The 56,774-nt window shown below is 54.9% G+C and carries 53 protein-coding genes and 1 tRNA gene (1 of these 54 only partly in view); 22 read left to right on the top strand and 32 right to left on the bottom strand.

Translation table 11 applies throughout. The features are described 5' to 3' along the window. The 3 genes from AC2FJE_RS09780 to AC2FJE_RS09770 all read right to left on the bottom strand — a co-directional run. Window positions 1-715, bottom strand: the 5' portion of a protein-coding gene (locus AC2FJE_RS09780) for a lytic murein transglycosylase (RefSeq protein ID WP_282169960.1). It extends 413 nt beyond the left edge of the window; 715 of the gene's 1,128 nt are visible here — the first part of the coding sequence; its start codon is at window positions 713-715; its stop codon lies off the left edge, out of view. Window positions 716-826: 111 nt separating this feature from the next. Then, the gene (locus tag AC2FJE_RS09775) at window positions 827-1,474 is read right to left on the bottom strand and encodes a GntR family transcriptional regulator (RefSeq protein ID WP_058279022.1); all 648 of its coding nucleotides are present in this window, start codon (window positions 1,472-1,474) and stop codon (window positions 827-829) included. Between the two features lie 30 nt (window positions 1,475-1,504). Next, a complete protein-coding gene (locus AC2FJE_RS09770; RefSeq protein ID WP_282169961.1) occupies window positions 1,505-2,200 on the bottom strand; it encodes a M48 family metallopeptidase in 696 nt (231 codons plus the stop codon). Between the two features lie 100 nt (window positions 2,201-2,300). Between AC2FJE_RS09770 and AC2FJE_RS09765 the strand changes: the two genes are divergently transcribed. The 3 genes from AC2FJE_RS09765 (at window position 2,301) to AC2FJE_RS09755 (ending at window position 4,654) form a co-directional block, all read left to right on the top strand. Further along, entirely contained in the window at window positions 2,301-2,627 is a 327-nt protein-coding gene (locus tag AC2FJE_RS09765) for a TIGR02300 family protein (protein WP_108861356.1), read from the top strand. Between the two features lie 142 nt (window positions 2,628-2,769). Beyond that, a tRNA-Ala gene (locus tag AC2FJE_RS09760) sits at window positions 2,770-2,845 on the top strand. Window positions 2,846-3,127: 282 nt separating this feature from the next. Further along, complete coding sequence (locus tag AC2FJE_RS09755) at window positions 3,128-4,654, top strand: site-specific integrase (RefSeq protein WP_496760905.1); 1,527 nt, start codon at window positions 3,128-3,130, stop codon at window positions 4,652-4,654. 171 nt (window positions 4,655-4,825) lie between these two features. On the opposite strand, the gene AC2FJE_RS09750 is transcribed toward AC2FJE_RS09755, so the two are convergent. Next, window positions 4,826-5,776 carry a hypothetical protein gene (locus AC2FJE_RS09750; protein ID WP_480798005.1) on the bottom strand — a complete coding sequence of 317 codons (951 nt, stop codon included), beginning with the start codon at window positions 5,774-5,776 and terminating at the stop codon, window positions 4,826-4,828. 187 nt (window positions 5,777-5,963) lie between these two features. Continuing rightward, window positions 5,964-6,524: a hypothetical protein gene (locus AC2FJE_RS09745; RefSeq protein ID WP_496760904.1), complete on the bottom strand. Its 561-nt coding sequence runs from the start codon at window positions 6,522-6,524 to the stop codon at window positions 5,964-5,966. A 388-nt stretch (window positions 6,525-6,912) separates the two neighbouring features. Here AC2FJE_RS09745 and AC2FJE_RS09740 point away from each other — a divergent pair, with 388 nt between their 5' ends. Beyond that, entirely contained in the window at window positions 6,913-7,473 is a 561-nt protein-coding gene (locus AC2FJE_RS09740; RefSeq protein WP_496760925.1) for a recombinase family protein, read from the top strand. Window positions 7,474-8,473: 1,000 nt separating this feature from the next. Here AC2FJE_RS09740 and AC2FJE_RS09735 read toward each other — a convergent pair. From AC2FJE_RS09735 to AC2FJE_RS09720, 4 genes are all read right to left on the bottom strand, one after another. Continuing rightward, window positions 8,474-9,094: a thermonuclease family protein gene (locus tag AC2FJE_RS09735; protein WP_496760903.1), complete on the bottom strand. Its 621-nt coding sequence runs from the start codon at window positions 9,092-9,094 to the stop codon at window positions 8,474-8,476. 99 nt (window positions 9,095-9,193) lie between these two features. Then, complete coding sequence (locus AC2FJE_RS09730; protein WP_496760902.1) at window positions 9,194-10,087, bottom strand: hypothetical protein; 894 nt, start codon at window positions 10,085-10,087, stop codon at window positions 9,194-9,196. Then, window positions 10,084-10,848: an OmpA family protein gene (locus AC2FJE_RS09725; protein ID WP_496760901.1), complete on the bottom strand. Its 765-nt coding sequence runs from the start codon at window positions 10,846-10,848 to the stop codon at window positions 10,084-10,086. The genes AC2FJE_RS09730 and AC2FJE_RS09725 overlap by 4 nt, the downstream gene beginning before the upstream one ends. Further along, window positions 10,845-12,281 carry a hypothetical protein gene (locus AC2FJE_RS09720; protein ID WP_496760900.1) on the bottom strand — a complete coding sequence of 479 codons (1,437 nt, stop codon included), beginning with the start codon at window positions 12,279-12,281 and terminating at the stop codon, window positions 10,845-10,847. Before AC2FJE_RS09720 ends, AC2FJE_RS09725 begins: the two co-directional genes overlap by 4 nt. A 1,262-nt stretch (window positions 12,282-13,543) precedes the next feature. Between AC2FJE_RS09720 and AC2FJE_RS09715 the strand changes: the two genes are divergently transcribed. The 5 genes from AC2FJE_RS09715 to AC2FJE_RS09695 all read left to right on the top strand — a co-directional run bounded on the left by AC2FJE_RS09715 (window position 13,544) and on the right by AC2FJE_RS09695 (window position 18,673). Then, the gene (locus AC2FJE_RS09715) at window positions 13,544-14,758 is read left to right on the top strand and encodes a tyrosine-type recombinase/integrase (protein ID WP_282169963.1); all 1,215 of its coding nucleotides are present in this window, start codon (window positions 13,544-13,546) and stop codon (window positions 14,756-14,758) included. After that, entirely contained in the window at window positions 14,755-15,270 is a 516-nt protein-coding gene (locus tag AC2FJE_RS09710; RefSeq protein ID WP_496707281.1) for a hypothetical protein, read from the top strand. Before AC2FJE_RS09715 ends, AC2FJE_RS09710 begins: the two co-directional genes overlap by 4 nt. A gap of 84 nt (window positions 15,271-15,354) precedes the next feature. After that, window positions 15,355-15,720 carry a helix-turn-helix transcriptional regulator gene (locus AC2FJE_RS09705; RefSeq protein WP_282169965.1) on the top strand — a complete coding sequence of 122 codons (366 nt, stop codon included), beginning with the start codon at window positions 15,355-15,357 and terminating at the stop codon, window positions 15,718-15,720. Further along, entirely contained in the window at window positions 15,717-15,986 is a 270-nt protein-coding gene (locus AC2FJE_RS09700) for a hypothetical protein (RefSeq protein ID WP_170512719.1), read from the top strand. The genes AC2FJE_RS09705 and AC2FJE_RS09700 overlap by 4 nt, the downstream gene beginning before the upstream one ends. Window positions 15,987-16,132: 146 nt before the next feature. Continuing rightward, window positions 16,133-18,673, top strand: coding sequence for a phage/plasmid primase, P4 family (locus AC2FJE_RS09695; RefSeq protein WP_496760899.1), 2,541 nt, complete (start codon window positions 16,133-16,135; stop codon window positions 18,671-18,673). 192 nt (window positions 18,674-18,865) lie between these two features. Here AC2FJE_RS09695 and AC2FJE_RS09690 read toward each other — a convergent pair whose 3' ends face one another. From AC2FJE_RS09690 to AC2FJE_RS09655, 8 genes are all read right to left on the bottom strand, one after another. Continuing rightward, entirely contained in the window at window positions 18,866-19,246 is a 381-nt protein-coding gene (locus AC2FJE_RS09690; RefSeq protein ID WP_282169967.1) for a hypothetical protein, read from the bottom strand. Window positions 19,247-19,495: 249 nt separating this feature from the next. Continuing rightward, window positions 19,496-19,777 (bottom strand): hypothetical protein, encoded by a 282-nt coding sequence (locus AC2FJE_RS09685; protein ID WP_282169968.1) that lies wholly within the window; start codon window positions 19,775-19,777, stop codon window positions 19,496-19,498. A gap of 221 nt (window positions 19,778-19,998) precedes the next feature. After that, window positions 19,999-20,790, bottom strand: a complete 792-nt coding sequence (locus tag AC2FJE_RS09680; RefSeq protein ID WP_058277033.1) for an SDR family NAD(P)-dependent oxidoreductase — start codon at window positions 20,788-20,790, stop codon at window positions 19,999-20,001. A gap of 21 nt (window positions 20,791-20,811) precedes the next feature. Next, a complete protein-coding gene (locus AC2FJE_RS09675) occupies window positions 20,812-21,609 on the bottom strand; it encodes an SDR family NAD(P)-dependent oxidoreductase (RefSeq protein ID WP_058277032.1) in 798 nt (265 codons plus the stop codon). Then, entirely contained in the window at window positions 21,606-22,424 is an 819-nt protein-coding gene (locus tag AC2FJE_RS09670) for an ABC transporter permease (protein WP_282169969.1), read from the bottom strand. The genes AC2FJE_RS09675 and AC2FJE_RS09670 overlap by 4 nt, the downstream gene beginning before the upstream one ends. A gap of 9 nt (window positions 22,425-22,433) precedes the next feature. Then, on the bottom strand, window positions 22,434-23,285 hold the full coding sequence (locus tag AC2FJE_RS09665) for an ABC transporter permease (RefSeq protein WP_282169970.1): 852 nt from the start codon (window positions 23,283-23,285) through the stop codon (window positions 22,434-22,436). Between the two features lie 22 nt (window positions 23,286-23,307). Continuing rightward, the gene (locus AC2FJE_RS09660) at window positions 23,308-24,465 is read right to left on the bottom strand and encodes an ABC transporter substrate-binding protein (protein WP_058277121.1); all 1,158 of its coding nucleotides are present in this window, start codon (window positions 24,463-24,465) and stop codon (window positions 23,308-23,310) included. 38 nt (window positions 24,466-24,503) lie between these two features. Then, a complete protein-coding gene (locus AC2FJE_RS09655) occupies window positions 24,504-25,625 on the bottom strand; it encodes an ABC transporter ATP-binding protein (protein WP_058277029.1) in 1,122 nt (373 codons plus the stop codon). 127 nt (window positions 25,626-25,752) lie between these two features. Between AC2FJE_RS09655 and AC2FJE_RS09650 the strand changes: the two genes are divergently transcribed. Both AC2FJE_RS09650 and AC2FJE_RS09645 read left to right on the top strand, forming a co-directional pair. Beyond that, on the top strand, window positions 25,753-26,577 hold the full coding sequence (locus tag AC2FJE_RS09650; protein ID WP_282169971.1) for a helix-turn-helix transcriptional regulator: 825 nt from the start codon (window positions 25,753-25,755) through the stop codon (window positions 26,575-26,577). Window positions 26,578-26,883: 306 nt separating this feature from the next. Further along, window positions 26,884-27,924: an IS110 family RNA-guided transposase gene (locus AC2FJE_RS09645; protein WP_282169972.1), complete on the top strand. Its 1,041-nt coding sequence runs from the start codon at window positions 26,884-26,886 to the stop codon at window positions 27,922-27,924. A 748-nt stretch (window positions 27,925-28,672) separates the two neighbouring features. Here the strand turns inward: AC2FJE_RS09645 and AC2FJE_RS09640 are convergent. The 8 genes from AC2FJE_RS09640 to AC2FJE_RS09605 all read right to left on the bottom strand — a co-directional run bounded on the left by AC2FJE_RS09640 (window position 28,673) and on the right by AC2FJE_RS09605 (window position 37,849). After that, entirely contained in the window at window positions 28,673-29,818 is a 1,146-nt protein-coding gene (locus AC2FJE_RS09640) for a serine hydrolase domain-containing protein (protein WP_282119703.1), read from the bottom strand. Further along, on the bottom strand, window positions 29,815-31,905 hold the full coding sequence (locus tag AC2FJE_RS09635; RefSeq protein WP_496760898.1) for an acetate--CoA ligase family protein: 2,091 nt from the start codon (window positions 31,903-31,905) through the stop codon (window positions 29,815-29,817). Before AC2FJE_RS09635 ends, AC2FJE_RS09640 begins: the two co-directional genes overlap by 4 nt. After that, complete coding sequence (locus AC2FJE_RS09630) at window positions 31,902-33,062, bottom strand: acyl-CoA dehydrogenase family protein (RefSeq protein WP_199913573.1); 1,161 nt, start codon at window positions 33,060-33,062, stop codon at window positions 31,902-31,904. Before AC2FJE_RS09630 ends, AC2FJE_RS09635 begins: the two co-directional genes overlap by 4 nt. A 12-nt stretch (window positions 33,063-33,074) precedes the next feature. Next, window positions 33,075-33,872 (bottom strand): ABC transporter permease, encoded by a 798-nt coding sequence (locus AC2FJE_RS09625; RefSeq protein ID WP_108862254.1) that lies wholly within the window; start codon window positions 33,870-33,872, stop codon window positions 33,075-33,077. Beyond that, window positions 33,869-34,717, bottom strand: coding sequence for an ABC transporter permease (locus tag AC2FJE_RS09620; protein ID WP_058272685.1), 849 nt, complete (start codon window positions 34,715-34,717; stop codon window positions 33,869-33,871). Before AC2FJE_RS09620 ends, AC2FJE_RS09625 begins: the two co-directional genes overlap by 4 nt. A 62-nt stretch (window positions 34,718-34,779) precedes the next feature. After that, window positions 34,780-35,886 (bottom strand): extracellular solute-binding protein, encoded by a 1,107-nt coding sequence (locus AC2FJE_RS09615; protein WP_058272769.1) that lies wholly within the window; start codon window positions 35,884-35,886, stop codon window positions 34,780-34,782. A gap of 78 nt (window positions 35,887-35,964) precedes the next feature. Then, window positions 35,965-36,966 (bottom strand): ABC transporter ATP-binding protein, encoded by a 1,002-nt coding sequence (locus AC2FJE_RS09610; RefSeq protein ID WP_282119701.1) that lies wholly within the window; start codon window positions 36,964-36,966, stop codon window positions 35,965-35,967. After that, a complete protein-coding gene (locus tag AC2FJE_RS09605; protein WP_058272684.1) occupies window positions 36,959-37,849 on the bottom strand; it encodes a beta-keto acid cleavage family enzyme in 891 nt (296 codons plus the stop codon). Before AC2FJE_RS09605 ends, AC2FJE_RS09610 begins: the two co-directional genes overlap by 8 nt. A gap of 120 nt (window positions 37,850-37,969) precedes the next feature. On the opposite strand from AC2FJE_RS09605, the gene AC2FJE_RS09600 reads away from it, so the two are divergent. Beyond that, window positions 37,970-39,025, top strand: a complete 1,056-nt coding sequence (locus AC2FJE_RS09600; RefSeq protein ID WP_282119700.1) for a GlxA family transcriptional regulator — start codon at window positions 37,970-37,972, stop codon at window positions 39,023-39,025. Here the strand turns inward: AC2FJE_RS09600 and AC2FJE_RS09595 are convergent. The 4 genes from AC2FJE_RS09595 to AC2FJE_RS09580 are packed head-to-tail and all read right to left on the bottom strand — an operon-like array spanning window position 39,022 to window position 43,310. Then, window positions 39,022-39,972: a 3-hydroxyacyl-CoA dehydrogenase NAD-binding domain-containing protein gene (locus tag AC2FJE_RS09595; RefSeq protein ID WP_282119699.1), complete on the bottom strand. Its 951-nt coding sequence runs from the start codon at window positions 39,970-39,972 to the stop codon at window positions 39,022-39,024. The genes AC2FJE_RS09600 and AC2FJE_RS09595 overlap by 4 nt on opposite strands. Then, window positions 39,969-40,772, bottom strand: a complete 804-nt coding sequence (locus tag AC2FJE_RS09590) for a carnitinyl-CoA dehydratase (protein ID WP_496760897.1) — start codon at window positions 40,770-40,772, stop codon at window positions 39,969-39,971. The genes AC2FJE_RS09595 and AC2FJE_RS09590 overlap by 4 nt, the downstream gene beginning before the upstream one ends. Before the next feature lie 4 nt (window positions 40,773-40,776). Next, window positions 40,777-41,817 (bottom strand): LLM class flavin-dependent oxidoreductase, encoded by a 1,041-nt coding sequence (locus AC2FJE_RS09585; RefSeq protein ID WP_282119698.1) that lies wholly within the window; start codon window positions 41,815-41,817, stop codon window positions 40,777-40,779. A gap of 11 nt (window positions 41,818-41,828) precedes the next feature. Then, a complete protein-coding gene (locus AC2FJE_RS09580) occupies window positions 41,829-43,310 on the bottom strand; it encodes an aldehyde dehydrogenase (protein ID WP_282119697.1) in 1,482 nt (493 codons plus the stop codon). Window positions 43,311-43,452: 142 nt separating this feature from the next. Between AC2FJE_RS09580 and AC2FJE_RS09575 the strand changes: the two genes are divergently transcribed. The 5 genes from AC2FJE_RS09575 to AC2FJE_RS09555 all read left to right on the top strand — a co-directional run bounded on the left by AC2FJE_RS09575 (window position 43,453) and on the right by AC2FJE_RS09555 (window position 49,409). Next, window positions 43,453-43,851, top strand: coding sequence for a RidA family protein (locus tag AC2FJE_RS09575; protein WP_282119696.1), 399 nt, complete (start codon window positions 43,453-43,455; stop codon window positions 43,849-43,851). Further along, the gene (locus AC2FJE_RS09570) at window positions 43,844-44,644 is read left to right on the top strand and encodes an alpha/beta fold hydrolase (RefSeq protein WP_282119695.1); all 801 of its coding nucleotides are present in this window, start codon (window positions 43,844-43,846) and stop codon (window positions 44,642-44,644) included. Before AC2FJE_RS09575 ends, AC2FJE_RS09570 begins: the two co-directional genes overlap by 8 nt. Then, entirely contained in the window at window positions 44,641-46,740 is a 2,100-nt protein-coding gene (locus tag AC2FJE_RS09565; protein WP_282119694.1) for a CoA transferase, read from the top strand. Before AC2FJE_RS09570 ends, AC2FJE_RS09565 begins: the two co-directional genes overlap by 4 nt. A 13-nt stretch (window positions 46,741-46,753) precedes the next feature. Further along, window positions 46,754-47,356, top strand: a complete 603-nt coding sequence (locus AC2FJE_RS09560; protein ID WP_058272677.1) for an amino acid synthesis family protein — start codon at window positions 46,754-46,756, stop codon at window positions 47,354-47,356. A gap of 658 nt (window positions 47,357-48,014) precedes the next feature. Continuing rightward, on the top strand, window positions 48,015-49,409 hold the full coding sequence (locus AC2FJE_RS09555; RefSeq protein WP_496760896.1) for an alpha/beta fold hydrolase: 1,395 nt from the start codon (window positions 48,015-48,017) through the stop codon (window positions 49,407-49,409). 411 nt (window positions 49,410-49,820) lie between these two features. Here AC2FJE_RS09555 and AC2FJE_RS09550 read toward each other — a convergent pair whose 3' ends face one another. Continuing rightward, window positions 49,821-50,711: an AraC family transcriptional regulator gene (locus AC2FJE_RS09550; protein WP_496723427.1), complete on the bottom strand. Its 891-nt coding sequence runs from the start codon at window positions 50,709-50,711 to the stop codon at window positions 49,821-49,823. A gap of 160 nt (window positions 50,712-50,871) precedes the next feature. Between AC2FJE_RS09550 and AC2FJE_RS09545 the strand changes: the two genes are divergently transcribed. Then, window positions 50,872-51,825 (top strand): SDR family oxidoreductase, encoded by a 954-nt coding sequence (locus AC2FJE_RS09545; RefSeq protein WP_282169977.1) that lies wholly within the window; start codon window positions 50,872-50,874, stop codon window positions 51,823-51,825. A 197-nt stretch (window positions 51,826-52,022) separates the two neighbouring features. Here AC2FJE_RS09545 and AC2FJE_RS09540 read toward each other — a convergent pair whose 3' ends face one another. After that, window positions 52,023-52,790, bottom strand: a complete 768-nt coding sequence (locus AC2FJE_RS09540) for a DUF3658 domain-containing protein (RefSeq protein WP_282169978.1) — start codon at window positions 52,788-52,790, stop codon at window positions 52,023-52,025. A gap of 227 nt (window positions 52,791-53,017) precedes the next feature. Between AC2FJE_RS09540 and AC2FJE_RS09535 the strand changes: the two genes are divergently transcribed. The 4 genes from AC2FJE_RS09535 (at window position 53,018) to AC2FJE_RS09520 (ending at window position 55,215) form a co-directional block, all read left to right on the top strand. Continuing rightward, entirely contained in the window at window positions 53,018-53,509 is a 492-nt protein-coding gene (locus AC2FJE_RS09535; protein WP_496760895.1) for a DUF805 domain-containing protein, read from the top strand. Between the two features lie 80 nt (window positions 53,510-53,589). Next, window positions 53,590-54,360 carry a hypothetical protein gene (locus tag AC2FJE_RS09530; protein ID WP_496760894.1) on the top strand — a complete coding sequence of 257 codons (771 nt, stop codon included), beginning with the start codon at window positions 53,590-53,592 and terminating at the stop codon, window positions 54,358-54,360. After that, on the top strand, window positions 54,351-54,881 hold the full coding sequence (locus AC2FJE_RS09525; RefSeq protein WP_282169981.1) for a hypothetical protein: 531 nt from the start codon (window positions 54,351-54,353) through the stop codon (window positions 54,879-54,881). Before AC2FJE_RS09530 ends, AC2FJE_RS09525 begins: the two co-directional genes overlap by 10 nt. A 1-nt stretch (window position 54,882) precedes the next feature. Continuing rightward, the gene (locus tag AC2FJE_RS09520) at window positions 54,883-55,215 is read left to right on the top strand and encodes a hypothetical protein (protein WP_282169982.1); all 333 of its coding nucleotides are present in this window, start codon (window positions 54,883-54,885) and stop codon (window positions 55,213-55,215) included. Between the two features lie 559 nt (window positions 55,216-55,774). Here the strand turns inward: AC2FJE_RS09520 and AC2FJE_RS09515 are convergent. After that, window positions 55,775-56,305 carry a hypothetical protein gene (locus tag AC2FJE_RS09515; RefSeq protein WP_496704872.1) on the bottom strand — a complete coding sequence of 177 codons (531 nt, stop codon included), beginning with the start codon at window positions 56,303-56,305 and terminating at the stop codon, window positions 55,775-55,777. Between the last annotated feature and the right edge of the window lie 469 nt (window positions 56,306-56,774).

The raw sequence follows: 56,774 nt of genomic DNA, 5'->3' as shown, positions 1-56,774 counted from the left end.
CAGCCCGCGCCAGATAGGCGGCGGTCGAGGCCAAAGAGTCCGCGGGATCCTCGGACCAGATGTCCCGACGGCCATCACCGGTGAAATCCACCGCATAAGCCAAGTAAGACGTCGGGATGAACTGCGTATGCCCCATCGCCCCGGCCCAGCTGCCGGTCATGTTCGCGGGCGTTGTATCGCCCTCTTGAATGATCTTCAGGGCAGCGATCAGCTGTTTTTCAAAAAACGCGCCGCGACGGCCGTCATAAGCCAGGGTCGACACTGCCGACACCACCGGCACGTCCCCCCGGCGAGATCCATAACGGCTTTCCAGGCCCCAGACGGCAACGATAACCTCTTTATCGACGCCGTACTTTGCCTCGATCTCTGACAGGGTTCCTGCATGGCGCACCAGCATCTGCTTGCCGGTTGCGATCCTTTCATCAGAAGCTGCAATCGCCAGATAATCCTCAAGCGAGCGTTTGAATTCGACCTGATTGCGATCTCGTTCGATCACGCCCGGCAGGTACCCCGCCCCCTGAAAGGCCCGGTTGATGGTGGTTTGAGAAATACCTTGCGAGGCCGCGCGGGACTTAAAGCCGGCAACCCAGGCGTCATAGCCTGCGTTGGGGACGGCCCGCATCCGCGTTGCCGGGGCGCTGGTTGGCGTGCCACCGGAACAGGCGGCCAAAAACGTTGACCCAAGTCCAACTGAAAATAGGCGTCGATTGATCATGTCTGAAATCTGCTCTTGTTGTGATTTGGGTCAGAGTATCGCAGACCAGGTGCGCAAGCTAGTTCTGCGGTGCTTGGAAACGGCAACCCGATCACTTCGGCGACAAGCCGCTTAACTGACCAGCATCCGCAGCCCCTGCGTCACATCCGACCGTACAGCCAGCCTCAATCCGGGCTCATCCCCCGCCTTCAACGCAGCGATGATCAGCTTGTGATAATGCGGCGGTTCTGTCCGCCGCAACCGCCCATAGAGCGCCCGCATTGTTGGCCCTAGCTGAAGCCATACCGTTTCCACAATGGCCAGCATCGCCGGAGCCTGAGCACGCAGATACAGCGTGCGATGGAATTCCAGGTTCGACCGGATGTAACCGACGGCATCCCGTTTGGTGACCATTTCCGCGACGGTCATGTTGATGCTCTGCAATCGGTCGATCAGGGCCATATGTGCACGGGGCAATGCGCGACTGGCCAGTTCGACTTCTAGCAGTGCACGCAGGGCTGCCAGCTCTTCGATACGGTCATTGGTCAGCTCGGGCGTGGACACCCGACCCGAAGAAGACAGGAACAGCGCCCCTTCGGCCACCAGTCGCCGCACCGCTTCGCGCGCAGGCGTCATTGAGACATCAAATTCCTTGCCGATGCCGCGCAGGGTCAACGCCTGCCCGGGCGCTATGTCGCCGTGCATAATACGTGAGCGCAGGGCTCGATAGACCAGATCATGAGCTGCGGGTTGGGTGTCGGTTGGGCGAGCGCTTAACATATCCCCATGTGATCACAAATTGCCGCGCGGTCAACTCGTCGCGCTATCAAATCTATACTGGTGAAGCTGCGCCCCGTTGTCGCGCAGCCAGCGCCTTTGGGCTTTGCAGTCACCAAACAGGCGCTCGACCTGCGCCCAGAACGCGGAGGAATGGTTCATTTCGGCCAGATGTGCGACCTCATGCGCGGCGACATAATGAAGGATGTCCGATGGCGCGAGGATCAGGCGCCACGAAAACATCAGACCACCAGCTGAACTGCAAGATCCCCAACGAGACCGCGTATCGCGCAAGGTCAGGCTGGAATAAGGTCGGCCCAGCATTGCCGCATAATCGTCGCAGGCTTCGGTCAGGCGATCTCTCGCCAGTTCCTTTAGGAACCGTGCCAATCGTCGGGCTTCGGCCCCTTTGGGGATTGCAACCTCTGCGTCCCGCAGCAGAACGCGTCGGCCCTCTGCCGGTACGATTCGCCTATCTTTGCCTTCAATGGGGATTGATTGCCCGAATCCCACGGACAATGGGTTGGGTCTGTCCTCAAGATGCTCACGGATCCAGTTTTCCTTGACCTTGGCGAAATTCAGCGCCTCGGATTCTGCGACACCTTTAGGGTAGGTCAGTGTAACCCGCCCATCCAATTGAGAAATTCGCAAGCTGATACGCCGCGCCCTGGCCGATTTGCGCAGCGTAAGCGGCACCGGCGGTTTTCCGGGCAATGCGTGGTCCCCCATGTGCCTGTTTCTCCTGCTCAAAGGCTTTGACAGTGCCCGCTGCATGTGGCACGTGACCTGAATCATTACTACGACTCACCTGATATCAAGGGGATCTGAAATGCCCAAGGAAGAATGGGGTGTAAAACGCGTTTGCCCGACCACCGGTAAGCGGTTTTACGACCTGAACAAGAACCCGATCGTCAGCCCCTACACCGGCGAGATCGTGGAGCTTGAAACCGGCAAGAGCCGGATGATCGCCGCAGATGCGGAAGATGCCGCGTCGGCAAAAGCACGCGAAAATGCGTCGGAAGAAGATCTGGTTCTGGACGATGACGACAGTGTCGACGTCGAGCTGGACGATGATCTGCTGGATGATGATGACGACAGCAGTGACGACGTTTCGCTGGACGAAATCACCGATATGCCAGCAGAAGAAGAAAGCTAAAACCGGTCCGGGGCGGCCGTTGCGCCGCCTCAAACTACCCCCGGATGCGAGGCAGAATCTTTTCCGCATAATCCATTTTTGGACTTGCGCTCATTGCCGTCGTCTCATAAACGTCCGTCCACCGCTACAGCGGTACCTGGAAGGGGCCTTAGCTCAGTTGGGAGAGCGCTTGCATGGCATGCAAGAGGTCAGGGGTTCGACTCCCCTAGGCTCCACCAAAACCTAACAATACAACTAGATAGCAAGCATTATAGCGGTGGGACACACAGGTGTGACACAAAATGAAGCTGCATGCGTATCTTTCACTGTCCCGACATGGCATCTACTACTTCCGTTGGCCACTGCCCGACACAAAACCAAAACCCCACACTAGACCAAGCACCACACGTAGGACCCTTCGGGTGTCTTTGCGTACAAGATGCCCTAAAGAGGCTGGTACTCTGGCAAGGCGTCTTGCAGTGTGCGGCGACACAATAGCAAAGCACATAGAAGCATCGGGCATGAACCACGGCGAACTGCGCACAAAGGTGCACGAGCACTTCACAGAAGTACTAAAGAAAGCAAAGGCACGTAGGTATGAACTCGGCCCCTATACCGAGCTAGAGAAGGAACGCATCGCCGACGCCATCCGTCTTCATGAGGCGGATAATGAAGACTACTGGGAATTGCTTGGCAGAGAACATGCCCGTTCAGAACTTGATAAGTTTTGTAACGGCACAGGAGTCAAACAGCCCAAGTCGCGTGAAGACGCTTTTCTTATCTTAGGTGAAATCAAGAAAGCTCAATTGGCGTTAGCCAAGACCATGCTGGAACATAATAAGACCTTCGAGAAGTACGATTTTGATGAGCCGCCCAGCGCTCCTGTGAGCCCCGCTGAAAGCGCTCAAGCTAGTTCCGGCGCGACCTCAGTAAAAGTTTCAAAGAAGCCTTCAGAGGCGGCTTCTGGCCCGCTACTGTCCCTCCTGTTTGCCGAGAGAAAAGCTGAGGCGGAACAGACAGGACAATGGTCAGCCAAGCTGCTGAACGACTATCAGGCTTGGACAGACCTCTTCATAGAACTGCAAGGCGACCGTGCGGTTCTAGATTACAAGAAAGCAGACGCACGCGACTTTAAGAATGTCCTAATTGAGCTTCCAAGCAACAGGAATAAACTACCGCAAACGATTGGCCTAACGCCTAGAGAAGCCGTACAAGCAGCTAAAGACCACGGCCTGCCAACGCTATCCGTAAGTACAGTCAACAAGGCCTTGGGAAGGCTGCAGGGGATATGGAAGTGGGCTGATAAGCAGTTGGATGAAGAGGTTGCAGACATCTTTGGGCCGATGAAGATATCTGACAACAACAATGCCAGAAACCAACACGACCCGTTCAGCAAAGAGCAACTGCAGACCATCTTCAACAGCCCCCTATACACAGGGTGTAAATCGAGGCGGTTCCGGACAGTGCAGGGAGATACAGACCTGAGCAATACCAGTTGGTATTGGCTTCCGCTGCTTGGCCTATGGACTGGCGCACGACTGAACGAGTTGTGCCAGTTGAGCGTTGAAGACATCGACCAAGAAGAGGGCATACCCCTAGTTCGGATCCAAGAGGGCGACGAAGACCAGCGCGTCAAGTTCGGCAAAAGCAGACTTGTTCCCATACACCCCGAGTTAGTCCGGCTTGGCTTCCTCCGCTTCGTACAGGCTCAGCGACGGGCAGGCCACGAGCGGATATTCCATGAACTAAAGCTGGGAGCGACAGGCTACTACTCAGATCAGGCAAGCAAAGACTTTAACCGCTACATCGACAGAATTGGCGTGAAGACGCTCAAGACCTCGTTCCACTCATTCCGCCATAACTTCAAAGATGCTTGCCGCCATGCTGGTGTACAACCTGACATCAATGACATCCTCTTAGGTCATGCGTTGCCCGGTATGGCAGGGCGTTATGGCGACGGGAATGTACCATTGCCACTGCTGAACAAGGCTATTCGCAAGATTGGGTATAGAGAATTGCGTTTAGAGCACATCAAGGTTTACCGATAGCTTGATTACGCGCAGTAATTCTTAACCAAGACGCATCGCCTTACTAACTCTCCAAAAGGCGGCATCCAGCCTCTCTCTGCGTTGATAAATTGATACTACATGGAGAAAGAGACTGGCGCTCGAGATCTAAGAGACATCAGCACCAAACTCCACGACCTCAAGTCCTTGGGTCTAAGGAGCAATAGAAGACCAAATCGAAGCAGCAACATCCGTGATCGCGGCGCCCGCAATCGTTAGTGCCACAAACCCTGCGATGCCACGATGAACGAATGCCGGCCATCTGTTGCGTTTGTAGTACTCCATTGGGGGAAACAGCCATCGCGCATACTGGAAAACAAATCGCGCAATTAGAAGCGACAGCAGAAGGCCATAAATCCCGAGAATAACGTTCAAAAAAATGGACTTGCCACCAACTAAACCGCTGATCAGATTATCGTTCTTGTAGATAATCCAGACCAATACCGGCAGAACGAGCAGGTAAATGAGGTAGTCGTACGCACCAGACCCATGGATGATGGGGCGCGTCGCCTTTCGCGACTTGAAGAAATCCTCGATCTTTTGAGCGGTTGAAATCACCCAATCCTCATCCCGTCCTTCAACATTGATCACACTGCGGTTCTCGGTTGGGTTTGAAGGAAGAGTTTGCAAGTCGATCTTTAAGCTGGGTTTCTCAAAACAGATGAACGCATTCACTGTATTCATTGGACGATTGTCGATGGCCCTTTGGGCATAAGTCGAATTCGACACAAACAGCGAAACCAGATCATCAGGAAAGGTTCGTTCCTCAGTTTTGGGGATTCCAAGCCCACGCACGGAATCGCCATTTCCTGCCACGTATTCATAATCGATAGGCATTAACTCGTTGATGCGAACCTGAGCGTGCTCGGAGCTTTCAAATGCACTGATATCTAAAGCGCCAAACTCGATTTGCTTTGATTTCTCGTTCGCGTCTGCCAGAAGCTCGCAGAACTCCTTCAAGTCCTCCGCCGACAATACGAGATTAGTCGGGTGCAGGTCACGTCTATACAATGGCACGCGGACCGGCTGTTCCGCTGGTAAAGGTGGCTGTTGCGGCACCTGCTCCTCTACCACCTCTGGTACGTTATCTACGCAGTCCGTCATTCCAATGCCTCATCAAACCGGTTGCGATCCAATAGCAAGGGGCGTCGCAGCATCCCTCTGTCTCTAATTGTATGGACTACTCACAACATAAGGTAGAGCAGCTAGAATATAAACATCCATATAGCGTCTCGACTAATTTCATCGCGCGGGCTGAAGGTAGTTCGTTCGCCTTTTGCTAAGGTCAAGATCAAGCTAACTTGGGCAACCGAAGCGGCTGGACAAATCCTTGAATATGCTTTGGTCGAGAATAGTGATCGGCAAGGTGCGATAGCACTCGCCAATTTAAATCTACCGCCCAACGTGTCTTAGCATTCGTGAAAACTCGATATTCGTCACGGTGAACGTTCGGAATATTGACGTCCGATTGGATGTGGATTTTGTTCCGGTATTTTCGAAGCTTGTGCAGGTCGTCATAAGTGTCCGCACCCATTCCATCCAAGATGCGATATTTTCGTAGGTTGTCGATAACAACGGCAAACTTATCGATTTGCTTACCTTCAATCTCTTGCCGATCTTCTTCCGACACATTCGGTACGCCTTCAAGATTGTAGTTTCGCGCTCGGTAGAAGACTTGAATGGCAGCGACCTCAATTAATGAGGCCGCCTGAAGCAGAATAGGTTTGTTGAACTTACCGTCTTCGTTCGCATCCACCAAATCACACAGAAGCTGAGAGTTGTAACCGGCATTATCGCCAGCCTTGAAATCCCCGAAGATGCTACATCCGAGTTCGACAAATATAAATGGCATCAATCCAATCCATTCCAAAGAGCCAAAAGTGCAGCTTTCGGCAACCGCTTCAAACCGATGTTGGAATGTATTGCAGCAACCGGCAGTTTGAACTCAGGACAGTCATTCGCTCCATATCGCATCAATGTCCATTGTGTCGGCCGAATTTTCTTCCGAATTTTCGGCAAATTTTTCCGAGCCCGTATCTATCATTCAAGGCAGGTAGAATTCCCCCTAGGGGTAGGTCAGCATTCATTTAGAACCTTTTGGTTTGATCCCTGTGTTTCACTAAGCCCTGCCCCAGCGACACAACTAGCACATGCGCAAAATTGTGTCTCACAAATATTGATTTTGACTTTTGAGACAGCATGTATCTCAATATCTAGAGCTTTGAGAGACGGAACAGATGATGTTTGTTGGCTATGCTAGGACTTCCACTTTGGATCAAACGGCTGGGCTTGATGCTCAACTAAGGGAACTGGAAAAGGCCGGGTGCCAGAAGGTATTCACCGAACAGGTATCTTCAGTCGATGTCAGAGCGCGTGAGAAGCTCACAGATGCGCTCAACTTCATCCGAGAGGGTGATCACCTAGTAGTCACCAAACTGGACCGCCTGGCGCGCTCTATGGCCCACCTGATGGAAATCCGCAGCCAGCTTGACGTCGTCGGAGCGCACCTAACGATCTTGGGGTTAAGTCTCGACACTTCCACTGCCCAAGGCAAGCTAATGTTGAACCTGCTGGGAAGCGTGGCCGAGTTTGAGCGTGAGATTATGCTGGAACGTCAGCGTGAAGGAATTGCCAAGGCCAAAGCTGCCGGAAAGTACAAAGGACGCAAACCAACCGCATTGGCAAAGTCGGACGAGGTGCGTGCTCTGGCAGGTGAAGGCATCGGCGCTACCAAGATTGCACAAGGCCTCGGCATCAGCCGCGCATCGGTTTACCGGATACTCAATGCTGGCCAAGGTTGATCGCTGCTACCTGAGTTGTTGGCAGGCTAGACTGGCGCCAATCTGAACTGGAGTAGATGTACACTCGTGCCGGATCATCTGTCTTCTTTGCTATTCGGCAATCTTCTAAGGTTCAATTCGGGGATTTCTAGCCCCTTCTTCTTATGAGGGAAGGAACAGAAATACTCGCGCTTTGCTTAACCCTCCCTCTTGTGAACAAACAGATGGATGCATTCATCGTTTTGCATGACTCATCCGTCTACCCGTTAGATTTCCACAAGATTGAGGACAGATACACGTTTCCGAATGTGTGATCTGTCTGCCTCTGCAAGGTTAAAGATTAGATATGATCCGATGATAGAAAAAGTAGCTGTACATTATACATTGTATATACATCAGTAGAATAAGTTCATAGTATATACTGCACTATACCTATATAGACGAGTTATTGTGTATATGCATATAATACACAAATGGCTCTACTTAAAATACACACTATATGTATATTCACTTGATATTCATCAGTAGTAGATACGTAACAGTATACAGCGTGTATATACACATAACACATCATACCAACAGTAATACTATACACCGATATGCTTAGTGCGCTGGATGGTTAGTCAGTATCAGTGTAAAGACTAGTATACTTGGTACATACACCTAACTAGAAAATCTTATCTATCTGCTTTATATTAATTTTGTCATTTCATCTGGTTTTATTTTGCGGTTAAAGACGTACCAGCATAAGTAGTCTAACAACTAAATCGAAGAGGCTGCACCGGGTACAGAACAGCACTGCTGACACCGACTGGTTCTATACACTGGGAACTACAATTGAGAGACCTTCTATCGGAAGATGTGAAGATGTAATGTGTGGCGTTGAACGCATTTGTCGGCTGCAAAGAGCATCTCGGGCTATCAACCTATACGATCTAAACCAGATGCTGGCGAACGCCTTTCTGACCGATGAGCGACCGTACTATCGACCCACACCAACGCCGCTAGAGAGTGCAAGGTCTTACTTGTTCTGATTGCGTTGTGCTTGTTTGGCTTCGAATTGTTCCCAGACCTTAATACGGCCCTTTTGCCGCGCGTCAGCCAGCCAGAGCTTCTTACGCGCACCCGGCACCTCTAGGCTTTTGTACTTCCCATCAGAGAACTTTGGCCAATCTATCGCCATCCCCAGCTTGACCATTTCAGCAGACAAGTCACGCCCATCCTCAAGGTAGCACTTCGCCACCGTACGACCATGGGTATCCTCAGCCGTAACCACTGCCCTTACCTTTTGGCCTTTGCATAGCGATACTAAAGCCCACTTGGCCTTCTTGCCGTAAGGGTGGTTAATCTCGGGCGCATCCACGCCAAACAAACGCACCTGTGTTTTTTTTATTTTTATCGTGTCACCGTCCACAACATAGGCTGAGCCTTCCAATACGTTTGCGGAGGGTTTCCGTACTACATCGCCTGCATCGAAACGTGATGGCCGACTTGTATTCTGGGAAGGCGACGCACCCAACCTTGGCTTCAAGTCCGAGGTTTCCTGTCGTGTACGCATAGTACTTTTGTCAGGCTGTCGTTTGCTACGCGCAATGAGCAGTACAGCCACTACGACGACAATCAGCAGTAACAAAACTTCCATAGAATCGAACCTTCTAACGTTTTACTTCAAAGTGCATGCAACGCAGCCGTCGGGCGCATCCCACTTTACGATTAAGAGTGAGGTGACCCAGCGCATTGTTCAGCCTGCTTGCAGACCTTGCTCGAGCCGTAGTTTAGCTATTTCGTTCCTTTCCCTTGTGGGAACTTTCATGTGCCCGTGGCCCGGCTGCTTTGCATGATCGATTGCACAAAGAACTTCTAGGTTCTCCAATGTGTTATCGGTTACGACGCCACTCTTGTGATGGCAGTGCAATATATGGGGTGCCGACCTGAGGTTTACGCCGCATGCCTCGCAAGTCCAGTTTTTCCCACGCCTAGTTCTCTTAGAGATCGCTGCCCAGTCGTCGACGTAGACATTGGGTTCGGCAGTCAAATCCCTTCGCGAAGGTTTATCGTGAAAGAAAGTTGAAAACTCTAGAAGGAACTGGCTAATCTGAAACTCTCGCCAAATTTCAGCCTTTGATTGGGATCCCCCATTCTCCAGCTCGAGCCTATCGTTCGGTTGTTCATACCCACGCCAATTGATCGCTTTTAAACAGTTCTTACAGACTTTGAGGGCTGCTTCTGTCTCGCCTCTTTCACCACTATCTTTCTCGAACCAATCGACAAGAAAAAGCCCGTCCATTCGATTAGTGACCACATACCGCTCGAAACGTCCTGCATGCCGCATTGTGTCCAGCGTTTCACATTCTGCAACATGAAAACGGCGCGATTTCTCAGGCTCATGTTCCAGCGTATAGCGGTCGGCTCGAGTGTCCTTAATGTAAAGGATGACCTGCTCGCCTTTATAAGTAAGCAATCCACCAGGACCACGCGTCACGTCATCAAGTGTGATTTCAATCCCAGACTGGAGTTGAATTCTGATCTCTTCTCGGGGATCGAGAGGACCAGTTTTAGGCGTCCAAGAAGATTGGCCCGCCCCCATTGTTGAGCGAAGGCGAACTAACTCTGTGAAGTCCAAGTCGAGCTTCATTGCACTTCCTCGAGTATTTTAACAATTTCTGAGCGCGCCTTTGTTCGGACCCTAAATTCGACGCGGCGTGAAAGACTTGGATCTTCCAAGCCGAATTCGTCCAGCACTAGTCGGCTTGAAGAAAGACCATTGGCTGTTAGCAGAGACTGCAACCAATCTCGTTCCTCGGCCACGTTTGGCAGCGTCAGAGCAAAGCTAAGAACTTCTCTGGTTCGTGCTTGCGACAGAGCCATGTTGTTGTAGTAGGCTTGTTCAGGTGACGCACTATTCCACTCAGACGATGTGTGACCCTCAATCCGAATCTCTTCGATCGCTGGCCTAAACTCTGAGAGAACCTCGACATAGCGCGGGAAAAAGTCGGAAAGGATCTCTCTAAACTTCGCTCGGATATTTGATTGACCTTCGGAGAACAAAACTTCCGGTGCGTTGAACCGAATGAGAAGTGTTTCTTTCTCAATCTCGGCATTCCATAGCGGCAAATCGGTCTTAAATTCTTCGACCAGTTTATCAAAAATTTTGGTTTCAGTATCCTGCCATGTCAGCGCAATTTGAGCGATACTCTGTTTTTGTTCCTCTAATTGCCTTTTTTGCTCCTCTAGTTGCTCTTTTTGCAACTCTAGTTCGTTGTTTTGCTCTTGAAGCGGCCGAATGAATACGACGGCGATGAAAAGGAAAATCACCATCAGACCAGCCATCAAGTCTGAGACAGAAAGCCAGTCGCCCTCGTCGTCCGTTTTGGACATCCCAAAAAAATCGTTCATGCGCTAACTCTGCTTGCGTTGACCAGCGTGCGAAGTTGCTCAGTCAACGGCGAATAGTCAGAAACGAACTTCTCGGACAGCGAAGCGAGATTACTGCCGAGTAACTCCAACGACCTCTGCAGTTCTTGCTGCATCTGTTGATCAAAATCCGCGAACTGTTGATTGATCTTCTCGGAGCTGGACGTCCATGCCTCTTGAATGGCCTTTTGAGCCTCCCCCGCAGCAGCCTCAATAAGTTCCCCATGTCGATTGAACTCTTGCGAAGCCCTTTCGTTCATTTGGGTCATTGCGTCACTGACACCTTTGGAGATTGCCCCTTGCGCCTCCTCCGCACTCGTGAGGAGGGTGCCATACCCAATTGAAATTTTATCAAAGCTACTCTGGCTTTCTGCAAGCGAAGCCTGAGACTTTGCGACAGCATCACTAACGCTGGCACCAAGATCCGAGGTTATCTTTTCCAGATTTGCTTCAATTACCGGGAACGCTTCGATGGCTTTATCTCTAAGCTGAGAAACTGCATCTAAGTTCACTTGCAACACTTCTGATTGCGTATTTATGCCCGTAAGCGCAGGCTCTAGTTTTTCAATTGCTTGCGGAATGCTGGCTGAATGCTCTTCTACTTTGGACAGTGCTAGTTGAGTAGCTTCGATCGACCTTACTGCCGCCTCCAGACGATCTTGAAGACTGTCCACGTGTTCCCGATACTTGTTTTGCCACTCAACCATGGAAGCGACGGCAGAGTTGAGTTCCTTAAAGTTCTCACCAAACTGCTCAGTAAGGTTCTGATTGAAATCCCGAATTACCTCTTCGAGCGCCTGGACAATGGCTTTTTGGTTATTTTCAACCATGTGCTCGGAAAACTCACGGAACTCTTTGATGAGCTCAGTCTGTCCATCATGAAGCGTGGTTCTCAGCTTTTGGACCTGCGTCAAGAGGCTGCTGTCACCATCTGAGGAAATGGCATTACGAAGTTGTTGCATTTGCTCTCGTGAGGCATCGGCACTCTTACGGCCGTCGTCTCGGATTTCTTGCAGAACTGAGAATATGTCTTCCGGTGTTGCGTCAGCTGTTTCCGCCTTGGAAGGTGCAACTGTTCGGACTAACCTGAACAAGATCGACGCAGCAATGCCAACAATACTCGTTGTGAACGCAATCTTGAGACCAGCCAACAGGCTAGGAACGCTTTCATCGATACTCTGCACGTCAAAATCGAGCAGACCGATGAGAATACCCGTGAAGGTTCCCAAAACACCTAATGTCGCTAAGCTGTTTGGTGTAATAGCAACAAGACTGCCACCGAACCGGCTCTTGTTCAGGCCAGGCACAAACAAAAAAAGTATCGCCGCTCCGAGCCACATAACAATTGCTGCGGAAAACAAGTAGGCAATCTCATCTTCAACTATCGAAGAGTAGATGCGAAGAATTTCATCCATTTCTATTCCCAAACTTCCTATTTTTTATCGGACGACAAACTGTCTGTCCGTGGCACCCAAAAAGTTCAGCCGCGTTCTATGGTGGCCTTGGGTTGCAAACCTTGAGTGAGATCAACTCTTGCGAATGTCAGAATTTGAACCATCCTAGAGCACTCCGATACCTACACTTGGTATGAACAAAGCGTAGTGATCAGGACCTCTGCCGTGACTTCGACGTGGGGTTTTTCCGATCTACATTGCTTTGATATCTAAAGGCTTGAAAACCAATGTGGACTTAGTAATTTCTCAGGCTGTCGCCTTTCGAATTCTTGCCAAAGTTATAACAATTTCAGCCAAACAAAATTTGGTTTGCGCAAACTGGATGCAGTTTACTCTCTAGAGGGCATCACCACTGCCTAACTCTCAAACTACACACCAATAGAGAACAGTCTGTTTTGAATGCTAGGCCTCTTACGCAGATGGTGCATCACCCAAAGCATACAATAGAAGAATTGCTAACAACGGTGACCCTACGATGGAGATGAGCACCCAGATCAGACCAGACCGGTTTCGGTTCTGCGCCATATTCATAGGCACGATGATCCAGAGCCAAATCACAAAAGCCAGTGCAAAGGCGCTTGCTACAATAGCAACAATTGTCTCCACTATGACTGCTCCTACTTATCTGGTGAACTCCATTGCCCACACTCAGGTGCAGACAACTCCACTGGATCTGCAGAGACCACTAACTTAGGGTCCACCCGACACATTCGCATTTGACCAGTTTCTGTGTTGGTTTGAACCAATAAGATACCGGACAACATGAGGGTTTGGTATTTTCCCTCATCCGCACTTGCTAGTGATGTGGTCGCAAGCATCAACCCAAAGGCAGTCGCAGTCCGTTTCATGCGCATCGCTCCATATCAATACACCTATCAATGAGTACCGTGCCGAATGTAAACAGTACAATGAAGAAGTCCTGCGTTTAGGTCATAGTCAATTGGGTGCTGAGGATTGCGTACCTATAAGTGTGACACTAAGGTGAGACACACTACAAACCAACACACCACAATAGTGTTTACTATCAGTGCATTAGGCGTTCGGCGGCGTTTCCCCTAGGCTCCACCATTTTTCTCCTCAGTTCGAATTCACTCGCAGTCACACGGCTTTGTAAATAAGGCTTTTGACGTGCCAGTCTTTCTCACCCCCAAGGAAACTTGGGCTCTGCCAGAATACCCATTGTGGGGGTCTGTGTGGGGTTCGCCAGTGAGAAAGTATGCAAGATGACCAAACTTACAGACAAACAAATCAAGGCTGCGAAACCCGGCTACAAGAAGATCAAGCTGGCAGATGGCGGTGGCCTGACGCTGATCGTTCACCCGAAAGGCGGCAGGACATGGGTCTGGCGCTATAGGGTCGATGGTAAGCAGCGTGAGATGAGCTTGGGCTCCTATCCCTCTGTCGGCCTCAAGGACGCGCGCCAGCGCGTCGAGGCGCAGAGGAACTTGCTTGACACCAATATCAACCCCGACGTGGCGGAGATGCGCGCAGGGGTACAGGCTCGGTCAGGTCTGACGGACACCACCTTCGCCGGTGTCGCACGCGCATGGCTGGCAGAGGAGCGTCCACACTGGGCAGAGAAGACTTATGTCCGCGCCCGCAACCGGATCGAAAAGGATGCCATCCCTCTGTTGGGGGCTGTAGTGGTCGCGGATATCACGGCAGTCGATATCAAGGCCGTTGCGCTCAAGATCGCGGATCGTGGATCGCATGAGACTGCACGCCGGGTCATTCGCATCCTGCGGCAAGTTCTAGGCTATGCGGAGGCCGAAGGCTTGATCTCTGTCGTGCCGGGAGCAAACGTGATCGACAGGTTCAAGCCCCAGCCGAAGAAGCACCACCCAGCCATCGTTGAGCCAGAACGTCTGGCGCTGTTTCTGCAGGCGCTGGACGCTTGGCCGCATCACACTTTGGGCAAACCTCTGGTGCAGATTATCGCACATACAGGTCAGAGGGCCGGTGAGGTGCGCAAAATGCGATGGGCGGACATCAACATGGGCGAGCGGGTCTGGAACAACCCTGTCACCAAGACAGGTATCACGCTCGCCATACCCCTGACGGACGCGGTGATCAAAATCCTCAACGAGATGTACAAGCTCAATGGCCACCGCGAGTACGTATTCGCCAGCGAGAACGGACCTGTTTCTGAACCGGCCACAATGAACATGATCCGCAGGATCGGGTTTGATGGAGAGACCGACGCACATGGCCTGCGGGCAACGCTGCGCACATTGGTGACCGAGCATCTCGGGTTCGACGAGAAACTGGCAGAGGCACAGTTATCCCACGCATCGAAGGAACAGCATGGCCGCGCATATGACCGCACATCGTTCCTCGCCCAGCGCCGCGTTATGATGGAAGCTTATTCGCAGTTTCTGGTTCAGCTTCAGGAGGGCGGTGCTATCGTGGTGCCGTTGATTGCGGGGGCAAAGTTGTGAGTGACACGGTATTAAAAGATTTCGACTGGTTGCGTGGACGTTTAAACGAGCGCGTGAAATCTGGCGAATGGTCCTACGTTCTCGACTTGCATGACATTCTGGATGTTTTGCGCGAGCAGGAAGAAATAGTGTCACCAGCGCTGGACAAGCACCTGAGAGATCGCACAACTGCAATGCACAAAGCGAATGCTGGCAATGCTGCGAAAGACCCGATGGAAATCGGTTTTCAAGGCGGCGTTGCGGGTGGCGTCATGTACCTGATCGATCAGCAAGGCTATAACGTGGAAAAAGCGCGAACTCTGATTGCAAATGTAATGCAGATTGATCGTGACGATGTAGTCAAGTGGCATAAAGCCACGCTGAAAGCTCCAGATATCAGTGATCAGAACTACCGCCTCAATCTGAACTTTGCCGCGCAGGAAATGATCCGGAAACTCACTGAAAGAGTGTCTCGAATACACAACCAAATGACGGTTGAAGACGTCATTCTTGGGGTGTTCTCACCCACCTGATCAGGGGGGTAAATTAGAACGTTTGTTCTTACCCCCCTGCTTTCATTATCTGAATTGCCAGTATCTTTTTGTAGGAGGCTAGCAATGTCAGATCACATCGAAGTGCCCGTTCCACACCGTCTTTATGATCAGCGGTATCTGGCGGCGCTGCTCGGTCTCAGCGACGACGAGTTCTATCTGTTGGACCACTGGCGCGAGTACCATCTCGGCCCGAAATTCATGAACCTTCCCACGGGACAAATCCGGTATCTCGGCAGCGACATCACCAATTGGATAGAAGCTGGTGGCGATCACGATCCCCGTGACATCATTCGTAGCTACGAAGGCCTTGAGGCCAAGAAGGCAGAGAAGCTGGGCCAGGAAATGATGGAGAAAGGTTTCTTCAAGCGGTCACGGGCTGCAATTGAAAAAGCCAATGGCGAAGAACCTCAGACGCAGGCGTCCGCATGAGTGTCGCCCGTATGCCTATCCACCCCGACAGCTTCCCGAAAACAGGGAACGTCACACTGAAACAGCTTTCCACCCACAGCGGTGCGTTGGGCATGTTCCCCGGATCGCCAAGCACGTGGTTGCGTATGGTGGACAGCGGCGATGCGCCGGAACCCATCCAGATTGGTCGCCAGCATTTTTGGCGCGCTGAACATGTCCGCGCAATTGCGGCGGGTATCGACTGGCGGCTTGTGAAGATCGACACGCCCGATCTGGCAGCGGAATAGGAATGGAGAAACCCCGCCGCACGGAGAGCGCAACGGGGCCAGTGATGATTGTTGCTCTCCCTAGACCAAGGAAAGGAACAAAGTATGCAGGCAAAATCTGCAGCATACCGGACCGAAACACAGCGGTGGCGGTAATGAGGGGACCAATGAAAAATTTGACCGAGCGTCTCCGCATCGTCGAGGAATCACACGCGGACAAAATCCTCGCCGCCATTGGTGCCAAACCACAAACTGGAAAAAAGCATCAGCGCTGCCCGTTTCCTGACCATGAAGATAAGAACCCTTCATTTCGCTACGATGCAGACGCTAATCGTATTTTTTGCACGTGCCTGCCCGAAAAAGGGGTTTCGCTGACCGATGCGCTAATGAAGGTACGAGGCCTTGCCGACTTCAACGCTGCTGTACGCGAGATTGAAGCCGTAACTGGCGAAAAGGTTTTTGAAGGACGGCGGAAGCAGAAGCAATCGGAACCGGGAGAACAGGCGGCCTCGGAGAACCGTGAAGAAACTGATGAACAAGCCGTGCAGCGAGAAGCGGAGGAAAGAGCACGCTCCGGCGCGGCATCTGATGAAAAGGCTGCTAAGATCGCATGGGTGCAGGAGCAGGTTGCGAAGACACGTCCTTTAGCCGGCTCACCCGGCGAAGAATACTTGCGCAACATCCGTGGATTGGTTGGGGTCGATCTTGAACACGACGCTTTGCGATATGCTCCAGATTTCCAATGCAAACCGGGTGGTAAGAAAAACCCGGCTCTAGTGGCGGTGGCTACGGATGACGATGGAAATATTGTTGGCATGCAGGGCACAATCCTGAACCGCAATGGGCAACCGATACGCGACGAGAACGGCAAGAAGACCAAACTGAGCGCAGGCTACATCGGGGATGGTTCAGTTCGGATCAAAAACAAACTGGGTACAGGCACAATTGCGATCGCCGAAGGTATCGAAACCGGATTAACCCGATTGTTTGCTGGGCCAGCAGAGATCAGGGTGTGCCTCGGGTCCATCCGCCCCGAAACGATAGGAGCAAACGCCGGTCGGATTGAGATCATTGCCGACAGCGACAAAGCGCAGGACTGCCGCCAGATCGCGCGTGAATTGGCGGCAGAAAACCCAAATGCACGGGTCCATGTCGTCACAGTACCGTCAAACCTTGGTGAAAAGGCCGATTTGAACGATCTGCTCCAGGATATGGGACGTCGGGCTGTTGCCGCCGCCGTGGATGATGCCGACCGCATCCACGCGCGGCAGCGAAGGTCCAACGTTGAGCAGCTGCTCCGCGGTAGCGACGAAGAGATTGCCGATCGTGTGCTGGAAAACCTAGAAGATCTCTTTGGTCGCATTGTCATCACTGAGGGCACAGTTTGGATTTACGATGGCAAGCTTTGGACTGCTCTCAACGACAATCGGCTTACGCGTGCCATCGCGCGCTTTGACGGTGCCACTTACCCTACGCCGTCCAACGGCATTGGCGAGGTCAAGATCACGTCCAGTAAGGCGCAGAGTGTCAAGTCGCTTCTCATGTCCAAACGCGATGACAATGGGTTTTTTGAAGGTGCGCCTGTTGGCATCACCTGTGAAAGCGGGTTCGTTTTGTTCGAACAAGACGTTGCAACAGGTGAATATGTCCCACGGCTCGAACCACATGCTCGCAAGCACCGGGCTCGGCATGCTGTACGTGGTGTATGGCCAGTGCAGGATGCTGAGAAGCGACTTTTGGGAAGCGACGTGATGAAGCTGCTCACGGGTTTGTTCTCAGCTAAAACGACTTTGAGGCGGCTGCAGCACGAGGCTCCAAACCTTGAGTTCGACTTGGACAGGGCTGAACAAGACAAAAGCGCGCGGATTGAGCTGATCCTGCAGACAGCCGCCGCAGCGGCACTTGGTATCGGCACGCAAATGAAACACCCGCAGGCCCTTATTTGGATTGGGCCGGGCGGCGCAGGAAAAAGTACCACGCGCAAGGTCATCTCATCATTGATCGCAGCGGATGCACTTCAGTCGGTGCCGCCAGCCAAGATGGGACAAGACTACTTCGTCTCAGTTTTGCGCGGGTGCGCGCTGAACGTTGCGGAGGAGACGTCGGATCGTGATCTTTCAGGCGACGCGCTAAAAAAGGTCATCACCGGGGACATCTGTCATGCCCGGCTGCCATACGGCATACCGTTCTATTTCAGTCCCAAGGCGCAGCATGTGTTCATCTGCAATGAGCTGCCCGCATTTAGCGGGGGGATCGACAGCGGCGTTGAGCGCCGCTTCAAGGTTCTGGTCTTCGACAAAGCGTATTCTGAAGAGCAGGCCGACGAGGGATTGGCAGATCGCATAATCGAATACGAGGCGGATCTTCTACTACATCTTGTCGTGGTTGCGGCTGCGGAACTTTTGACCACGCGGCGCATGGCGGATCCCATGACATCACGCATCGCCAAGGAGGCGTGGATGAGGGATGCGGACCGAGTTCGTGCGTGGGCGGCAGAAAGACTATCCATCAGGGCAAACAAGGTCGTCACCGTTGCAGACCTATATCTGGATTTTCGCCAATGGTGCGCTGCCGAAGGTGTTCCAGAAGGCCGCATCCCCGCACGTAACAGTTTCGCGCGACGCTTGCGTCAAGTAGAGCCCCGTCTCGTTCCAGGACCCAATAGCAAAGGCGCTCGGTTCGAAAATGCTATCCTCAAGACGGTCTGATTTAAGTGGGACAGCTTGTAAAGAGGCCAAACGAGCTAGGCCGGCCAGTTCTTTATGGGCGGACAAGTAATCAAACCTCCCAACTTCCCCGTCGGGCGTTTGGTTGGGAGGTTGGGAGGTTTTATGTCTCGTCCGTCGGTATATGTTCTGTTGCGCACATCAAGCATAATGCTGCTTTTCAACGTCCGACGTTCATTGCAGCGCCGCGGTGCGACCCCGCGAGAACCTCCGAGTTTCGTCCAGTGCCTGACGCATTGCTGCCAAACCAGCCCGTTCGACATACTGGTCCATCGGGTCGAGTTCATCCCAAGTGCGAGATGCGGCAGCAGGCCAGAACTGCGGATGACTGTGCCGCATTTGGCTGAGCCGCCATTCATGGTGGCAGAGTTGCGGTGTCATAGCTTCAGGATCGCTCAGGAAACGCGCAGCGACACCACAGCAGGCCTGCCACTGCCGGTCATGCACAATCGGGCTTTCCTCGCCGCTCGTTGCTGTTTGGGCTTCACAGTAGGCCATAGCGATCAAGACGATGTGCCTTGCTGCGGCAGCTTCAAGTTGGATATCTTGCTCCATGTGATTTCTCCTATTCATCATGTTGATGCGCATCCCGTTGGCTGTTGCCACCGGCGACCACCCCAAGGCGGGGTTGGTGATCACAATTTTCGTGACGCTCTGGATGCTGTTGGTTTCGCCCTGCCTTAGGCTCATCAGTGGATCGGCGCTAGACCCAGACCATTCGCACCGGTCGCAAGCATGTCTCGGGCGGTCCATACCCCGGCGGTCTTCCGCGACTTACGGGCAAGGCTCGGCAGACGAGCGTTATCATGTTTGGGGGAATTGCGGGCTGTCCGCCCGCGATTGGTATGTAATCGCTAAGTCTGTCAGCTTCAAGGAGCGGGCGGCGTAGCGCGGACAAAACAAAAAAGCGGCTACGTCGTTTAAAAAGAACAACGCCTGCTTCGCGCTCAAAATCAGCCGCTCATGCCAAGTGCAGCGAACGACCGCTTCGAGCCCAAAGCGGAAGTGCTCCATCTCTGAACCAAGCAGGCGCAACAAACTATTCGCCGAAGTCACCAGCTGCGTCGCAGAAAGAAAAGCGGCCATTCATTCAAAGCGCAGCGAACTTTGGTACGTCGATGTCTGAGTTGCGGACTTTCCCGACCTTCTGCTGAAATGCTCCAGAAGCCGCATCCGGCCCATTGCAGTCATTCGTCGTGAAAGTTCTCGCCGCATTGCGGCTCCACCGATCCAGCCATTCGCTGCGCCGCCAAAGTGATCGTGCAACTCAAAGTCCGATGGTCATGATTGTCCTATTCGCTTGGCATTTAACCTTTTGCGTACCAGCCGTTGTCAACATAGGTTGCATTGCCGTTCACAAAGCTGGCCTCATCAGATGCAAGAAAAACCACCGCCGCGGCCACTTCCTCTGGATAGCAAATGCGTCCCTGCGTTGCCGCCATCCCAGAGTCTTCCCATTCCTGTCCGGCGGCGTCCAACTCTGCTATTTCCTTGAGGCCATGCGCCGTTTCAACAAACCCAGGGCAGACCGCGTTACACCGGATGCCCGCATCGCGATATTCGGTTGAGATCGTGCGCGCCAGTTGAAGAACCGCGCCTTTTGACATGCAGTAGACTGACTCCAACGCATAGCCCAGTTCAGCCGCAATAGACGAAGTAATCACGATTGAGCCGCCGCCATTTGCGCTCATGTCCTGAACCGCACGACGGCAGGTCAGAAAGGCCGATTTCACGTTTACATCCATCAACCAGTCATATTCTTCTTCGCTGGTTTCATGCATCGCTTTGACGATGATGGTTCCTGCGTGATTGAACAGGACATTATAGGGTCCAAAGGCTTCAAGGGCAGCGTCAAAGGCAGCATTGATCTCGGCGTCCTTGGTGACATCAGCATGAAAAAATGCCGCCTCACCACCTGTGTCGCGGATCATGTCGACTGTTTTCCGACCCTCTTCATTCTTGATATCAAAGATGCTGACCTTGGCACCTTCTTCGGCAAACATCAGCGCGGTGGCCCGCCCCATTCCAGTGGCTCCCCCTGTAATCACGGCAACTTTTCCCGCGAGGCGGCCATTGGGTGTCTTGAGGCTATTGGTCATATTGGTGCTCCGTACAGAAGTTCAGATGCATTCTCCGCCATCGATGACCAGCGCATGGCCCGTCATAAAGGTGGACATGTCGGAGGCCAGAAACAGGATTGAATCGGCCATTTCTTCGGTCGTGCCCCAGCGTCCCATCGGAATGGTTTCAGACACGTAGTTTTCTAGCTTTTCGCGCCCGCCCATTTGCACTTCGAAACCGGCGTTAAACGGCGTGTCGATAAAACCCGGACACAGGGCGTTAAAACGAACATTGTGTTTGGCATAATCTGCGGCCATCTGACGGGTCATGGCGACCACTGCATGCTTGGTAGTGGCATAGGCAATCATTTCGCGGTCGTATTGCACACCCGAGTTTGACGAAGTGATGATTACACTGCCACCTCCCTGCTCGCGCATGGGACCCACCGCAGCGCGAGCCGCGATAAAATGCGACCGCACGTTCAATCGCCAGGACATGTCCAAACCTTCAACGGGCACCTGCTCAAGGTTGCCTTCAACCTGATAGCCAGCGTGAGAGTGCAGGACATCAAGGCGCCCGTAAGCTTTGACGACTCTGTCGACCTCGGCTTTGACTGCCTGATCGTCGGTGACATCTAGCCCTCTCGAGGCCGCCACCAGCCCCTCGCCATGTAAGTCTTCGACCACATGCGCAGCCTTGTCGGCGTCCAGATCTGTCACAATAACTTTGGCGCCATGACGGGCCATGGCCATTGCCCCTGCCCGGCCAATTCCTGATCCGGCGCCTGTCACCAGAACAACCTTGCCGCCGAGTATCGGAAAAGGTCGGGCCTTAAGAGATTTTTCTGCAAGGGTCATCGGGACTTTTTACCTCCGCGTTGCAGCAACAACTGGGCGGTAATCAGCAGTAACAGAGACACGCCCATCACCATCGTTCCAATCGCGTTGATTTCAGGTGTCACACCGCGTCGGATGGATGAGAACACATAGATCGGCAGCGTCGTTTCTGAGCCCGCCACAAAGAACGCGATGATGAAGTCGTCGAAGCTAAAGGTGAAGCTCAGCAAAAAACCCGCCAGGATGGCCGGAAAGATCATCGGCAATGTCACCTGTCGGAACGTTCCCATCGGCGTGGCGTAGAGATCCGAAGAGGCCTCGGTCAGCGCGCGATCCATCCCCGCGAGCCGTGCCCGTACGATAATTACCACAAGCGCCATCAGGAACATCGTGTGGGCGGCGATCAGCGAGCCGATGCCCATGCGCAGCTTTGGCGGCTTGAACCCGTCCGGCCAAATCGCCGCAATCAGCGGGTTCAGTTGGTCAAATACGGTGACCAGCCCGATCAAAGTGGCGATCCCAATTACAATGCCGGGGATCATCACCGCAACATAGATCAGCAGATCAAAGGTAGCTCGCACGGGACCACGAATGCCCTGCAGGGCGACGGCGGCCATGGTGCCAAAGACGCTGGCAAACAGCGCCGAACAAAATGCCACGATCAGGCTGGTTTCCAGCGCGTCCATCACGAACGGATTGGACAGCGCCTTGCCATACCATTTGGTTGAGAACCCCTGAAGCTGGCTCGCGTGTCGACCGGCGTTAAAGCTGAACAGGGCGATGACACCGATAGGAATGTAGAGAAAAAGGTAAACGCAGATTGCATACAGTCTCATCGCATAGCCTCACATAATCGATACGTCTTCACGGCTTGCGCCGAGGCGGCTAATCAGCCGCATGTAGATCGTGACGGTAATCAGCATGACGACCACAAGGGTGACAGCAACCGCCGACCCATAGGCCCAGTTGCGTGACTGCAGGAACAGGTCGACCAGTGCATTGCCAACAAAGAACACTTTGCCACCGCCCAGCAGAGCCGGGATCAGGTATTCGCCCATCAACAGGATAAAGACGAGCATGCAACCAGTCGCAATGCCGGGCACCGAAAGCGGGAGCGTGATCTGAAGAAAGGTCTTCCACGGCTTTGCGCCCAGATCAGACGACGCCTCGAGCAGGCGTTTGTCGAGTTTGTCGAGGCTGACATAGATTGGGAACACCATCAGCGGTAGATACCCATAGATAATCCCAACCAGCACCGCAAACGGCGTGTTGATTAGGCGTAGTCCCTCAATTCCGACCCATTCGAACAAGGCAGGTATCCCGCGTCCACCCAGCAGGAAAATCCAAGCGTAACTGCGGATCAGGATCGACGTCCAGAATGGCACGATCACCAGAACCAACAGGATGGTTTTCCACCTCGGAGTCGTTTTGACAGCGAGAAAGTAAGCCAGGGGATAGGCGATAAGCAGCGCCGCCATGGTTCCTAACGGCGCCAACGTCATCGTATTTTTGAACGCTGCCCAGCGTGCAGGAAGGTTGGTGTATTGTTCCAAAGTGAGAGCGAGCTCAACGCCACCTGACGAGGCTCGCTCTCCAAAGCTAAAGATGAAGACAACTGTTAACGGAATGATCAGCATCACGAGGAACCAAGTTCCCGCAGGTGCCAACAACAACCAGTTGCGTGTTCTATTCGTCATGTTGTCTTCACCTTAGTTCAGATCAGGCCGACTTGAACCGAGCCATCAGCTCGGCGCGGTTCGGATCGGTCAGAGTGACTGCGGCCCCGAATTCCAGTGGGCTCAAAAGCTCCTGAGCCGGGAAGATGATCGGATCATTCTTCAACTCTTCGGGCAGTTGATCATATGTTCGGGAATCTGCCGTCGGATAGCCGTGCGCCAGCACTTCTTTGACGTTAACATTCGGATCCAGCATGAAGTTGATCAACGCATAGGCCGCTGCCTTGCGCTCGGAGCTTTTGGGGATCGCCCAGTAATCGCTCCAGATTTCGCCGCCCTCTTTGCCAAGCACATAGGCGATCTCGGGTATGTCGGTGTTCAGCTGCTTGCCGTCGCCGGACCAGCAGATGGTCAACCAGGCATCCCCATTACGCATACCCGGCTGATAGTCCGACGTAATGGCAAACAGATGTGGCTTCACGTCAATCAGCAGTTTCTCGGCATCGGCCAGCTCTTTCTCGTCAACCGAATTGAACGAATAGCCAAAGGCGTTCAGGGCGCTGCCAATCGTGGTCAGCTGATAGTCGTGCACGATGGTACGACCCGAGAACTTGCCCATGGTGATATCAAAGAACTCTCGCCATGATGAAATCGCATTTCCACCATTGTGCTTAGTGTTGACGGCCATGCCGGTCGATCCCCAGTTCTTGGGAACACCATAGAGCTTACCGTTGACTGAACCTGCCTCGGCGTAGCGCGCATCAAAGGCCGACGCATCATAGTTCGGCAACATCGACGTATCCAACGGTTCGATCAGATCCTCTTTGACGTAATCTTCAAACGTGTAGTTGGTGGGCACATAGACATCCCAACCGGTGGCACCGGCCTGCAACTTGGCTAGCATTTCTTCGTTCGAGCCAAAGACGTTGACCTGCACATGTGCGCCGGTCGCCTCAGTAAAGGCGTCAAAGTTGGCCAGATCATGATAGTTCGGCCATGTAGCCAGAACCACGCGATCACCAATATCGCCAGCATATGCAGGTTGTGGGCGCAAACCGGGCACCGAGGCCCCCATCACAGCCGCTGCCGCACCAAGGCCGGTTACATTCAGGAAATGGCGCCGCGTGATTGAGCCTTTCCGGTAGCTTTCCAGCTTCTCCATGAACTCCTTCTTGGAGATATGGTCGATGGTCTTTGTCATTTTCTTTACTCCCTTTTGCATGGTTGTTGTGGACGTCGTTAATTTCGGTCGAGAATGAGCGCCGCCGATGTCTCCCACGAGACCAGGGCTTTGTCGCGGACGGCAAAAGCACCTTCGCTAAGGTCCGCCTGACGCGGAGCGAGTACGAGGAAGTCACCAAGGGTTTCGTGCGTCACCAGGTATTCAGTGTGTTCGCCAAGAAAAATTCGGTTGTGGACTTCGACCTCAAGACCTTTGCCCTGACGGCGCAGTTTCATTTGTTCAGGGCGCACGCTAACGCACACCTCCTGCCCGTCGACAAGACCATCACCGGGCATGCCCTGTATCCGCATTCCATTGTCCAGAAGCACCTCAGACAAGCCGTCCGTCGAACGCTGAAGTTTGCCATTAAAGAAGTTGGACGTGCCTACAAAATCAGCGACATAGCGAGAATTTGGGCGATCATACAACTCTTGCGGGCTACCGATCTGCACAATTCTGCCGTCCCGCATGATGCAAATGCGATCGCTCATCGATAGTGCCTCTTCCTGGTCGTGTGTCACCAGTACAAAGGTGATACCCAACTGGCGTTGCAGATCCTGCAGTTCGATCTGCATCTCCTTACGCAACTTGCGATCAAGCGCGGCCATGGGTTCGTCCAGCAACAGGAGTTTGGGCTCATTGATGATAGCGCGGGCCAGGGCCACGCGCTGTTGCTGGCCGCCTGACATCTCCCAGATCTTGCGATCCTCAAAGCCTGCCAGTTGCACCACATCAAGGGCTTTGCTCACCCGTTCCGAAATCTCTGCCTTTGGTATGCGCGGGCGGATCTGGCGTAACCCGTACCCGATATTTTGCGCCACGGTCATATGTGGGAACAATGCATATTGCTGAAACACCATGTTCACCGGACGGTGGTGCGCTTCGAGCGTGTTCACCACCTTTCCATCCAGCAACACATCCCCTTCGGTGGGGGTTTCGAAACCTGCCAGCATCCTCAAAGCTGTTGTCTTGCCGCATCCGGACGGGCCTAGAAAGGAAAGGAACTCGCCCTCGGCAATCGAAAGGTTCAAATCACTGGCGGCCAACACTTCGCCAAAGCGCTTTGTCACTCCACGCAGTTCTGCGATCGGTTTTTTGCCAGCTGGCTCAACCTCGCCAACATATCCCCCGTTTTCCATTTATTTCTATCTTTTTCCGATTTGTTGACTACTATCTATATTGGAAAAACTGTAAGAAAAACTTGTTTCAGTGTATATACCATGTTTTTAGTATATCAATCTGAATAGCAGGGCGCGGAGGAGGATCATGAAAGCTTTGTACGAAGCAACCGGCACGCTCATTGACGCTATCGGCTCAGAGAGCTTTGCACAAACCTTGTCTGATACGCTGAGGCAGATCACCCCGTTCGATTACACTGTTGTATTTGGATATTTTGGCCAAGCCCGCCCTTTGGATTTGTATGACGATTTCCCAAAAAATAAGCGCAAGGTCTTTGTTGAGGACTATCAGGAAGGCCCATACTTGCTTGACCCATTTTATCTTGTTTGCGAGACCGATTTCGTTCCCGGACTGCATCGAATTCGCGATCTGGCACCGGACAGGTTTTTTCAGGGCGAATACTATCGCAGCTATTATGCCCGAACCGGGCTTGCGGAAGAAATGGGCTTTGTGATCCGGCTTCCTGAATCCGCCAGTGTGGTTGTTTCCGTGATGCGTGAGCAAAAGGCTTTTTCAGCCAAGGATTTCCGACAACTCAATGAGTTTTGGCCCATTGTGCAGGCGACATGCAAAAGACACTGGGACGATCTTGCCAACCGGTTTGGATCTGTTGAAGGCGAGGTAGCAGATGATGATCTTTATCAAAGCGTGGCCCTTGCTTTTACCAATTTCGGACAGGGTGCCCTGACACCAAGAGAACGCCAGGTCGTCGAATACACGCTCAAAGGTCATTCCGCAGACGCTGTGGGGCGCATCCTCGAAATTTCCCCCGGCACTGTGCGTATCCACCGAAGGAATGTTTATTCAAAACTGCAGATCCGATCTCAAGGTGAGTTGTTTTCGAAGTTCATAGATGAATTGGTTTCGGGCGGACACTCATCGTTGTCGTCCAAATCACTGAACGCTAACTGAAGCCGATCGCCTTGGAGCGTACTTGCTCCAACTTCTTTTCACGAACGGTGAAGGCGAGGCAGAGCCCCTGCAAAACATAAAAACGTCTGAGTGTTCTGTGGGGTGTGAAGAAAGCATGCTCCATATTCGAACGGGACGCCTCCTGAGGCCTCATTCATCCATCTCGAGTGACCGCTTTTCTATTTTGGCTTGCATTTCATGCGCCTGCAGCGAATGACATGGTGTGATCGCGGTGGTCGCTCTCCTTGGGCAAACGAGGCCTGATATTATCAGCCTCACCAATCAAAAGCCGTGAGGAGAACGACCATGAGCCATTATGTTGGTCTCGACGTTTCATTGAAAGAGGTCTCGGTTTGCGTTGTGGATGCGGAAGGCACGGTCTTGCATCGCGCGTCTATTCCGACCGAACCAGATACCATTGCGGAATACATTTCGCGGAGAGCCCCCGATGTGGAGCGCGTCGTGCATGAAAGCGGGATAATGGCCACTTGGCTGACGCGTGAACTTGCGCGCCGAGCTGTGCCGATCACCTGTATCGACGCGCGCATGGCGCATAAGGCTCTGTCGGCGCGCCTCAACAAGTCAGACAAGGCAGACGCGGAAGGGTTGGCACAGTTGGCGCGGACCGGCTGGTTCACCGAGGTCCACATTCGCAGTGAAGCGTCGGACCGCGTGCGAGCACTGGTTGCAGCGCGGGAGAGATTGATCCGCATGCGCAAGGATCTTGAAGCTCATATCCGGGGCGTCCTGAAGACTTTCGGCATCCGCATGGGGCCTGTCCTGCGCGCGCACTATCGACAAGGGTTCCGCGACCAGCTGGCCGAGGCTGGTTCTTGTGATCCAATGTTGGAGCTGCTGGCGCAAACGATGATCCCGATCCACAAAAAGCTTTGCGCCTCGGCGGAAATGCTGGGTGATGAATTGATACATGTCGCCAAACAGAACCCACTGGCGCGGCGCCTCATGACCGTGCCGGGTGTGGGGCCGCTGGTTGCGTTGAATTTCATTGCGACAATAGATGATGCAAGCCGGTTCCGCCGGTCGCGCGATGTCGGCGCGTTCCTGGGGCTGACACCAAGACGATATCAATCCGGTGAGATCGACAGAACAGGCCGCATCTCCAAGTGCGGGGATGCCGAGATGCGTCGATTGCTTGTTTCCGCCGCCACGTCCTTGATGACACAGGTCAGGCGGTTCTCAGCCCTCAAATCCTGGGCAATCCGGCTCAGTACGCGAAAAGGCTTCAAGAAGGCCGCTGTGGCCACCGCGCGCAAAATCGCGGTGATCCTCCACGCGATCTGGCGCGACGGGACAGATTTCAATTGGACAAAGGAGCCTGCAAGCTGACAACCAGAAAGCCCGCCCGAGGATAGGGTGGGTTTGGCGTCCTCCGGGACGGAGGCAGATCGATCTCGCGTAAAGCGGTCGAGGTGGCGCAACCAGCATCAACCTCGTGAATGACATTCCAGACGATCAGCCCCGGACGCCATCATGAAGCAGCATCACCTGACTTCGGAGAGAACCAAGACCCCGGCGGACAACAAATCCAACGCCCTTGACAATACCGCGATCAGAGAACCGCTTCCCGCCCTTCGTGACGGATGCCGCACCTTTCATGAATGAGCAGATTGGGCTCGAAGCAGACATGCGGCAGTGCAGCGGTCGAAGGTTGAGCCTGTTCCCGTAAGCAGACTTTAGGAAAAACGAGATGACCCGGCGATTTCATCGGCTTGGCCAATCGTGCTGACATTCGTCTTCCACAAGCCACCCTTCGCACAAACCGGGCTGATCGACGGCTCAGAGCCCAAGAATACCGGATGCTGCACCTCGCACCAATGGCTTGGAATCGCGGAAAGCCGACATTGGCTCCAATCAAGGCGGCACATTACCGGGCATTCATTTGTGATGCCCAAAAAATTTCTGATTTCAACGAACCGGTCGTTCGTTCATGAATCTCAGAGCTTCGCAAGAGGTAGCCTGAAAACAGAAGGATACACACGCGCTGCGTCAGGAAAAGTGTTCTTCCAGATGTCATTTATGATAACGGGCGAACTTGGAAAAGATGGCGCGAGACATTTGCTACTATACCTGAATCCTATGCGGTTTCGGCGCAGCAGACGTGTCGCAGAACCTGCGCGACGTTGCTCATGAAGGTGTCATCATACCCGGCGTCGTTTTCGAGAACGCTCAGGAACGCGCATGACGTGCCAGTGACCGTGTCCACCATCAGGAACTGGCCACCGTAACCGGCATGCGCAACCACCCGTCCGTCGGTCATGATATGGTTGGAGTAGCGCAGCCATTCTTTTGGCGGTGTCAGAGATGGTGCTGAGCGGGTCAGGCTTTGGCGGAGGAAATTTGCATTGGCACATGCGTTTCCAGACAGATCAAGACCGCCGCGCGCAAGAAATAGGCCAAACCGTGCGAGATCCCGAGCACTCAGGCAACCCCCACCGGAAAAGGCAGGGAAACCATCTTTGCTCAGGCTGATGTGAAAGGCGCCCTCGTAACCAACGGCATCTGCAATCCGTTCAATTTGTGCTGTAAGTGGGACGGGGCAAACCTGCGCTGCGATCAATGTCAGCACATCTGTGTTGGCCGACTTGTACTCCGCTACTGTTCGCGCCTCTGTCTCTCTGAACCCCCTAATTCTGGAAGCAAAGTCCTTGAGCGAGATTTCCTCCTGATCCTCGGTGGGTAGGCGCCAGCCCAGGGCAATCTCTTCATCATAGCAATCCGCATGCGGGTCATCATAGTCTTCGGTAAAATCATTGCTGACTGCCATATCCAGGAGAGCCTGAACGTTAACCTCGCGGTAGCCAGATCCAATATCGGGCAAATACTGTGCAACCTTTGCGTCAGGCGAGACGAACCCTTGGCCGATCAACTGTCCCATAATCAGGTGAATGTGCAGTTTTGTAATGGATTGGATCGAATGCGGTCGGTCTGTCCCAAAATCTGGTGCGGCCTGTTCCATGATCACCTGCCCGTCCCGTAGGCAGCAAAACGCAGAGAAGGCGGGATGTGCCAGAAGGTCCGCCAACGCGGGCACGGTTGCTGTCAGGTCCTGGTGGGCCTCTTCGAGCATCAACACATTTCGCGAACGCACCATCAGGGTGCGTCGGAACAGGCGGTGCGCGTTGTGAAATCCATGGCGGCGGTGGGCAGGCTGATTCCAACGCTGCTTGTTGTCTGGCCCCACGGTCAGATCGGGGTTGGGGGCTACCTTCAACCTGCTCATGTGCAATTCTCGTGGATCAACGCGTCGACGGCGACAACGTGGTCAGCATAGACAAACATCGGATTGATCTCAATTTCGCTGACCTTTTCGCGGGCCTGCAGGAAAGCATCACAAAGGTCGTTCAGCACGGTGACCACCTTGTTTATATCGGCGCGTGGACGGCCTCGAAAGCCTTCCAACAGGTGAAAAATCTTGAGCGATTTCAGAGCACTGGCGATATCGTCCTGCGTGGAGGGCAGAAGGACCGTTGTGGCATCCCCAACCAGTTCGGTCAAAACTCCGCCACTGCCCAGCACCAGTGCTGCGCCAAACTGCGGGTCATTGCGCAAGGTGACAATCATCTCTGCAACAGGCGTGGGCGACATGGCCTCAATCAGGTAGCTATCGCTCACGGCCTGCTTATCATAGGCAGTGACAGCCGTGTTCATTTGATCAAGTGCTTGCTTTAACGCGGCGCCATCGGCAATGCCCAGAGCAACCGCGCCTGCCTCACTCTTGTGGGCCAGCCGGGTAGACATCATCTTGAGCGCGACCGGATAGCCGATCTTTTTTGCGGCCACCTCGGCTTTTTGGGCCGTCGTTGTCCGGCCCGAAGGGACCGTGAAACCGCGCTCTGCAAGCCAGGCCTTGCCCGCGTCCTCAGTCAGCATGCCGAGTGAGCCAGGCGGGGTTCCGGCAATCAGTGGCTCCGGCCTTGTCGCCAGAATGCGATTACGTCGCGCGGCCCAAATGCTGGCGCTTTGCATGGCGTTGAGCGTTTCGTGAATGCCCTGCATCGGCGCGACTCCGATCGAGATCAGATAACGGCGGGTGACCTTGTCCAGATTCTCCGGCAGGGTCGCACAAATCGCTGCCGGGATTCCGCGATCGCAGGCAGCCTGTGCAAAGGCGCTGGCATCGTTTTGGTAATAGATCTTGGAGGCATCTAGCCCTTCTGCAGGATAGTCCTGCACCAGAACTGCCGCTTCGGCCCCTACGGCGTCCATCGCTTTGACGAAGACCGGATAGGTCAATTCGGCCTGCCCCCAGATCGGTGTGGTGTAATCCAGCGGGTTTGACACTGTTGCGATGTCTGGCAGCAGATCCACCAGGGTCGCATGCTCCGTTGCGCGGACAGCCGAGAACGTGAGCCCGATCTTTTCCGCGTGATCGGCCAGCATCGTCGCGCCGCCCCCCGAACAGGTGAAACCCGCAACGCTTGGCCCCTTGGGCGCGCCGACCACACAAAGGTACTTCAGCGTTTCCAGAAACTGCGCGGGGCTGGTGACACTGATCACGCCCGTGCGCGCAAACAACGCCTCATAGAGCGCGTCTGACCCCGACAGCGATCCCGTGTGACTGACAGTCAGAGCTGCGCCGATTGAAGAGCTGCCTGTCTTGAGCGCAACCACAGCCACGCCTCGCTCAATGGCTTTCAGGGCGGCGCGTTCAAAGGCGGGAATATCTTGAAGGCCCTCAATATGCAGCCCGATAGCACGCACTGCCGGGTCATCAGCGAAGGCGTCAAGAAAGTCCTCTAACCCCAGAACCGCCTGATTGCCTGCCGATACCATATATGCCAGTGGCAAGGAGCGCGCAGACATGGTGATGTCAGAGGAAAACATGCCCGATTGGGTGACAATCGCTGCACCGTAACCGGGTGACCAGCCACCGTGTTCGAAAGACCAAAGTGCTGCGTTGTCGATGTAGTTGATCAAACCGTAACAATTGGGACCGATGAGGGCCATGTCACCGGTTGCCTCGATCAGCGCCTGTTCTGCCGCCGCATCGCCGGTTTCCTTGAATCCTGCAGAAAAACAGACCACGCCACCGACGCCCATCTCAGCCAATTCGCCCAATGCGGCGACAATACCACCTGCGGGAATGGCCAGATAGACAGCATCAGGCGCTTCAGGCAGATCAGCGATACAGGGCACGCAAGGCACCCCCTTCAGATCTGTTCGCCTGGGGTTCACCGCCCACATTTGCCCTGCAAACCCACGCCTGCGCGCCTCTCTTACGGCAATGGTCGCATCCCGCCCGCCGATAAAAGCGATGGAGCGCGGCTTGAGAAGCCGCTCAAAGTTGGCGCGTCTCTTTGGGGTCATGCACCCAGGGGCCGCAGGATGGAGCGTGTGATGATGTGGCGTTGAATTTCAGAGGTGCCGTCCCAGATCCGCTCAAGTCGGCTGTCGCGCCAGAAGCGTTGGATCGGCATTTCCTCCATCAGCCCCATGCCACCGTAGATCTGCACCGCATCATCGGCGATCTTGCCCAGCATTTCTGAACAAAAGACCTTGATCATCGCCGCATCCGCATCGCTCATCACGCCCTGTTCGGCACGCGCCACGGCGTCTTTGACCATTAGGTCGGCTGCGCGCAATCCAATAGCGCCATCTGCAAGCCGGAAACCGGTGGCCTGAAACGCCCCGATGGGTTTGCCAAACTGCTTTCGGGACGCGGCCCATTCGGTGGCCATCTCCAGTATGCGCTCCGCCTTGCCACAACAGGTCGCCCCCACCCAGATGCGCCCCATGCCCAGCCATTTGCCAGAGAGTTCAAGACCACGCCCTTCTTCCCCCAGCACCTGCCCCGGACCAAGGCGCACATTATCGAAGTGCAGTTCAAACGTCTTGTAGCCGCGATAGCTGACACATTTGGTGCCTTCGCGGCAGTCAAAGCCCGGTGTGCCAACGTCCACCAAAAAGGCCGTCACCCGTTTGCGCGGTCCACGTGGCGTTTCGTCAGCACCCGTCGCAGCAAAAACGATCGCAAAATCGGGCATACAGGGGCCAGAGATGAAATGCTTTGAACCATTCAGGATCCAGTCATCTCCATCCCGCCGGGCGTTGGTTTTCATACCCATTACGTCCGACCCCGCGTCCGGTTCCGTCAGGGCGAACAACTCTCGTTTTTCACCGCGCACCGCGGGGAAAAGGTAACGTTCGCGCTGATCGCCCTCGCAAGCCATGAGCAGTTCCGTGGGACGCGCAGCCCAGCTTTGCAGGGCATGGCTGGTCTTGCCGTACTCGCGTTCAATCAAGGACATAGGCCCGTAACCAAGGCCTCCGCCCCCGACCTCTTCGGGCAAGTTGCAGGCAAACAGTCCCAACTCCTGGGCCTTCGCCTCAATCTGACGGCCAATCTCTTCGGGGACATAGCCCATCTGGTCCACTTCCTCCTCGTGTGGATACATTTCTGTTTCCACAAAGCGGCGGACGGTGCTGATCAGCAGGTCGGTTTCAACACTGGCTTCCATGTTCATAAGGCGCCTCCTTTATGGGGCTTCGGACTTGTCGTTACGACGGGACATGATCGAAAAGATCACGAAGGCAATAAGCGTGATGGCGATCAACACCACAGCGGCGGCGGCTACCGTCGGATCGGTGTTTTCGCGGATGCCGTTCCACATGCGGCGCGGCAGGGTGTAGACGGTGTATTTGGAGATGAACAGCGTCACGACAATTTCATCCCAGCTGAGAATGAAGGCAAAAAGCGCTCCGGCAAAGACCCCCGGTTTGATTGAGGGCAGGATCACCAGGCGCATTGTGGTCCAGTTCGAAGCACCAAGGTTCTTGGAGGCTTGTTCCAATTTGGGATCAAAGGTCGCCAGCGAGGCGCTGACTGTGATCAGCACCATGGGGGCTGCCAAGATCGTATGCGCGAGGATCAGCCCGGCGTAGCTGTCCAACAGGCCAAGCGGGATCCACAGTCGATAGAACGCCATGGCAGAAATGATCTGCGGGATGATCAGCGGCAGCAGCAGGAAGGCGCGCATCAGCTCGGAATACTTTGAGGATACCCGCCACAGGCCAATGGCACAGAGCGTGCCAAGGAATGTTGCCAGCAGTGAGGTCGAGACTGCGATCACGCCACTTTGGAAAAAGCTCGACAGCCATTCCTCGGAAGTGAACAGCTTTTGAAAATGGCGCAGGGACAATTCGCCCTTTGGCATAGACAGAAAACGCTTTGGCGTCAGTGATACGGGAATGGCGATCAGCGCGGGCGTCACCAGAAACAGCAACAAAACCCATGCGCCCACGCGGTTGAACTTGGAGAACAGACCTGATGTCATCGTGCAGCCCCCCCAAACACGGTGCTGAGCTTCATGAAACGCGACATGATCCACAGCATCGCCAGAACGCCCGTCAGCATGATTGCCGCCAGCATCGCGGCTGTGCCCCACTTCAGGGTGACCAGCAATTGCACAGAAATGTACTCTGCCACCATGAGCACTTTGCCACCGCCTAATACGGCAGGGGTGACGTAAAACCCAAGGCTCAGGATGAAGACCAGCAGGGTCGAAGCCACCAACCCTGGCAGGGTCAGTGGCAGGTAAATGCGCCAGAAGGTCTGCGTGCTGCTGGCGCCCAGATTGCGCGAGGCATCCATCACACGCGTATCAAGCGATTGCATCGAGACCAGCAGTGGCAGTACCGCATAGGGGATCATGTAATGCACCATGCCGATCAGCACGCCCAACTCATTGCGCATAAAGGCGATGGGCTCGGCAATCAGTCCAATGTTTTCCAGCGTACCGTTCACCAACCCTTTGCGCCCCAGCAGCATCAGCCAGCTAAAAGTGCGCACAAGGATGGAAATCCAAAAGGACACAAGAAGCAACGTCAGCATATAGTTCTTCTGGCGTTGGTGGCAGTGCACCATGGCATAGGCGATGGAATAGCCCAGCGTGACACTGAACATCGTGGTGATGATGCAGATGCGCACCGTAGTCCAGACAATGCGGATCAGCGCATCGCTTTCCGCCAGTTTGGCGTAATTACTCAATCCAGGTTCCGGGTCCGTGACGCTGAGCCACAGGATGTTCAGGATCGGCCCCAGATAGAGCGCTATGACCATCAGCATCAAAGGTGCGATGATCAGCCAGCCGGGGTGGATATGTCGGGTGAAGGCTTGCATGAAATGTCCTGGGCCAAATCGATGGCCGCCCGCAGGAAGACACGGGCGGCTATCAGGCGTGTTTAGCTGATCGCCTCAAGGAAGGCGTTCACCGCATCACCGCCGTTTTTCCCCCACCAGTCGGGATCGTTATAAACGATTTTGTCGATGTTCATTGCCGAGGTGATCGCATAAGGCTGCTGATCTTCGGGGATCTGGCCGAAGGCTTCGGGGTTAGAGGGCGTCATACCAAGGCAATCAAGCAGCGCCAGCTGTGCAGGCACCTCTTGCGCTGTGGCGATGAAGTCCATTACGGCCGCACCTGCGGGGTTGCCCTTGGGCACGATATAGGCCCCCGGCATCGCCATGGCCTGATTGTTCACCAGCTTGTAGCGCCCATCGGTGTCATTTTCGATGTTACGTCCCCGGTTCTGCCAGACCATGCCGAGCGAGACTTCGCCATTCACTACCATGGAATGCGCCTCGGACCCTGAGCCCCAGTAAAGGCTGTTGTCCTTGATCGATTTGATCTTGGCGAGGGCGCGATCCATGTCCAACGGGTAAAGCGCATCGCCCGCAACGCCATCCGCCATAAGTGCTGCTTCGAGCGAGCCATTGGCCCATTTGTACAGCGAGCGCATGCCCGGGAATTTGGCGGTATCAAAGAAATCCGCCCAGTTCTGCGGGGGATTATCGCCATAGGCTTCGGTGTCATAGACAAAGGCATAGCCATAAAGGATGATCGAAACCCCATATTCCAGCGCATAGCCTGGCAGGGTCTTTTCCTTGGAAACAACAGAGTAATCAATTGGTTCCAGATGGCCTGTTGGCCCAAGGGACACGGCATTGAAAAGGTCTGCGTCCGCAACGTCGGCAGTGACATTGCCGCTGTCGACCATTTCCTTGATCTTGCCTTCCAGAGGGCCGGAGGTGTCAAATTTCAGTCCCTTGCCAGTCTTGGCGGTGAAGGCATCGCCAATGGCGGAGCCGTGGCATTCTTCAGACTGGCCACCCCAGTTCCACATCACCACGTGATCAGCAGCGGCTTCGGCATCACCTGCCATCACGGCGCTCATCGCCACGCCCGAGGCACCACAAAGCGCCAGGAACGTGCGGCGATCCATGCGGCCTTTCTTGTAGGCCTGCGCGCTGTCTTGCAGCATCTCTTTCTTGAATTGTCTATCGTGCATTTTCATCCTCCTATTGGGTTCGGGAGTTCCCGGACTTTTGCTCAATGGCACCTTTTGGCGGCACACGTTTTTGGGGCTTTAGCCCGTTTGTAATTCCACAGCAGCTTCGTCTTTCCACAACAGGTCCACGGTATCGCCTTCGTTCAAGGCTTCGCTGTTGCGCCAGACATCGATGTCCACTTCGATTTCGGTACCATCGCTGGCATCCACGATGACGCGCTGCATTGAACCAAAGTAGGTAATAGAGCGCACCACCCCACTCGTCTGTGCCTCCGCATGGCCCGCGCCTTTGCGCAGGTCGATTTTTTCGGGACGCAGGGCGTAAGTTTTGCCGTCTTGCTGAATGAAGTTGGATTTGCCCAAGAAACTGGCCGTGAACTGGTTCACTGGCCGCTCATAGAGCTCCTGAGGCGTACCAATCTGTTCAATCGCCCCGTCGCGCATGATCACGATGCGGTCCGACATGGACAGCGCTTCTTCCTGATCATGGGTGACGTAGATGAAGGTCGTGCCAACTCGGCGGTGAATATCCTTGAGTTGCTCCTGCACCTCGACCCGCAGTTTCTTGTCAAGCGCGCCAAGCGGTTCGTCCAACAGCAACACCGGTGGCGCAAAACACAGCGCACGTGCCAGCGCGACGCGCTGTTGCTGCCCGCCGGACAGCTGCCCCGGCTTGCGGTCCGCGAAATCCTGCAGCTGAACCAATTCCAGCATCTCGTCGACCCGCGCCCTAATCTCTGACGTGGGACGTTTGCGCACACTCAAGGCGTATCCGATGTTGTCTCGCACGCTCATATGGGGGAACAGCGCGTAGCCCTGAAACACCATGCCAAAATTGCGTTTTTCCGCGGGGGTTTGCGCGATGGAGGACCCATCCAGCGCAATGTCCCCTTCAGAGATATCGAGGAACCCCGCGATCATCATCAACAGCGTGGTCTTGCCCGACCCCGAGGGGCCCAGCAGAGTCAGAAACTCACCTTTCTGAATATCCAGACTGATGTTGTTGACTGCCCGGAATGTCCCGAACAGTTTCGAGACATTACGCACCTGCAAACTGCCTGTATCGGCGAGGTCAGCCATCCGCGCCTCTCAACTTCAGCTTGTTGCGCGCCTCTTGCGGGGTCAGCACACGCCCCCCCATGCGCTCAATGATCTCGCGGGCACGGGTGACAAGCTGGCCGTTGGTCGCCAGAACCCCGCGCTCCAAATAGATGTTGTCCTCCAGCCCTACGCGCACATTGCCACCCAACGCGACAGAGGCCGCTGCCATGGGCATTTGACCGCGTCCAATCCCGAAGCTGGCCCAGCTGGCCCCGGCAGGCAGTTGCGCTTTCATGGCAGCCATGGTTTCGACGGTCTGATCCGCGCCCCAGGGAATGCCCAGACAAAGCTGGAACATGGGAGGCGCATCAATCAGCCCCTCATCCACCATCGCCTTGGCGAAGCGGATATGGCCAAGGTCAAAGACTTCCAGTTCCGGCTTCACCCCCCATTCCTGCACCAATGCCGCCATACGCCGCAGAGTTGGCGGGGTAGAGATATAGATCATGTCCGTGTCAGAGAAATTCAGTGTCCCGCAATCCAGTGAACATATATCGGGCAAGCATTCCTTGATGTGAGCGAGCCGTTCCTCGGGGCCGATCATGTCCGTGCCGGGGCCCGGCATCGCTGGGTTGGCCGGGTCCGAGATCCAGTCGCCGCCCATCCCGGCGGTCACATTGATCACCACATCGGTGTCACTGTCGCGCACCCGGTCCACGATTTCCTTGAAAAGCTTCGGGTCGCGTGAGCCTTGGCCCGTCTCGGGATCACGCGCGTGAATATGCGCGGCGGAGGCCCCTGCCTTGGCCGCCTCAATCGCCGCATTAGCGATCTCTTTCGGCGTGACGGGCACATGCGGACTTTTGCCCGTGGTATCGCCCGCGCCAGTCACGGCGCAAGTCAGGACAACCTCATAGTTCATCTGGCAAACCCCCTATTTTTTTCAGCTTGACGCGGGAAAGGGTAAGAAAGATGTCGATTATCCGACAGTCTTTCGGCTATGCTGGCGAAAAATCGCACTATGCAATCTGGACTTTAGCTCATGCAAATCGACATGACCCAGCAGACGCCCCGCGCTGTGCATCATGCCATTTTTGTGGTGGTCCCACGGTTCAACATAACCACATTGATCACCATGACCGAAACGATGCGGATCGCGAATTATCTTTCGGCAGAGCCCCTGTTTTCTTGGGACATCGTGTCCTTTGACGGCACTGAAATCGTGGCCAGCAATGGCATGACAACCCGCGTTTCAGCAGAGCAGGACAACCTGCCGCCAGCGGATTACATTTTTGTTTTGGGCAGCTGGGGGACGGAGCATTACGATAACCGCGCGCTTACCGCTTGGCTGCGCAAGCGCGCGCGGGCGGGGAGCAGTATCTGCGGGGTTGAGCTTGGCTGCTATATTGTCGCGCGGGCGGGTCTGTTGGACGGAAAGCCGGCGACGATCCACTGGTCCTGGCTCAGCGGTTTTCGCGAAAGCTTTAACCGGGTGGATGTGCAGGAATGCCTGTTCACCATCGAGGGCAAGATCATGACCTGCTCGGGTGGGCTCGCGGGCGTGGATCTAATGCTTCGTTTGATCGAGCGCACCCATGGCAGTGGCTTTTCGGGCGAAATTGCCGATCAAATGTTGCATCACCCGATCCGCAACGCGGGTGCGTCACAGCGGTCCACCATGGGGCGCAGCACGGAGACCATGCTGCCGCTGGTGCGTGAGGCGATGACGCTGATCGAAGGGAACATAGAAGAACCGCTCAGCGTGCCGGAGATCGCTGATAAGCTGGATGTCTCGCAGCGACAGCTAGAGCGGAAATTCAAGAAACACGTCGGTTGCACTGTGGTGCAGTTCGGTTTGTTGCGACGGTTGCAGAATGCGCGGTTGCTGCTGATCTCCACCGATCTCAGCGTGCGCGAGATTGCCACCGCGTCAGGGTTCAACACCCTGTCCCATTTTGCCTATTCCTTTGGCAAATTCTTTGGTCGCCGCCCTTCGGAATACCGAGAGGCATGGCCTGCAAATGAACCGGCGCCGAGTTGGCCCGGTTCCCTGTCAGATTTCCTTTCAACGCTTAAGGAGATTCCGGGCCGTCCCTAATCCAACCGCGCCTCGCGCAACGCGCGCAACACTGCGACAATCTCTCGATCGCGCTGCGCGGCCATATCCTCAAAGTGGCGATCTCCGGCGATGTCATTGCAACCATCGACCATGCGGCCACGCAGCTCTCGGGTGAGTTCTGGTGCCTCCAGCCGAGTCCAGGGCAGCTTTAGCGCGGGGCCAAACTGATCCAGATTGGTCGCCATGCCGCCCGCGCCACAGGCCACGTGAAAGGCCATACACTGACCTTGGGACACCATGCGCGGCGCAGGCCCATTCATCAAGGCAATGTCGATGTCTTCCGGCGTCGCCTCGCCATTGGCAACCATGTGCAAGGCCTCGCGCCAGAGCGCTTCTTGCAGGCGCGTCGCGACGAAGCCGGGGATTTCTTTTTTCATCAACAGCGGCGCTTTGCCCGCAATTTCGTAAAACTTCCCGGCCCATACCACGGCATCCGGCGCAGTTTTGTCACCGCCCACAATCTCGACCAGCGGCAGCAGGTAGGGCGGATTGAACGGGTGTCCGATCACGCAGCGTTCAGGGGTCGCGCATTTGGCTTGGATCTCGCTCATTGTCAGACCGGAGGTTGAGGAGCCGATGACAACGTCAGGCGGCAGCACCTCTCCCATCTGTGCGTAAAGCGATTGTTTGATCTCCAACCGCTCCGGTGCACTTTCCTGCACGAACTGCGCACCCTCCAGCGCCTGTTCAAGGTCGGTGACAATGCGGAGACGGTCCAAAGACGCGCCCTCAGCCAGCCCCAGATCCGTCAGACTGCCCCAGGCGGTGTTGAGGATCGAATGGAATGCTTCAGTTTCACTGGTGTCATGCAGATAGGCCGTCACATCATAGCCACGGGCCAGAAAATGCGCCGCCCAGCCGCCGCCAATTGGGCCCGCGCCAATGCTGGTGATGCGGGTGACGCTGATAGGATCAGGATACATCATTCACCTTTGAAGTTGGGTTCGCGCTTTTCCACGAAAGCCGCCACCCCTTCGGCAGCATCATCTGATTTGAGCATCTTGCGATAGATCGGCATCGGGTCCGTGCGCATCTTGTGAAACGCCTGCTCCAGTGGCACGCATTCGATTTCGCGCTGCACCTCTTTGACGGATTGCATCGCAAGCGGTGCCGACCAGGCAATCGAAGCCGCCCATTCGCGCGTAGCATCCATCAACTGCTCTTTCGGCACCACCTTGTTGACCAGCCCATAGTGCGCTGCTTCCTGCGCGGTCATGCGGCGGCCCAGCAAGAACATCTCCATCGCAATGTTGTGCGGAATGCGGCGCGGCAATCGTTGCAGCGCGCCCGCGTCCGGCACGATGCCTAGGGGCATTTCCGGCAGCCCGAATTCCACGTGATCGGCGGCGATCAGCAGGTCGCACCCCAACGCCATCTCGAACCCGCCACCAATGGCCAACCCATTGATCGCAGCAATTACGGGCTTGTTCAGCGCCCAGTTTTCAGTGAGCCCGGTGAAGCCGCCAAAGCCGTAGTCATCGGTCTCCCACCAATTATCGAGCTGCATCTCTCCGTCATTGAGCGCCTTTAGGTCCCACCCAGCCGAGAATATCTTCTCTCCACCACCGGTCAGGATCGCGCAGCGCAGATCCTTGTCTTCGTGCAGCTCCTGAAAGGCTGCAGCCAGCGCCTGTGACGTGGGCACATCAATGGCATTCACCTTGTCGCGCTCCAGCGTGACTTCCAGAACATGACCCTCGCGGTGAACCTTAACGCCGTCTGACATCTGCTTATCCCTCTTTGAATTCTGGCATTACTTCGTTGACGAACATGCGCAGGGATTTCTGTTGTGAAGCGTGATCGAGCCCCATGGAGGCGTAATAGATGTACTCATTCACACCCAGCGCCTGATAGCGCTTCAGCTTTTCGATGACCCGGTCGGGAGAACCGAACATCAAGTTCTCCTCCAACATCACGGGGTCGTATTGTTCCCGTCCCTCCAGTTCATCCAGCGGGATGGAGGCGGGGAAGCCGTCCTTCACATCGCCCAGATTGCGAAACAGGTTTTCGAACTGGCTCAGCAGGCGGCGGATCGCCCGCATCGCGTTTTCACCATCGGCTGCGTTGTCATAAACGCATGAATGGCGCATCAAGGCGAAGCGTGGCACCCAGCCGTTGTCGGCCTTTTCAATCGCCTCATCCAGTTGTTTCTTGTAGAGTTCGGCCTCTGCAAAGGGACGTGTGAACGGCCAGCAGTTCACATGGCACCTTTCCCGCATAGCGTAGTCATAGGTGATGGGTGAGCGCGCAGAGACCCAGACCGGCACCTCCTTCTGAAGCGGCTTTGGCACTGAGGTCGAGGTCGGGAATTGCCAGTATTCCCCGTTGTGTTCGTAGTCGCCCTTCCAAAGCTCACGCACCGCAGGCAGCATTTCCTGCATGTAACGCCAGGCATCAGATTGCTTGAGCCCCGGTCTCATTCGGTCAAACTCGCGCTGATAGGCCCCCGAACCGATGCCGAATTCCAACCGCCCGCCGGTGATCAGATCGGTGAACGCCGCTTCGCCCGCCAGGTTGATCGGGTGCCAATAGGCCGCCGTCGCAACGGCCGTGCCCAGACGGATGCGGCTGGTTTCGGCAGCCCACCAAGTAAGGATCTGGAAAGGGTTTGGCGCGATGGTCATTTCCAACGCGTGGTGCTCGGCGGCCCAGACGATATCAAACCCACCCTCTTCGGCGATCTGCACCATCTCCAGCGTGTGACGGGCGACATCCTGCATGTCCAGATTGTCGTCGATCCGCTCCATGTTCACGGCAAGTTGGAATTTCATTGTTCTCTCCCTCAACGCATTACAAACGGATTGGCCATCGGTTCATCAGACGTGTTCATCCAGATCGTCTTTGGGCGGGTATAGTCGTAGATCGCCTGGAACCCGCTTTCGCGGCCATATCCCGATCCTTTGTTGCCCCCGAACTCCGCAATCGGAGACACCACCCGATAGGTGTTCACCCAGACGATACCGGCACGCACTGCCCCCGCCATGCGCAGGGAGCGCGCGCTGTCGCGGGTAAAGATACCTGCTGCCAGCCCATGTTCGCTATCATTGGCCAATGCGAGCACCTCTTCCTCGGTTTTGAACCGCTGCACCGACAGAACCGGGCCAAACAATTCAGTGTCGACAATGCGCAGATCCTGACGAGGGACTTCGATGATCGTGGGTTCATAGAACAGGCCAGACATCCCCTTTGGCTGCTTGCCGCCGACCAGCACTTTGCCGCCTTCTGTTTGGGCATGCGCCACTTCTCGTTGGATATGCTCTAACTGTCCGGTGGTGCACAATGGCCCCATCTGGGTCTCATCCGCCAGCGGGTCCCCAATCACGATCTGGCGGGCCAGCGCGGTCATCTGCTCAAGGAATTGATCGGCAATGTCTTCGTGCAGGTAAAGCCGTGACCCAGCCACACAGCTTTGCCCCGTGGCGCCAAAGATGCCCGCGATAGAGGCGTTTACAGCGCTTTCGATATTGGCATCGTCAAAGACGATGAACGGGGATTTGCCCCCCAATTCCAACGACACTTCGGCAAAATTTCGTTTGACGTTCTCCAGCACATGCCGCGCGGCATTTGGCCCTCCGGTAAAGGACACACGGGCCACGAGCGGATGACCTGTGAGCGCACGGCCGCAGGGCTCCCCATGGCCGGTGATGATGTTGACGACGCCGGGGGGAATGCCCGCCTCTTCAATCAGCTTACCAAACTCCAGCATCGCCGCACTGGCATGTTCAGAGGCTTTCAGCACGACGGTATTGCCAGCCGCAAGCGCCGGGCCAATCTTGACGGCCACCAGAAACAGTTGCGAATTCCACGGCACCACGGCAGCCACCACCCCAAGGGGTTCACGCCTCGTGAAGACGAACATGTCGGGTTTGTCGATGGGCAGTGTTTCGCCGCTGACCTTGTCGGCACAGCCTGCAAAGAAGTGAAAGAACTCGGCGATATACGTCGCCTGCCAGCGGGTCTCCTTTAGCATCTTGCCGGTATCAATGGATTCCGTGCGCCCCAATGCTTCTGAATGTTCCGCCAGCAGATCGCCCAGCTTGCGCAGGCACTTGCCCCGTTGCGTCGGCGTCATGCCTGCCCAGGGTCCGGTTGTGAATGCGGCATGTGCGGCCTCAACTGCACGGTTCACGTCAGCCTCGGTCGCTTCGGGCACACGGCTCCAGACGTTGCCATCAGCGGGGTTCACGCTGTCAAAGGTGCCGCCGTCCTCTGCATCACACCACTGTCCGTCGATCAGCATTTGGTAGTTGGTGATTTCACCCATGGCCTGCATCCCCCCTCTGTTACCCTCTCATTCATCTCCGCTTTTGCGTCACATGTGCACGAAATTACGACAAAGGTTGTCGAAAAATCTGAAAGCGCTTTTGATGGATCAAGGCAGGCTTGCCGCAAGGGAGGCCGTATTTATGGCGAAGAAAAAGCAAGTGATTGGCGGCCCGCTTGAAATTGGCGGGCGGGTCTTGTCCCTGTCGCGTGCCATACGGGCGGGTGATTTTGTGTATCTGACCGGGCAAATCCCCATGAAAGATGGCGCGCCTATGACCACCGGCACGGTAAAGGAGCAAACCCGCGCCGTGCTGGATGACATCACCGCCACGCTGGCGCTGGCGGACTGCACCCGCGATGATGTGATCAAAGCGATGGTTTGGTTGCGGGATCGCAGCGACTTTCCCGGTTTCAATGCGGTCTACGGGGAGTACTTTCCAATAGAACCGCCCACTCGGTCGGCGGTGGTCAGCGATCTGCTGGTCGATGTCCGGGTAGAGGTCGAGGTGGTCGCCTACCGCCCGTTAGACGATGCTTAAGGCGCCTGATGGTACTGCCTACAGCTGGGCTGGGCCTGGGGTTGGGCCGGTCGTGGTGATGATCCACGGCCTGGGTCTGAACCATGACTGTTGGCAGTGGACGACCCCCGCGCTGAGTGATCAATACCGCGTGCTGCACTATGACCTTTTCGGACATGGACAAAGTACACCGCCGCCCGCGAGGCCGAGTCTATCGCTGTTTTCGGATCAACTGGCGGCCCTACTGGATCACTGTGATGTCCGCTCAGCGACCTTGGTGGGGTTTTCCCTTGGCGGCATGATCGCGCGTCGGTTTGCGCAGGACCGTCCGGCCAAGGCGGACGCACTGGCAATCCTGCACTCACCCCACAAACGCACCGATGCGGCTCAGGCTGCTATTCTAAAACGTGTCGATCAAGCCCGCCGAGACGGACCACAAGCCACTGTGGAGGCCGCGTTGGAACGCTGGTTTACGGCAAATTTCCGACAGGCCAACCCGGCAATGATGGACACCGTGCGCGGCTGGGTAAAGGCAAACGACATTAGCATTTATCACACGATCTATCGTGTATTGGCGGATGGCATCGACGAAATCGTGGCCCCAACGCCGCCCATCAGCTGTCCTGTACTGGTGATCACCGGCGACGAAGACTATGGCAACGGCCCCGAAATGACCCGCGCCATAGCCGCAGAGATTGAGCAATCAAAGGCTGTTATCCTTTCGGGTCTCCGTCACATGGCGCTGGCCGAAAACCCCGACGCCGTGAACGCCCCCCTGCGCGGCTTTCTTGATGGTCTGGAAATGGCCATATGAGCACACAAATCCTGAAAGGTCTGCGCGTGCTGGATCTGAGCCGCATGTTATCCGGCCCTTACTGCACCATGCACCTTGCGGATCACGGTGCAGAGGTGATCAAGATCGAAGCGGGTACGGGCGATACGAGCCGTGGCAATGGCCCATTCCGCGACGATGATCCCGATCACAACTGGGCCGGTTACTTCGTCAGTTTGAACCGCGGCAAGAAGAGCATCCAACTGGACCTGAAATCAGATGGGGGAAAGAACCAGTTTCGCGCGCTTGCCGCCACTGCGGATGTCATTGTCGAAAACTTTCGGCCCGGCGTGATGGATCGCCTGGGCCTTTCTTATGAAACACTCGCCGAGCTGAACCCAAGAATCGTCTATGCGGCAATCAGAGGATTTGGCGATCCGCGCACAGGGACAAGCCCATATGCGCACTGGCCGTCCTATGACGTGGTAGCGCAAGCTATGGGCGGATTGATGTCCATCACCGGGCCGAACGCCGACAGCCCCACCAAGACCGGCCCCGGCGTCGGCGACATCTTCACCGGCATGATGATGGCTTTTGGCATCATGGCCGCCTTGCGCGAGGCGGAAGCAACCGGCAAAGGACAGTTCGTCGACGTGGCCATGTACGACGCCATGATCTCTTTGTGCGAGCGCATGGTCTACCTTCATGATTACACCGACAAGGTGCCGGGGCCCGAAGGCAACGGGCACCCCTTTCTCAGCCCGTTCGGATTGTACCCGGCAGCGGACGGGCACGTGGCGCTTGGCATCGTCGACGATGCGTTTTGGCGCCGTTTGACTGAGCTGATGGGGAAGCCTGCCCTTGGTACTGATCCCCGGTTTGCCTCGCGCAGCGCACGGGCTGCCCACGCGGGTGAGGTTGACCGCCTGGTCTCAGGCTGGTTCTCAAAGCTGAGCAAAGCTGAGCTGACCAAAACACTGGGCGGTGAGGTTCCCTTTGGCCCATTAAACACCATTCAGGACATTGCCCGCGACCCCCATATCGAGGCTCGTAAAATGCTCACACAGGTGCACGGCCCGGATGCTGAAACGAGGCCCTGGACGGTTGCCGCCAACCCGCTGCGCTTTGGCGCGCACGGGCATGGGACATTGAACCCGCCACCCGCTCTGGGGGCGGACAATGACGTGCTTGAGACCCTGACGCCAACCTCATCACCCATGGCACCGGAAACCAAGCGCACCCTGCGCGACGCCTTTGGGCGTTTCGCCACGGGGGTCACGGTTGTCACGACCCGCCAGTCTGACGGCACGCCGCGTGGCTTTACGGCAAATTCCTTCTCTTCTGTCTCGCTCGACCCACCACTCTTGCTGGTCTGCATCGGCAAGGCTGCACTTTCCTGCGACACATTCGCAACCTGTGATCATTTCACGGTCAACATTCTGGCAGATGATCAAAAGGAGGTTTCGGGCCTCTTTGCCTCGCAGTCGCCAGAGAAGTTCAACAGCGTCAAATGGCATCCCAATGCGCAAGACATGCCCGTTATCGATGGTGCCCTTGCCAGCTTTGGCTGCGCGCAACATAGGCTGGTGGATGCAGGGGATCATCTGATCCTTATTGGTTGTGTGCTCGACTTCGAGACATCCGATGGGGATCCTCTGGGGTACTACAAGGGCGCATACTTTGATCTTGGGTTGGACCGTGCGGTGACCGAAGCAGCAACCAAAGGTGATGTGACAATCGCGGCTGTTTTGGCACACGAAGGCGGGTTGCTGCTGAAAGAAGAGGCTGACGGAAGTGTGACGCTGCCATCCGCGTCCTCGACACAGGCCTTACTCAAGGCTCTGGGCGATGAATTGATGAAGGCAGAATTGACGCAACTTTATGCTGTCTATCAGGTCACGGAAACGGGTGCGCAACGCATCGTCTATCACGCGCGCGTGCAGGGCGATGCCGATACCGGGTTGACGTTTTTCTCCCTTGATATCTTGCCACTGTCGCGGGTGTCCGACGATGCCGAGCGTTCTCTCTTGCGCAGATACGCGCAAGAGCACCGGCATGGCACCTTCGGCATATATCAGGGAACCGAAGTCGAAGGCGTTGTGCACAGACTGTCCGGAAATCACAAATATCACATCTGACAGGAGAATTCCCATGATACCCGAACTGCGCAAAGTCATTACATTTGACGAAGACATCCATACCGAAGGCGGACGTGCCTCTGACCCTGTCTTGCGCATGATCGGAGTGGCAGCCGTAGTGGAAAACCCCTGGGCGGGGCGTGGGTTCGTCGAAGACCTGCAGCCAGAGATCCAGCGCATGGCTCCCGTTCTGGGCAAAATGCTGACCGATCGCCTGATTACATTGGCAGGTTCGGGCGACGCAATAGAGGCCTACGGAAAAGCCTGCATCGCCGGAACCAGCTGCGAAGTGGAGCACGCTTCGGCGCTGATCCACACTTTGCAGTTTGGCAATTTCTACCGCGAGGCCGTTGATGCCAAAAGCTATCTTGGTTTCACTAACACGCGCGGACCGGCAAACACCCAGATCCAGATCCCGTTGATGGACAAACATGATACGGGTCGGCGCTCGCATTATCTGACCGTTCAGTTTTCCATCTATGACGCACCTGATGTGAATGAACTTGTCGTCGCATTGGGGGCCGCGACCCGAGGACGTCCGCATCATCGTATCGGAGATCGATATTCTGATCTTGCAGCCTTGGGGCGCGACGTAGAGAACCCTGCCGGTGTTTGAGCAGACGCGATCTGCACGCGATCAAACCAAGGCGTGCAATGACCTCGCCCAAACTATAGAGGTGGGTTTGGACTACCCTAGTGGGAATTTCCCAAGCTATGAATAAAAAGGCGAACGTCGGCTTCGGTGGCTCGATAGTTGCCCATCGCCCTCGCAGCGAAAGGCCACTTTAGCCCGACGTGCTTTTCGCTGCGGGTGCAAAGCACATGAAGCGGTCATTGAGAGCGAAAAACTTAACGGCAGGTCTGTCCGCAACTCAGACGCTCGATGCTCGCGCAGCGAACGACCGATTTTGAGTTGCCCCGATTTGGTAGACTTGAACGTCCGCTTTCGGGAAATCGCGCTGCAGTGCCGCGAACTCTCCGGTGATTTTGTTGGTGAGGAGGCGCGATGTTTGCGGCGACAGCATCCGGCAGCTTCGTCCGCACAGTGGACATTCAAGCAAGTTGCAGCAAACGACCGGTATGCGGACAAACCCGCCGTTCCCTGAGAAAACGGATAGGCATACCTTTTTAATGATCGCTTCCACGGTCTTTGGTCAATTCGAGATCTTAGTTACCGATCATTCCACTGCACGTTTACAGTTATTAGGCATGTTGCCGGTTCTAACAGTCTATGAACGTGGTAGTGTTTTCGAGCCAACTTGCGGGAAGTAACCATGAGTCAACGTCGTCTTGCTGCAATTGTGTCTCTCGATGTCGTCGGCTTCAGTCGGATGATGCAGGGCGGCTCCAAGCTACTTCTCAAAACACTGAACACCTTGTACCGCGATTTGGTAACGCCGATCGTTGAGCAAAAATCTGGCCGGGTGGTCAAACTGTTGGGCGACGGAGCATTGATTGAATTTCCGTCAGCAGGAAACGCCCTAGAAGCGGCAATTGCGATCCAAACCGAGCTAAGAGAGCCAGACCATCCCTATTTGGTTCCGGAACGTATCCAGCTTAGAGCGGGTTTGCATGTCGGCGACGTCACCGTCGATGGCGACGATATCTTCGGAGACGGCGTCAACATCGCTGCGCGGCTCCAATCGGCAGCTGAACCCGGGGGCATTCTGGTCTCAAAGGTACTTTGTGATCTTGCCGGAGCGGACTATGCCAAACGTTTGCGCCGAGAAGGGCTTCACACGTTCAAAGGCATTGAACAGCCGATCGAAGTTTTGTCGATCAACTTCACCGATGAACATGTGTCCAAATCGCGCGCTAACTTCGCCAAAACACAGGAAATTCGTTATTGCAAAACTAACGACAACATTAGTCTGGCCTGGAGCTCAGTTGGGGACGGTCCTCCGGTCGTAAAGGCGCCAAGTTGGATTGGACACTTGGAACTTGACTGGCGCAATCCGGGGAAAGCTCCAATTTACACTTCCATCGCTCAACGACATCGTTTGGTCCGTTTTGATGCCAGGCTCAACGGTCTATCCGACTGGGATGCAGAAACTTGCACGTTCGAACGGTTCGTTGATGACTTGGAAACCGTTTTCGACGCAGCGGGTATCAAACGCGCGCCGATCCTTGCGATATCGCAGGGGTCCGCAGTGGCAGCTGCCTTCGCAGCGCGCCGACCTGACCGTGTGTCTGCGATCGTAATGATAGGTGGGTTCCCTATTGGTCGGGCAAAAAGAACGTCGCAAAAAGATGTGGAACGCGCCAACGCAATTAAGCAAATGATGACTGCCGGGTGGGATGATGACTATCCGTCTCTGCGTGATTTAATGGCGCAAATCATCGTGCCGGGCGCGAGCCAAGAAGAACGGCGGCAATATGCCGAAGATATGCGCAAGATGATTTCACCCGAAAACATGGGGCGGTATCGCGGCGTGATTGATAACATCGATATCACACCGATATTGTCCGAGGTCGAAGTGCCGTGCCTTGTTTGTCATGGGACGAGTGACAGGATGCAGCCGGTCGAACAAGGACGGTTGTTTGCAAAAGGATTACCCAACGCGAAGTTCATCGCCTACGAAAGCTCGAACCATACCATCCCTGACAACGACCTGGAATGGCCGCGTTTTGAGAGGGACGCCTTGGCTTTCTTGGCTGAACACAGCTGAATTATTGCTCCAAGTGCCTTCGGGTCTGGCGCTATTTCTCTCAAAACAAATGCAACAAGAGTACTTCGCCAGATTAATGGAACACAGAGTTGCGATAAATGCAGTCAGGCTCTCCTACGCCCAAGACGTCGAGGGAGAGTCGGTGGTCTTTGTTCATGGATAGAATGCGGATCATCGGGTTTGGGATGCGCACCGTGATTTAATCGCCCCACATCCGATGCAGCTTCCCGCGAAAGTAGACGTTCAAGCAAGTTGTCGCGAATGTCTGCAACGCGGACTTTTCTGCCGTTCGCACTGTTCAGCCCAACTGGCGCTTTCGGCCCAAACCGGTCGCTCAACTATGGACTAGATTGCTGTAGTCGCAGCCCGCTTTCCGGACATTCGCTGCAAGCCTGCAGTGACAGGCGCCCCTCAGTTCAATCGTTGAGGCACCTGCGTCGCGTTGCTCCATTGCCGGGGCGACTGGCCGTACATCCGCTTAAATTCGCGGCTGAATTGAGAGGAGCTTTGATACCCCACATCCCATGCCGCCTCCGACACGGTCTTTCCTTCCGCAATCTTCATCGCAGCGTTGTTCAGCCGCATCGATTTGACAAACTGGATCGGAGACATTGTCGTGGCTTCCTTGAAGCGCCGATGGAAGACCGCGCGGCTCATACCAACGTGGTCGGCCATGTCGTCAATGGTGACCTGTTCGTTCAAGTGGGTTGAAAGGTAGTCGATTGTTCGCGCGATTTCGTTGCCGACGCCATAGGCCCGTCTTGCCGCCGCCCCAGCTTCGCCCATGAGAACCGCGTAATACAACTCGCGCAGTCGCCCATGTCCGAGCACCTCCAGGTCAACCGGATTGTCGAGCAACTCGAGAAGCCGCCACAGTGCCTGCGTGAAACCGACATCCCAGGACGCTAGTTCCAAAGCCGAAGGCGCATTCCCTTGCGGCTGTCTACGTCCTCCAGTGGCGGCCTCGATCTCCATCGTAAGCTCTCGCATCATGCGTCGATCTAATGTGATCATGACTCCCAGTAGCGGGTCCCTTTCAGAAGCTCGTGGTGCGCCTGCTTCGACCGGCAAAGTCATGGGGCAAAGCAGGTATTTGTCGCTTCCGTACACGTAATGCTGTCCGTCCAGTACGGCTTCCTTGGCGCCACTGAGAATGGCCACGACCGTGGGCTCATAGACGGCAGGAACACAAGGCACCGCCTCGGTCACCCGGAAAAGCTGGACGCCCCTTAGTGCGGTATCAACAAGGCCTGCATCTGGCAGACGGCGCTCGACAAGGTTTTTGATCTGGTCTTTGCTCATGCACTAAAGCTGGCAGGGAACTTTCTTCTTTGCAACGGGGTTGAGACGATTGGGCAAATAATCGAGAGGATATCGCCTGTATCTGTACCCAGTCAGATTCTATCTGTGCGTTCAAGCAATAACACCACAACCGCCGGCCAAGGCTGGAAGGAGATAGAATATGGCAGATACGACATTCGGACCTAAAGGTTGGACACCCGAGCGCCTCGGCGACCAGTCGGGCAGAACCTACATCATCACCGGTGCAAACGCTGGCGCAGGCTTTCAGGCCGCGCGCATCCTTCTCAAGAAAAACGCCAAGGTGGTCATGCTGAACCGCTCTACCGAGAAATCAGAGGCGGCAATCGCGGACCTGAAACAGGAATTCGGCGCGAAAGCAGATGTGAGCTTCATCCGCATGGACCTGTCCGTTTTGGATAACGTGCGCGAGGCTTCCGAAGAAGTTCTGAAGACGGTGCCTCGGATCGACGCGCTGATCAACAATGCGGCCATCGCTCAGGTGCCGACGCGCAAGCTGACCGTCGACGGGTTCGAAAGCCAGCTTGGCACCAACCACTACGGACATTTTCTGCTCAATGGTCTGCTCTTTGACCGCATCGCGGAATGCAAGGGCCGGATCGTGGTCGTTGCGAGCCTCGGCTACAACATGGGTCTCAAAACAATCAAGTTCGATGACATGAACTGGGGTGAGGGCTACGGCGCAAACGCCGCATATTCGCAGAGCAAGCTGGCGCAGATGATGTTCGCCTACGAACTGCAGGACCGTCTGGCCGCGGCGCGGCGCACCTATGTTGAGGTCTACGTTTGCCATCCCGGCTCATCGGCGACGTCTCTGATCACAACAAGCGGCAGCCGCACAATGCGTTTCATCTGGTGGCTGATGACCAAGACGCCGATGGTCCAGACCGCAGAACAAGGCTCATACCCTGAGGTCATGTGTGCCACCGAAGAGGCTCTGAGCGCGCAGCGCGCCCTTTATGGACCGACGGGCCGTCTGGAAGCGGTCGGCCCGGTCGGCAAAGGCACACTGAACGCGCATGCCCATGACAAGGCTGTTATGTCGCGTCTCTGGGAGGTGTCCGAAAAAGCAGTTGGGTTCGAGTGGAACCTCTGATCCCATTGCCACCGGAACCGGCAAAGCAAATGCAGATCGGTTCAGCCTAAAGGACGCGGAAATATGATCGCAGCGCGCAGTAAGGGTCGCTTTTTGAAAGACGGCCCTAGGCTCCAAAGAATGCTCAATTCCCCCTAACTCCAGTCAATTAGCCTCCGCCTCTTTGAACGTAAGTATTGCTGTAACGTTCGGCAACGTTATCTACGTCGCACGTCAAAGTCTCGCAGGCTTGTTTGAGGGCCAGATGCCTCAATCATACCTTGCATGATCAGATGCTGAAGCCTCCCAGATAAGAACACATCACCCAACAAGTTGTGTTCGTCGCATCGCCCCATGGCCGTACCGACAACGCGCGCAGCAGGTGTCCAGTTTGTTGCACAGCATGATAAAAGTAGACTGTCATAGAGATTGTCGGAAACATCGACGATCTTGCCTGCTTCCCATATACGCAGTGTAGCACCACTGTCTCGCAGGCGCAGAAAATCAGAAGAAAGCGTTGCTCTTGTGACCGGGTCTACCGCTTCGCGTTGATCAAAAAGGCTCGCCAGTAAAGCCGGAGTTTGCGGACCTATATACGGCAGTGACTTTAAGCCAGTCGTTCCAACTCGGGTCACCGAACCTTTGAAAAGGCGCAGGCCATGACATGCCATCTCCAAAAACGTCCGCTCTGATGCATTCTCACCCGCCCATATGCAAACTTCCGGCGTGAGATCCTGCGTCAAATGGGCCGAGATCCGGTCGAAATCGACTAGTGACGGAAAGGGATCGTCAGGCAACTGGCCATAGTTTTGGAAAAGCTCTCTGAAATATGCCGCCCGCGATTGTTTGTCGTTCAAAGGCCCGTGGCTCAGATCATCATCGAACACATCCACGTGCCCTGTCAGGCCGTAAGTTGCAACTGCCGCGCGTAGACAACCTCCGGCACTTCCTCCCAAAACCAGATGTAGATATGCGGGCTGTGACATTGGTTACCTTTGGCTTAAGAGCGCGATTTGGGTTGTCAGGGGACACGTCCCGGCTTGGGGGCACGCAGCTTGAAGTAAATCATTTTCCGCGCAGTTTCCCAGTCTGAATTTTTCCACTTGCACATGAAACTTGCACTGCCGCTGTTTTTCGTAAGCCTTTCAAGATGTAAATATAGGACTGCCAGAGCAAAACGAGGGGTTTTACAATGGGTTTCACGCAATCGGTCATGACCTGCCTGTCCAAATATGTCGTGTTTTCGGGCCGCGCGCAGAGATCAGAATATTGGTGGTTTGTTCTGTTCGTCGTCCTGGTCAGCGTTGGGTTGGCGGTACTCAGTTCGGTCCTTTTTGGCACTGATCCGGAAACAGAAGAGGGATCGAACTTGTTGAACTCCGTTTTCCAACTGGCGATGTTGCTTCCGATGCTCGCCGCGGGGTGGCGTCGATTACATGATACAGGTCGTCCTGGATGGTATCTTCTCCTTCCAATGGCCTTCAGTATCGCAACGATGTTCATGCTGCTGACCGGGGTTGCAGTTTTTTCAGCGCTCGAAACTGGCGTTGAAGACCCTGAGACTTTGAGAGAACCAGCAGCCTTTCTCGTTGCAACCGGTTTGATGGTCATGTACGCGATTCAACTTGTCCTTTCTCTCTTGATGATCTGGTGGCTTTCGCGACCCTCACAGGAAGGAACGAATGAATATGGCGCACCGTCATAGCATTACATGACCACTCACTGGCACCTCAATGCTGGAGAACCATTATTGCCTCCTCGTACGAGGAACTTTGGGAGTTAAAAATGAAAAACACTTTCTGGTCTGCGTGTCTGATGTGTTGTCTGTCGGCGGCCCCTGCACTGGCCGAATGGGGCTTCAGCGGCAGCCCGTTGCCAAATGCATTTATTCAGACAAACAACATGACGCTGGAGTTGCAGTGCGACAGGATCAGGTTCGCCCCGGCCGGGTATGAGGATTCGCAGGATATCGTACGAAAGAACGGCCTTTCTTTTCGTTTTCTGATAAACGGATCGCAAGAAGTTGCTGCTTTTCAGATGGGACGCGAAAACTCGTTCGTCCAGATCGTCGACAACTATCCTGTCGAGATCCAGTTCACTGACGAGGCGGATTATGCGTTCGTCCTCGACCAGATTGCCGCAAACGCCACCCTGAACCTGTCGATGGTAGATCAAGACGTCAGCTACGGCATTTTTGATCTTAAGGGATCAGGTACAGCCATCCAGTCACTCCGGGCCGAATGTCGGGCATTGGACCAAACCTCCGCGCCTATGGAGGCACCAGAAGGCGTGGTCTATTGCGGCGGCGGTGGGGTCAAACGGCAAATCGAGTTCGTGATCCTCGATGATGCCAATGATGAGTGGGACGCGCGCGTCACCGTGAACGGCGAAACCCAGCGGGCAATGACCTCATACAGCTATTTCGGCAACTCCGAATTGGTCAAGGACTTCGTTGTTGCCCTACTGGCGGAGGATCGGGCCGAATTTCTGATCTTCCGGAACCAGAGGAAAAACTGGCTGGAGTTCGGCGATTATCGGTACGACCAATGCAACTGATGCCGAGATCGAGCGCCGAATCCAGCCTTGTTTCGATTGTCAGGATGCATTTCTGCGCGTTGCTTGCGACGGCTTTAACATTGCCGCAGCCTGCCAGTGCTTCAGAGATATCTGAGCTCCCGGCGCAGCTTCAAGAAAAGATCAATCAGGCGCAACAAGCCTGCTCTGACTTTGAGAACGGTGAATTTGCATTGGAATGGGGCGCTATTGTGCGCGTGGATCTGGACGGAGATCTGAAAACTGACTGGGTGTTGAACGAGGTGTTCTTTGCCTGCTCGTCGGCCGCGTCCCTGTATTGCGGAACTGGCGGATGCATGTCGCACTTCCTTGTGGGTGATGTCATTAGCTCTATCCTCAACCAAGGTTGGGATGTCGTAGATCTTGGTCCCAACCGTGTTCTTCTCACCGATGTTCACGGGTCGCAATGCGGCGGGATCAATCCAACCCCATGTGTCACTGCAAGCGCCTGGGACGCAGAAGATGGCATTTGGCGTAGCACAGCCGCGGAATGGGAGAAGTAGAATGGCAACAACTATTCACTTGAAGCAGCTATTGGCATCCTTCTTTATCTTGCCAGCGACGCTTTTACTCACTGGATGTATTGAGGCGCCGGTTGAGGTTGCGGTCAGCGAACCGGACCCCGATCTCGTCTTTGTTCGCGGCTACCGCAGCCCGTCGGATGAATGCCAACTTGTCGGCGAAAGCGCATTCACCGTAGACTTTCTTGATGATGCCGCCGATCTTGTAGCGTGTCCGACGGGCAGCTCAGCAATGCAAACGCTTATGGCTGAGACGGGATCACGCATAGTCACCCAGACGAACAGCTTCTCGTTCTTCAGCTTGCCCTACCGCTGAACCTGTAAATTCAGGACGGACTCCCAATTCTGGAAAGTGGGCCTGTCACACGTCAGGTAGAGTGAAGACCTGTCTTTGCCACGATGCTGGCGTCAGCCAAGTGATCCAGCCTACGGCATCCGCAGAGCGGACCTTGGTGCAAACCGCAGCGAATGGCCGCAATCCGCCGTTACTGCCAAAATGTGTATGCCGCAGCATCTGTCACAAAGGCCTCAGTGCAGTCATTCGCTGCAACTTGCTTGAACGACTGCTTTGCGGAAAATTTTTACTGAAGCGGGAAATGCGTCTTCTTGCTTCAGCCCGTACAAGTGTTGCTAAGAACGCTTTTCTACTAGGTGCGCGATACCCGAAGCCAGTAGTCGTCTCGCCTCGTAGAGTTCACGCTGGCCAGACATCAGGTTTGGAGGCAGAGCACCTATCTTTTCAGAATGCTTGATCGATATCTCTAACCTATCAGCCGCTTCGATTGCTTCTTTTAGTGCAGCCTTGATGGCGGTCCTATCAGAAATGGGCAGGCGAGTTCCAGCCATTCCTCCGCTGTCTGTCCATGACCCTCTCTTCATTTTTGTTCCTCGCTCAGGCGGCCCCATTTTGGTAGCAGTGACTTATCAATTGCGGCGGTCGTTCTATCCGTACGTCGCATTTCCTCGACCTCTGCACGGAGTGCGGACAGTTCTTCAAGCCCTTTGAGCTGGGCATGACGACCCAAGACATCCTGAAGAAGCCTTGCCTGTTGCAAGCTGATTTCGCCCCGCGATGCTGCATTTGTGGTCCGCTCTGAAGCGACAAGGATATCTTCAATTGAGCTCAATTTGTTCCTGTCAGCCAATTGAACGAAGTCAGAGCGTGCAGGAGGCCGAACCCGATCAACGAGCCATTGGGCTACGGTTGGATTGCCGTTATCAAGCTCGTCGGAAATTACGTCAGTGGCGCGCCCGAGCATCTCTTCAAGCCGTTCTCCCGCAAGCCGTGCTGCACGTGCTTTAATGCCATTTGCACCCCGCGGTCGGCCGGTTGACTTTGGCGGTTTGTGCCCGGGCAGGAACTTGCCATCCGGGCCGCGTTTAGCTTGTTGCTCGTCATGGGGCATAGAACCGTCAATCTCGTCATTTATACGTCAATATTACTGACATAATAGCTTAACTTTGCGTTCTTGTCACTGTCTTGGGATTGACCCGTGGGTTACGGAGTTCGAGAGCGAGGTGATCCGCTCCTTCGAGTGAAAAACCAAATCGGCTGTTGCATTCCCACAAAGAAATCAAGACGTGAGGATGCCTCCAAGGCCATCTGGCATCACATGCTCAACGCTCAATTCCTTAGTTACAAGACATGCAACACACCTAGGATGCTCCCACTCAATTCTCAATTTCCATTCCTCAGTGTTGAACGCACGTTGGCCAAGTTGTCTGGATGAAGGAGATAGCACCGCGCGACAGCAAGGTTTTGGACTGCCAAATTGGTTTCATTAGCCCAATTGACAGCAGTTGAAGTCAGGAGAATTCAGTAATATGTGGGGTTCTATGTGGGGGTGAGATGTCCCAACTGGTGGAAAACGCAGC

The organism is Ruegeria sp. CDSC002, from assembly GCF_059610905.1.
The sequence above is the reverse complement of the archived record's forward strand: the minus strand, read 5'-3'. Positions and strand labels throughout refer to the sequence as shown.

Coding starts and splice junctions, on each gene's coding strand:
- AC2FJE_RS09580 (WP_282119697.1), bottom strand. CDS start 43,310: ATGGGTGAAATCACCAACTACCAAATGCTGATCGACGGACAGTGGTGT.
- AC2FJE_RS09715 (WP_282169963.1), top strand. CDS start 13,544: ATGACCAAACTTACAGACAAACAAATCAAGGCTGCGAAACCCGGCTAC.
- AC2FJE_RS09545 (WP_282169977.1), top strand. CDS start 50,872: ATGGCAGATACGACATTCGGACCTAAAGGTTGGACACCCGAGCGCCTC.
- AC2FJE_RS09595 (WP_282119699.1), bottom strand. CDS start 39,972: ATGATGTATCCTGATCCTATCAGCGTCACCCGCATCACCAGCATTGGC.
- AC2FJE_RS09770 (WP_282169961.1), bottom strand. CDS start 2,200: ATGGGGGACCACGCATTGCCCGGAAAACCGCCGGTGCCGCTTACGCTG.
- AC2FJE_RS09660 (WP_058277121.1), bottom strand. CDS start 24,465: ATGACAAAGACCATCGACCATATCTCCAAGAAGGAGTTCATGGAGAAG.
- AC2FJE_RS09730 (WP_496760902.1), bottom strand. CDS start 10,087: ATGAAGCTCGACTTGGACTTCACAGAGTTAGTTCGCCTTCGCTCAACA.
- AC2FJE_RS09520 (WP_282169982.1), top strand. CDS start 54,883: ATGGCAACAACTATTCACTTGAAGCAGCTATTGGCATCCTTCTTTATC.
- AC2FJE_RS09550 (WP_496723427.1), bottom strand. CDS start 50,711: ATGAGCAAAGACCAGATCAAAAACCTTGTCGAGCGCCGTCTGCCAGAT.
- AC2FJE_RS09680 (WP_058277033.1), bottom strand. CDS start 20,790: ATGACCAATAGCCTCAAGACACCCAATGGCCGCCTCGCGGGAAAAGTT.
- AC2FJE_RS09635 (WP_496760898.1), bottom strand. CDS start 31,905: ATGACCCCAAAGAGACGCGCCAACTTTGAGCGGCTTCTCAAGCCGCGC.
- AC2FJE_RS09590 (WP_496760897.1), bottom strand. CDS start 40,772: ATGTCAGACGGCGTTAAGGTTCACCGCGAGGGTCATGTTCTGGAAGTC.
- AC2FJE_RS09575 (WP_282119696.1), top strand. CDS start 43,453: ATGGCGAAGAAAAAGCAAGTGATTGGCGGCCCGCTTGAAATTGGCGGG.
- AC2FJE_RS09700 (WP_170512719.1), top strand. CDS start 15,717: ATGAGTGTCGCCCGTATGCCTATCCACCCCGACAGCTTCCCGAAAACA.
- AC2FJE_RS09670 (WP_282169969.1), bottom strand. CDS start 22,424: ATGAGACTGTATGCAATCTGCGTTTACCTTTTTCTCTACATTCCTATC.
- AC2FJE_RS09535 (WP_496760895.1), top strand. CDS start 53,018: ATGACCTGCCTGTCCAAATATGTCGTGTTTTCGGGCCGCGCGCAGAGA.
- AC2FJE_RS09565 (WP_282119694.1), top strand. CDS start 44,641: ATGAGCACACAAATCCTGAAAGGTCTGCGCGTGCTGGATCTGAGCCGC.
- AC2FJE_RS09515 (WP_496704872.1), bottom strand. CDS start 56,305: ATGCCCCATGACGAGCAACAAGCTAAACGCGGCCCGGATGGCAAGTTC.
- AC2FJE_RS09755 (WP_496760905.1), top strand. CDS start 3,128: ATGAACCACGGCGAACTGCGCACAAAGGTGCACGAGCACTTCACAGAA.
- AC2FJE_RS09620 (WP_058272685.1), bottom strand. CDS start 34,717: ATGCAAGCCTTCACCCGACATATCCACCCCGGCTGGCTGATCATCGCA.
- AC2FJE_RS09570 (WP_282119695.1), top strand. CDS start 43,844: ATGCTTAAGGCGCCTGATGGTACTGCCTACAGCTGGGCTGGGCCTGGG.
- AC2FJE_RS09745 (WP_496760904.1), bottom strand. CDS start 6,524: ATGCCATTTATATTTGTCGAACTCGGATGTAGCATCTTCGGGGATTTC.
- AC2FJE_RS09555 (WP_496760896.1), top strand. CDS start 48,015: ATGAGTCAACGTCGTCTTGCTGCAATTGTGTCTCTCGATGTCGTCGGC.
- AC2FJE_RS09650 (WP_282169971.1), top strand. CDS start 25,753: ATGAAAGCTTTGTACGAAGCAACCGGCACGCTCATTGACGCTATCGGC.
- AC2FJE_RS09560 (WP_058272677.1), top strand. CDS start 46,754: ATGATACCCGAACTGCGCAAAGTCATTACATTTGACGAAGACATCCAT.
- AC2FJE_RS09655 (WP_058277029.1), bottom strand. CDS start 25,625: ATGGAAAACGGGGGATATGTTGGCGAGGTTGAGCCAGCTGGCAAAAAA.
- AC2FJE_RS09775 (WP_058279022.1), bottom strand. CDS start 1,474: ATGTTAAGCGCTCGCCCAACCGACACCCAACCCGCAGCTCATGATCTG.
- AC2FJE_RS09735 (WP_496760903.1), bottom strand. CDS start 9,094: ATGGAAGTTTTGTTACTGCTGATTGTCGTCGTAGTGGCTGTACTGCTC.
- AC2FJE_RS09615 (WP_058272769.1), bottom strand. CDS start 35,886: ATGCACGATAGACAATTCAAGAAAGAGATGCTGCAAGACAGCGCGCAG.
- AC2FJE_RS09610 (WP_282119701.1), bottom strand. CDS start 36,966: ATGGCTGACCTCGCCGATACAGGCAGTTTGCAGGTGCGTAATGTCTCG.
- AC2FJE_RS09720 (WP_496760900.1), bottom strand. CDS start 12,281: ATGGATGAAATTCTTCGCATCTACTCTTCGATAGTTGAAGATGAGATT.
- AC2FJE_RS09765 (WP_108861356.1), top strand. CDS start 2,301: ATGCCCAAGGAAGAATGGGGTGTAAAACGCGTTTGCCCGACCACCGGT.
- AC2FJE_RS09530 (WP_496760894.1), top strand. CDS start 53,590: ATGAAAAACACTTTCTGGTCTGCGTGTCTGATGTGTTGTCTGTCGGCG.
- AC2FJE_RS09740 (WP_496760925.1), top strand. CDS start 6,913: ATGTTTGTTGGCTATGCTAGGACTTCCACTTTGGATCAAACGGCTGGG.
- AC2FJE_RS09540 (WP_282169978.1), bottom strand. CDS start 52,790: ATGTCACAGCCCGCATATCTACATCTGGTTTTGGGAGGAAGTGCCGGA.
- AC2FJE_RS09645 (WP_282169972.1), top strand. CDS start 26,884: ATGAGCCATTATGTTGGTCTCGACGTTTCATTGAAAGAGGTCTCGGTT.
- AC2FJE_RS09675 (WP_058277032.1), bottom strand. CDS start 21,609: ATGACCCTTGCAGAAAAATCTCTTAAGGCCCGACCTTTTCCGATACTC.
- AC2FJE_RS09690 (WP_282169967.1), bottom strand. CDS start 19,246: ATGGAGCAAGATATCCAACTTGAAGCTGCCGCAGCAAGGCACATCGTC.
- AC2FJE_RS09600 (WP_282119700.1), top strand. CDS start 37,970: ATGCAAATCGACATGACCCAGCAGACGCCCCGCGCTGTGCATCATGCC.
- AC2FJE_RS09685 (WP_282169968.1), bottom strand. CDS start 19,777: ATGGCCGCTTTTCTTTCTGCGACGCAGCTGGTGACTTCGGCGAATAGT.
- AC2FJE_RS09750 (WP_480798005.1), bottom strand. CDS start 5,776: ATGACGGACTGCGTAGATAACGTACCAGAGGTGGTAGAGGAGCAGGTG.
- AC2FJE_RS09640 (WP_282119703.1), bottom strand. CDS start 29,818: ATGAGCAGGTTGAAGGTAGCCCCCAACCCCGATCTGACCGTGGGGCCA.
- AC2FJE_RS09665 (WP_282169970.1), bottom strand. CDS start 23,285: ATGACGAATAGAACACGCAACTGGTTGTTGTTGGCACCTGCGGGAACT.
- AC2FJE_RS09605 (WP_058272684.1), bottom strand. CDS start 37,849: ATGAACTATGAGGTTGTCCTGACTTGCGCCGTGACTGGCGCGGGCGAT.
- AC2FJE_RS09585 (WP_282119698.1), bottom strand. CDS start 41,817: ATGAAATTCCAACTTGCCGTGAACATGGAGCGGATCGACGACAATCTG.
- AC2FJE_RS09695 (WP_496760899.1), top strand. CDS start 16,133: ATGAAAAATTTGACCGAGCGTCTCCGCATCGTCGAGGAATCACACGCG.
- AC2FJE_RS09630 (WP_199913573.1), bottom strand. CDS start 33,062: ATGAACATGGAAGCCAGTGTTGAAACCGACCTGCTGATCAGCACCGTC.
- AC2FJE_RS09525 (WP_282169981.1), top strand. CDS start 54,351: ATGCAACTGATGCCGAGATCGAGCGCCGAATCCAGCCTTGTTTCGATT.
- AC2FJE_RS09625 (WP_108862254.1), bottom strand. CDS start 33,872: ATGACATCAGGTCTGTTCTCCAAGTTCAACCGCGTGGGCGCATGGGTT.
- AC2FJE_RS09725 (WP_496760901.1), bottom strand. CDS start 10,848: ATGAACGATTTTTTTGGGATGTCCAAAACGGACGACGAGGGCGACTGG.
- AC2FJE_RS09705 (WP_282169965.1), top strand. CDS start 15,355: ATGTCAGATCACATCGAAGTGCCCGTTCCACACCGTCTTTATGATCAG.